Below are 57,408 nucleotides of genomic sequence, written 5' to 3'. Positions count from 1 at the left end.
CGGATAATTCTGCAGGCTCTTCGACATCTTCTGACCGTCGTTACCCAGCACGATGCCGTGGCTGATCACATTCGAGAATGCGGGCCGATCAAACAGCGCCGTCGACAGCGTATGGAGGGTGTAAAACCATCCACGAGTCTGACCGATGTACTCCACGATGAAGTCGGCGGGGCTGTGGGTGTCGAACCACTCCTGGTTCTCGAACGGGTAATGAACCTGAGCAAAGGGCATCGAGCCGGAGTCGAACCAGACATCGAGCACATCCTCGATGCGGCGCATCGTTGACTCACCGCTCGGGTCGTCGGGGTTGGGGCGCGTCAGTTCATCGATGAAGGGGCGGTGCAGGTCGGGCTCACCGTCGTGATTGAGGGGCAGGCGACCAAAGTCAGCTTCGATCTCCGCAAGCGAGCCATAGACATCCTCGCGCGGGAAGTCAGGGTTGTCACTCTTCCAGATCGGGATCGGAGAGCCCCAGTAGCGGTTGCGACTGATCGACCAGTCACGGGCGTTGCCCACCCACTTGCCGAACTGACCATCTTTTACATTCTCGGGAACCCAATTGATTTGTTGGTTGAGCTCGCCCATGCGGTCACGGAACTCCGGAACCTTCACGAACCAGCTTGAAACCGCCTTGTAGATCAGGGGCTTGCGGCAGCGCCAGCAGTGCGGGTAGGAGTGCTCGTAGCTTGCAACCTTGAGCAGGCGGCCCTCGTCACGCAACAGCTTTGTGAGCGGCTTATTGGCCTCGAACACCTGTAACCCAGCGACCGGAGGCACAGACGACAAAAACTTGCCGCCATCATCAACCGAAATCACGACCGGGATGCCGGCAGCGGCGCAGACAATTTGGTCATCTTCACCGTAGGCCGGCGATTGATGCACGATGCCCGTACCCTCACCAGTGGCGACGTAGTCCGCTACCAAGAACTGCCACGCGTTTTCGGTGCCATACGTTTCGGCATCCGCGTAGAAATCCCAGAGGCGGTCGTACCGCACGCCATCGAGTTCCGCGCCCGTGATTGTGCGCGAGACGGCGGCGAGCGCCAACTCCGCCGATTCGTAGCCAAGCTCTTTGGCATACGCCGCTACGGTGTCGCCAGCGAGCAGGTACTGGGCCGAGCCTTCCTCGGAGCCATCGCCGGCAGCCAGCGGGCCTGCGGGGAGCACCGCGTACTCGATGTCTGGGCCGACTGCGAGGGCAAGGTTGGTGGGCAGCGTCCACGGGGTGGTGGTCCACGCAAGTGCTTTGACGCCGGTGAGTCCGAGCGCCTCGGCTTTCACACCGTCGAGAGGGAAAGTCACGGTGACGGTCTGGTCTTGACGCATCTTGTAGACGTCGTCATCCATGCGCAGTTCGTGGTTGGAGAGCGGCGTCTCATCGTTCCAGCAGTACGGCAGTACGCGAAAACCTTCGTAGGCGAGGTTCTTGTTGTGTAGTTGCTTGAACGCCCAGATGACGCTCTCCATGAAGTTCACGTCAAGGGTCTTGTAGTCATTCTCAAAGTCGACCCAGCGCGCCATGCGGGTCACATACTCTTGCCACTCGCCGGTATATTTGAGCACCGATTCGCGGGCAGCTTCGTTGAACTTGTCGATGCCCATTTCTTCGATCTGGGCTTTTTCGGTGATGCCAAGCTGGCGCATCGCTTCGAGTTCTGCGGGCAGTCCGTGGGTGTCCCATCCGAAGCGGCGGTGCACTTGCTTGCCCCGCATCGTCTGAAAACGCGGAAAGAGGTCTTTGGCGTAGCCAGTGAGGAGGTGCCCATAGTGGGGCAAACCGTTGGCAAAGGGTGGGCCGTCATAAAAGACCCACTCATCTGAGCCTTCACGCTGATCAATGGATGCCTGAAAAGTGCCGTCTGTCTTCCAGTACGAAAGCACCTGTTCTTCAATCGCGGGAAACCGCGGTGACGACGCTACGGAATCGTCTGAACGGTGGCGGGGATACGACATGGGGCTCCAGTGGTACGTGGGTGCGGATATTCTGCACGAGGACGACTTTTCAGCCGCGGTACCACCCCGCTTGTGTACCGGATGGCACACCACTCAGGTCGCTGTAACGGGCTTACCCGTTCGGTTCTACTGCCGCCCGCTTCGCAGCCATGACTGCGGTTGAGACGATTTCTTCCGAATGCTCACCGGTGATGGCCGGTTCAAAGCGTGTTACGTAATGATACGTGAGTTGGCTGACCGTTGAGCGCTATTTTTTGGCGATCGTCGCGAGTGCTTCGGCCCCGAGCTGAGCGTCGTGCATCGTGACGATGAAACGCTTTCCGTTCTTGCGCTTCACTTCAACTGCTTCCCCTTGGGAGAGCACGATTCCGCTGCGACCATCGGGCGCCCAACGCCAGCCGTAGCCACCGAATTCGCTGATGGGGTTGACGGTGACAACGGAAACGGAGTCGATCTGCTCGGGAGCGATCGTCGTGCGTGGCCAACCCAGTGCCGAGCGCACGCGCAGCCCACGCTGGTCGATTGTGATGCGCCACGAGAGGGTGCTCACGGCGAGTGCGATGACAAAGAGCCCAATGACTGCCGGCAGCAGTAGCTCTGTGGGGCTACTGACCGCTTGAATAGCCAGCGCCAGAGCGAGCGCAACGAGTGCAACAACCGCGATGATGACGACGCCCGGCCCTAAACGTGTGGTGCTGGAGAAGTGCACCCGTTCGGTTGCGGCGCCTTCGACCGGCTTTGCCGGCACCGCTATAGAGCGGATGCTCTCGGCCGTGGGCAGCATGAGCCAGGCGAAGAATCCCATAAGCAGCGCAATCGGGAGAGCGGCGAGGACGATGCCGCCAATGCCGGGGGCGTTTTCAGCGTTGTTGAGTCCGCGCTGCACTGCGAGTGAGCCCGCCGCAATCACGGTGATCGATACCGACAGAAACACGGATGTCGACACCAGAATTTTGTGCGCCCCCAGCATTCCGCCGTGTGGACCGCCGCGCCAACTGGCAAAAGCAGCGAAGGAGGCGAAAGCCAGGGTGACGAGCAGAGGGAGAGCGATGACGCTGCCAGCGGTGGAGTATCCGTCGGGCCCCGAGAGGCCCCAGTGCGTGGCAACGGGATTCGGCAGTTCTGGAATCCAGAGCGCCATCACGAACGCGCCCACCATCGTGATGAGCAGTGGAACCACGACCCCGATCACAATGATGAGTCGACGGGTGCGCGTAACGGGAGGCGCCGTGTTGTCAGCAGGAAGGGTCATTGGTGTTCCTCTCGGACGAGTGCGATGAATCCTTCGTCGCGCAGTTCTTGGTACGCACGCAAAACAGTGCGCATATTGATCCCCAACGAGGTGGCCAATTCGGGAGCGCTGGGGAGTCGCTCCCCCGCTGAAATGGAGCAATGCCAATTGTTCTAGTGTAACCAGCACAATACCTCCGGGGATCTCGTGCAGGTCGAGCGTCAGATTGTTTCTTCTCACACAAATAAATGAGAACTTTTTGGTAGCAACTGCGGACATCCCGCGCCCAACTATGACTAGGGTTATTGGCGCACCGGCTTTCTCAGCTTGGGCTTTCCATTGATCGCAGACTAGGAAAGGGGCGTCGCGTGTCGACACTCACTTTGACCCTCGGCCGACCCACACTCGCCGACACCATCTTTTCTCGTAGCCTCACGACCGACCTCGTCCTGGTTAGCGCGGGTGCCGCAGTTACTGCCGCGATGGCTCAGCTCGTTGTTCCCCTCTACCCGGTGCCAATCACGGGCCAAACGCTGGCCGTACTGCTGGTCGGCAGCACCCTCGGTGCAACTCGCGGCATGCTGTCGATGCTGCTCTATGCGATTCTCGGCATCGTGGGCTTGCCGGTGTTCTCAGAGGCGTCGTCGGGGCTCGGAGTGCTCGCCGGCACCACCGGTGGCTACATTGTCGGCTTTATCTTTGCCGCAGGACTCACCGGATGGCTCGCACAGCGCGATTGGGACAAAAAGTTCCTCGGCGCCGCAATATCATTCCTTGCGGGTACCGGTCTTACTTTCGTCTTCGGGCTCACCTGGTTGGCGCTCGTCACGGGGGGAACACTCGAGCAGGTTCTCGCGTGGGGCCTTTACCCCTTCATCATCGGCGGAGTGATCAAGGCTGGCATCGCCGCAGCCATCATCCCGTCAACCTGGAAGCTCTCGGCGGCAATCGCAAGCAAACGCAACCAGTAGCTACTACTTAGTTTCAGCTATCGGGCCGGCTTCGCACGCGCGAACCGGCCCGATTTTTCGGCTGCTAGACTTTATGTACTGAGTTCAACAAACATAAAGGACACCATTGAACGCGCCCCGCATTCTTCTGCTCCCCCTCACTCTCCTTGCCAGCGCTGCGCTGCTCACCGGCTGCACCACCGCAACCGAGCCCGCCGCAGAGCCAGTCACGGGCGGCACCCTCGTCTATGCCACAGGTGACGCTGAACCCGATTGCCTTGACCCTCACGTCGGCGGCAACTATCCGCAGGCGCTCATCAGCACGCAGTACATCGAGTCGCTGGTTTCCAAGAATGCCGACGGCGAGATCATTCCGTGGCTCGCCACCGAGTGGACTCCGAGCGACGACGGCCTCACGTGGGACTTCACGCTGCGCGACGATGTCACATTCACCGATGGCACCCCGTTCGATGCGGAGGCAGTGAAGACCAACATCGAACACCTGAAAGATCCCGCCACGGCTTCCTCCACCGGCTACCTTGCCGTGGGTAAGATTCAAACCATTGAGGCTGTCGAACCGAATCTTGTTCGATTCGGCCTCTCGGCGCCCGATAGTGCGCTGCTGGAGTCGCTCTCTCAACCCTGGGTGGGCATCCAATCACCGACCGCACTCGAGCGCGACCAAGCAGTCAACTGTGAAAGTCCCGTCGGCACCGGCCCATTTGTTGTCACCGAGTGGGTCAAGCAGCAGTCGATTGCTCTCGAACGCAACGACAACTACAACTCAGCCCCCGCGGACGCCGAACACACCGCCAGCGCACGACTCGATGCAATCGAATGGCGGTTCATTCCGGATGCTGCCACTCGCTTCGCAGCCCTGCAGTCCGGCGATGTCGACGTCATCGACAACCCACAGCCGAACAATATCGCCTCGGCAGAGAGCGATCCTGCGATTGCCGAGCTCGACGCGCCACGGCCGGGAGCGTCCAACCGAATCGAACTGAACTCGGGCAAAGCACCGTTTGACGATGAGCGGGTTCGCGAAGCCTTCATCCGCGCAGTCGACGTCTCTCCGGGTATCGATACCCTCTTCTTCGGAAGTGCCGAACGCTCGTACTCCGTGCTGTCAAGTGTTGAATTGGATGGCGTCGCCCTCCCCAACACCTTCACCGTCGACCCAGATGCCGCCAAGGCCCTGCTCGACGACGCGGGGTGGGACACGACCGATGCCGACGGCTACCGCACTAAAGACGGAGTGCGCCTGACGCTCGACTTCCCGGTCAGCACCAATCAGTCGATCCCGGCCGAGCAGTCACTCTTCGAACAGATTCAGTCCTCAGCCAAAGACGTGGGTTTCGAAGTGAAGCTGAATCCGACGGATCTCTCGTCGTGGTACGGAGCTCTCTTCACAAACGAGTACAACCTCGTGAGTGCGCCGTACACAAAGGTAGGCCCCGACGTGCTTCGCACGCTGTACCACTCAGACTCGATCATCCCTGCTCCGAGCGGCTACTACGCGAACCTGGCCCAGCTCAGTGACCCGACGTTGGATCAGCTGCTCACGACCGCAAGCGAAACGTCGGATGTTGCCGAGCGCGCCGCCCTCTACAAAGAGGCACAATCGATCATCATCGAAGGGTTCTACGTGCTTCCTCTCTATGACCAGCAGAATCACTACCTGTACAGCACGAGCGTTGAGGGATTCCGCGCGCTTCCCACCGTGTCGGCTCCGACCTTCTATGACGCGTGGCTTAACGACTAGGGGTTCCCCCCGTGACAGATCCGTCAAACGCTGTCGCCGACCGGCCTGTGCCCCACCCAGCGCGCCTGCGCTCGCTGGGCTGGCTAGCACGCCGAGTCGGCGGTGGGGTCTTTGTGTTGTGGATGGTGGCGACCATCATTTTCTTTGCCCTGCGCCTGATTCCCGGTGATCCGGTCGACGCAATCCTGGGTGGTCCGGGGTCGCAGGCATCGGCAGAAGCAGTTGCGCAGATTCGCCTGGACTATGGACTCGATCAGCCGCTCATAGTGCAATACGTCGTGGCAATGTCGAAACTGGTGGTGGCAGATTTCGGGACCTCGTATGCCCTCAAAGTTGACGTGGCCTCGTATGTGCTCGCCCAGCTGTGGTCAACGTTGGTGCTCACGATTGCGTCGCTCGTGGTGGCGTGGGTTCTGGCTCTTGGCGTGACGTTCATGACCAGCGGTCGCGGTAGAGGGGCGCGCGGCGTTGGATCAGCACTGGAGCTGCTCGCGGCAGCGGTTCCACACTTCTGGCTCGCGTCACTACTGATCATCCTCTTGAGCAACATGCTCAACTGGCTGCCCCCGATCAGTGTTCCTGGCCCTCTCGGGTTGGTACTGCCGGTGCTCACGCTCGCGCTTCCCTTGGCCGGTTTTCTGGGACAACTCATGCGGGAATCGCTCGCGAATGCCTACGAGCAACCGTTTGTACTTTCCGCTCGGGCTCGCGGTGAAGGTGAGTGGGGTGTGCGGCTTCGCCACGTACTGCGCCACGCAGCCCTCCCCGGGATTTCGCTCTCGGGGTGGGCGTTCGGGTCACTGTTGAGCGGCGCTGTTGTGGTCGAGACAATATTTGCACGACCAGGCTTGGGTCGGACCCTTTTGAGCGCGGTGACTATCCGGGATATTCCCGTTGTTACAGCGGTGGCACTGCTTTCGGCGCTCACCTTCCTTGTGGTGACAGTGGCCACCGACATCATTGACCGCCTTGTTGACCCGAGGGTGGCGAACCAGTGACCGAGATTCTTGCCGGTCGCTTGGGCCGGGGCGCGGCGTCGAAGCCGGTTGCACCTCGACGCCAACGATGGGGAGGGAACACAGCAACCTTCGTGGCTGTCGTCGCGTTGCTCTTCATTCTCACCGCGGCGGTCGCACCCCAATTCTTGACCAGCGCAGATCCGGATGCTGTCGTCCCGTCCGAAGCTTTTCAGTCACCGTCGTCAGCACACCTGTTTGGCACCGATGAGTCGGGGCGAGACGTCTACACCCGGGTCATTTTCGGAGCCGCAAACTCGCTGATCATCGGTATCGCTGCCACCGCGGTAGGGCTGAGTCTCGCTCTAATACTCGGCCTGCTCGGTGGACTCAGCGGGCGTGTGGGTGACTTTGTGAGCACCCGCATTATCGAGGTGATGTTCGCGCTCCCCGGCCTCCTGCTTGCCCTCGTGTTCATCGCCATTGCTGGCCCCGGAGTGATTACCTCAACGGTGGCCGTGGGCCTTTCCACTGCCCCCGGCTATGCCCGCATCATCCGGAGTCAACTGCGGAGCGTGCGCAATTCTGGCTACGTCGAGGCAGCAACGGTGCTCGGCCACTCACGATCGCGGATTGTTGTGCAGCACATCCTTCCCGGCGCCCTTGCGCCCATTTTTGTTCTTGGTACTCTCGGTGTCGGTCAAGCCATCGTGTGGGCGTCATCGCTCGGCTTTCTGGGACTCGGGGTCGCACCGCCAGCCGCCGAATGGGGTGCGATGCTGTCGGGCGGTCGAACCTACATCGATGTCGCCTGGTGGCTTACCCTGTTTCCGGGCCTGGCCATCGTTGCCACCGCAGCATCGTTCACTGTTATCGGGCGCTCTCTCAATGAGCGAACCCGTCAGGGGGCACTCGGATGACCGGCTCGCCGCTGATCAGCGTGAAGAACCTCAGCGTGCGTTTTGATCGCGCTCCGTTGCCTGCCGTTGACCATGTCAGTTTTGATGTGCACGCCGGTGAGTGCTTAGCCATTGTTGGGGAGTCGGGATCGGGCAAGAGCATCACCGCCCGTTGTCTGCTCGGTCTCGCCCCACCGAATGCGCACGTGGCGTTCGACGCTCTCGCCCTGCAGGGACAATCCTTGCCGGGAACGAAATCGCGCCGGTGGAGGTCGATCAGGGGTGCCTCCATCGGGCTCGTCTTGCAGGACGCTCTCGTCTCGCTCGACCCGCTGCGCCCGGTCGGGCGGGAGATTGAGGATGTGCTGCGGCTCCACAGCACGCTCAACCAGTCTCAGCGACGCCAGCGCGTGTTGGAGCTGCTTGAGGCGGTCGGGGTTCCCGATCCCGCGCTCCGGGCTCAGCAACGTTCGGGTGAACTCTCCGGTGGTTTACGTCAGCGAGCGCTGATTGCCACCGCGCTGGCCGCCGGGCCCCCACTGATCATCGCCGACGAACCAACAACAGCACTGGATGTGACGGTGCAGTCGAAGGTGTTAAATCTGCTGCGGTCCCTCACCGATTCGGGTACCGCGCTAATCCTCATTACTCACGACCTAGCGGTAGTCTCGCGGGTCGCTGATCGCGTTCTCGTGATGAGCGAGGGGCGCGTTGTCGAAAGCGGCGACACAGGAGCGGTGCTTACCGAGCCGGCCGCCGCGGAAACACGACAGTTGTTGGCATCGATACCCGTGGATGTGCCACGCGGAGTCCCGCTGCGCATCGATGAACCGCAGAGCGCCGCCCGCGCGCCTCAGGTTCGCGCAAACGACACCGTGCTGGTCTCCCGCGCCAGCAACACCCCACCCGCGCTCGAACTGATCTCGGTGTCGCGCCGCTACCCGACCCGCAATGGGGAAACGATTCAGGCGCTCAATCATGTCTCCGTGACACTAGAGGCAGGCACGACCCTGGGTCTGGTGGGGCAATCAGGTTCCGGAAAAACCACGATTGCTCGAATCGCACTCGGGCTCGAGAGCGCCGATAGCGGGCAGATTCTCCTCGATGGCACGGACTGGGGATCTCTCAGCGCCCGCGAGCGCCGCCCTCGGCGACACCGCCTAGGAGCGATCTACCAAGACCCGCTGAGTTCGTTTGATCCCCGGCTAACGGTAGAAAAAATACTGGTCGATGCACTCCGCGCCCAATCTGCGGGCACCAGCAGCTCACTCGCCTCGGTGGATGAACTCATGGACGCCGTCGACCTGCCCCGCAATCTCAAAAACCGCCGCCCACTCCACCTCTCAGGCGGACAGCGACAGCGGGTAGCAATTGCTCGAGCTCTCGCTCCGGCGCCTCGAACGCTGCTCTGCGATGAACCAGTCTCGGCGCTGGATGTCTCCACTCAGGCGCGCGTGCTGGATCTACTCGACGAGCTTCAACGACACTTAGGCCTGAGTTATCTATTCATCTCACACGATCTGGGCGTTATTCGCCACATGAGCGACACGGTCGCCGTGATCAACGAGGGTCGCATCGTGGAGACTGGTGTCACCCACGAGATCTTCACCTCACCGCGCGATGCCTACACTCAGTCGCTCATCGCCGCACTGCCTCGAGTGAGAAAATGAAACGGTGACCACTGACTCCCCCGGCCGCGGACGCCCACCCGCCGCCTCCCGCGAACTCCTCCAAGAGGCTGCCTTCGAGCTTTTCGTAGAGAACGGCTACACCGGCACCACCGTTGATCATATTGCCATCCGAGCTGGCGTCAGTCGCAATACTTTTTTCAACTACTTCAACGCCAAGGGCGATGTGTTTTGGGTTGAGCTCGACGCTGCCACAGAGCGGCTCAAAACCGCGTTAGCAGACCAACCCACCGGTGACGGTGATGCGATCCTCATGATGAGGAATGCCATGCTCCACTCGATCGCGCCGCTGGAATCGCAGCATGTGCCGTTCGTCTTGACCCAGTTTGACCTCATCGGCAGCACCACTGAACTGCACGCATCAGCGATGAGCAGATTCGCGACTCAGGCGCGACTCCTGAGCGGGTTCCTTAGCCACCGCGGCACAGACTCAGCGGCGGCACGAGCCCAGGCATATACGCTCATCGGCTGCGTAGTTGCTGCGGCACAGGAGTGGGCACAGTCGGGGGTTCACCGGGGTCGGCTGGAACCTCATGTGCACCGCGCGATCGACGCTGCCCTCAGGAGCCCATAACGACCAGGGTCACCGAACTTCGTCAGATACGATTGGACAAAACACACACTCAGGCACCTCTTTTTGACTCGGTGCCGCATATAGCTAACCGGAGTAATTATGTCATCGAGCGTTCCCGAGAAGCCCGCCCTTGAAGGTCTCGAAGACAAGTGGGCTCCCGTGTGGGAGAGCGAAGGCACCTACCGGTTCGATCGCCAGAAGGCGCTGACCGGCGGTTCTGATTGCGTGTTCTCGGTTGACACTCCCCCGCCAACGGCATCCGGTAGTCTGCACATCGGTCACGTGTTCAGCTACACCCACATGGATCTTGTTACTCGCTTTCAGCGCATGCGCGGAAAAGACATCTTTTACCCCATGGGGTGGGATGACAATGGTCTGCCGACCGAGCGCCGGGTTCAGAACTATTACGGCGTACGCTGCGACCCCACCCTCCCCTATGACACGAGCTTTGAGCCTCCCCAGCACGGCGGCGAAGGCAAGTCGACCAAGGCTGCCGCGCAACTGCCCATTTCGCGCCGCAATTTCGTTGAGCTCTGCGAGACTCTCACCGCTGAAGACGAAAAGCAGTTCGAAGATCTCTGGCGCCAGCTCGGGCTCAGCGTCGACTGGAACCTGACCTACCGCACCATCGGCGATGATGCTCAGCGCGCCGCCCAGCGTGCATTCCTGCGCAATCTCGACCGGGGCGAGGCCTATCAGGACTACGCTCCGACCCTCTGGGATGTCACCTTCCGCACCGCGGTTGCCCAAGCAGAGCTCGAAGACAAAGAGCAGCCAGCCGCGTATCACCGTCTTGCGTTCCACCGCGTCGATGGCGGCGACATCCACATTGAAACGACGCGGCCCGAACTGTTGCCCGCGTGCGTTGCTCTCGTTGCTCACCCCGACGATGAGCGCTACCAAGACCTGTTCGGCACAATGGTCACGACGCCGATCTTCGGCGTCGAGGTGCCGATTCTGGCTCACCACCTTGCCCAGCAAGACAAGGGTTCCGGTATCGCCATGATTTGCACGTTTGGTGACGTCACAGACGTGGTCTGGTGGCGCGAACTCGATCTGCCCAACCGCACCATTATTGGCGCCGATGGCCGCATCATCGCGGATGCTCCCGACGTCATTGTGGGCGACGCTGCTCACGCCGCTTACGCCGAACTCGCTGGCAAGACGGTCTTCAGCGCGAAAGCAGCAATGGTCGACCTGCTGAAGGAGTCGGGCGAGATGATCGGTGACCCCAAGCCGATTCAGCACCAGGTGAAGTTCTTCGAGAAGGGCGACAAACCTCTCGAGATCATCTCCACCCGCCAGTGGTACATCAGCAACGGTGCGCGCGACGAGAATCTGCGCAGCCGTCTCGTTGCGGCTGGCAAGCAGATCAACTTCACGCCAGACCACATGAGGGTGCGCTACGACAACTGGGTTGGTGGCCTCACGGGCGACTGGCTCATCTCGCGCCAGCGCTTCTTCGGCGTTCCGATCCCCGTGTGGTACGAGCTCGATGCTGACGGAGAGAAGGGTGCTCCGATCGTTCCGAGCGAAGCTTCGCTGCCGATTGACCCGTCATCCGATACCGCGCCGGGCTACAGTGAAGACCAGCGCGGTGTTGCCGGCGGCTTCGAGGGCGAACTCGACATTATGGACACCTGGGCCACATCGTCCCTGACCCCACAAATTGCTGGTGGTTGGGAGACCGATCCCGAGCTCTTCGATCTGGTATTCCCCTACTCACTCCGCAGTCAGGGTCAAGACATTATTCGCACGTGGTTGTTCTCGACCGCACTGCGCTCCGAACTCGAACATGGCACCGTGCCGTGGCAGAATGCCGGAATCTCCGGCTTTATCGTCGACCCCGACCGCAAAAAGATGTCGAAGTCCAAGGGCAACGTTGTTACCCCCAAGGGCATGCTCGATGACCACGGTTCGGATGCGGTGCGTTACTGGGCAGCATCCAGTCGCCTCGGTACTGATGCCGCCTTTGACCCGCAGAACCCCAAGCAAATCAAGATCGGCCGTCGACTCGCAATCAAGGTGTTGAACGCGTCGAAGTTCGTGTACTCGTTCCCGGCACCGGCAGGCGTTTCAGCAGAGTCTGGCGCGACCGTAACCGAAGCCCTCGACCTCGAGATGCTCGCCGAACTCGCTTCCGTGGTGACTCAGGCAACGAACGCCCTCGAGGCGTTCGACCACGCCAAGGCTCTCGAAGTCACCGAAAAGTTCTTCTGGACGTTCTGCGACGACTACCTCGAACTGGTGAAAGAACGCGCCTACGGGGCTGGCACACCCGAGGCGCAGGCCAGCGCCAATATTGCGCTACACACCGCCATCGCCGTGTTCCTGCGGCTCTTCGCGCCCTACCTCCCCTTCGCAACTGAAGAGGTCTGGCGGTGGACCCACAACACCTCGGTACATACTGCTTCATGGCCCAGTGCCGACGAACTGGGTGTGAGTGCTGAACCCACCGGACTGTTCTCGGCAGTGAGTCAAGCACTCATCAGCATTCGCCGCGCCAAGACCGACGCAAAGGCCTCCCAGAAGACCGAAGTGAGCTCAGCAACGCTCGCGGGGCCAGCCCTGATCGGCGCCGCAATCGACGACCTGAAGGCTGTAGGCCGCATCCATGAGCTCACAATTGTCGAAGCCGAAGAGATCGAGGTTCGCGACATCGTTCTCGTAGAAGCTCCGTCTGAAGGTTCGGCGTAACGGTCAACAACCGCGTATTGTGGAGCGAATGACGAGTTCAGAGAAACCTGCATACACCGTCCGCGACATCCGAGAAGACGATTTCGAAGAGTGGAAAGAACACTTTGTGAAATACGGTGTCTTCTACGAAACCGAATTTACTGATGCCATCGTTCAGGGCGTCTGGGAGTGGCTGATCGATGACTCGGCACAACTCTCCGCCGTTGTTGCCGTAGCCCCCGAAGGTGCACCCGATCCCGGCAGGGTTGCCGCTTTCGGTCTCTACCGCAAGCTGCCCGACACCTTCACCGCCTCCTGGGGCTGGTTTATGGATGACCTCTACGTCGATCCTGAGCACCGCGGCGCCGGCGTTGCCGGAACGATCATCGATGACATTGCTGCTCGCGCCGCCGACGATGGCGGCGGAAAGCTCCGCTGGATCACCAACAAAGAAAATGACAGCGCAAAGCGCCTCTACGACCGAGTCGCTGACCGCACCTCGTGGATCCTCTACGAAAAGAACGTTTAATGCAGCTCGGCACACGCTGGTCGGTTGGTGCGGCCATTCCCGAACGCCTCGACGGCCCCATGCGTGAAGCAATCGCGGGAGTCGAAGCGGATGTTGCGCACCTAGACACAAGCGTGTGGAGCTGGACGCTCACGTGGCTTGAGTCGCGCCCCGTCGCCGAACTCGACGACGGCACGATCGTGCGGCAAGCGGCAGATGGCAGTGTCTCGGTAGAAGAAGCCGCCTCCTAACAAGGCTGCTCCAATGCTGGAGCGGTACGCCGCCGGTGAGGTCACACTCTCGCAAGAACCTCACCGTGCGGCATTGCCACCCACACACTTCCCCGCCACTCACGATCGACAAAGTCGGAGAAGTTTCAGGGGGATGCGGTCACAGTCAGATCAGTGAGCCCGGCCTCATTTCTCGAAGAGCGGCGACCGGAACACCCAAATGCTGCAGAGACTGGTGCGCGTGCACAAGATCGAAACTGTTGTCACCGAACGGCAGCGCAGAGGCGTCACCCACCATGAAACTGAGGTTGTCGGCAATGAAGACTGATGCCGTGTCGATTGCTGCGGGAGCGGCATCCAACCCGACGACCGTGCCCGGCGAAAGCCGTTCAGCGAACTCCGCCGTAACGGTTCCGGGACCGCAGCCGATATCGAGCAGTGAGAGCCCCGGCTGAAGGTGTGGCTCTAGGTAGGCCGCTGAGTTGGCGACGGTGCCCCAGGTGTGCGATTCGAGCACGCTTTCGCGGTGGGCGTGGGTAATAACGTTCGCCACTCATGTTGACAAGAATAGGGTGGAGACATGACCAATCCCTTCTTTCTGCCCAGCACGCTGCCCTTTGGCATGCCACCGTTCGCCGATATTGCTGGCGAGCACTACGCTCCGGCATTTGAGGAAGGGATGAGGCAACAGCTGGAGGAGATCGCGGCGATCACTTCTCACAGTGATTCGCCGACCTTTGAGAACACCATGATTCCGTTGGAACGCAGCGGTCAGGTTCTTGAGCGAGTGGCGATCGTATTCTTCAACAAAACCTCCGCCGACAGCAACGCGGCAACCGACGCGCTAGAAGAAGAAATTGCCCCCAGGTTTGCCGCTCACCGAGACGCTATCACCCTCAACAGCGACCTCTTCGAGCGCATCCGCAGCATCCACGCGTCTCTTGATTCGAGTGAGTTGGATGCCGAAGCCCGATACCTGGTCGAACGATATTTCACCGAGTTCACGCTTGCTGGCGCCGGCCTCAGTGACGACGAGAAGACGGCCTTGCGCGACTACAACTCGCGCCTGTCGAGCTTGACAACAAAGTTCGAAAAGAACCTCCTTGCTGACACAAACGATCTGGCTGTGGTGCTCGATAGCGTTGCTGAACTCGACGGTTTGGGTGCTTCGGAGATCTCGGCCGCGGCGGGCGCCGCCGCCGATCGTGGGCTCACCGGCAAGTATTTGATCTCCCTGATTTTGCCCACTAACCAGCCGCACCTCTCCTCGCTCAAGAATGCCGATGTTCGCGGACGTGTCTTCGCAGCGTCGCGGTCACGAGGCATCCGGGGTGGCGAGTTTGATAATCGCGCTCTCGTGCTGGAGATTGTTCGGGTTCGCTCCCAACGGGCCGCGCTACTTGGCTTCACAAGTCACGCTGCGTGGGTTACGGCCGATGAGACCGCCGGGAACCCGCAGCGTGTGGCTGACATGCTCGGAAAGCTGGCCCCGGCGGCAGCACGCAATGCTCGCACCGAACATGCTGCGCTCGAAAAACTCGCCGGAACAGAAGTCACCGCTGCCGATTGGGCGTTCTACTCCGAGAAGGTGCGCGCCGAGCGATACAGCGTCGACACCACGCAAATGCGCCCGTACTTCGAGGCTGAGCGAGTGCTGCGTGATGGCGTGTTCTTTGCGGCAAGCAGGCTCTATGGTGTCACGTTTAGCGAACGCTACGACCTTCCCACCTATCACCCCGACGTTCGTGTCTTCGAGGTGACCAATGAGGATGGCACGCCGGTCGGCCTCTATACGCTCGACCTGTACACGCGCGACTCGAAGCGCGGCGGGGCCTGGATGAACTCACTGATCTCACAGTCGGACTTGCTGGGGCATCCAGTGATCGTCACTAACAATCTCAACGTGCCGAAGCCCGGTGCCGGCGAGGTCACACTGCTCACGTACGACGAAGTGAATACGCTGTTTCATGAGTTCGGACATGCCCTGCACGGTCTGTTTGCGCGGGTCACCTACCCCAAGTTTTCCGGGACGAACACCTTCCGCGACTTTGTCGAGTTCCCCAGCCAAGTCAACGAGATGTGGATGCTGTGGCCCGAGGTTCTCGATAACTATGCCAAGCACTATCAGACCGGCGAGCCGATGTCGCGAGAGATCGTCGAGCGCATTCACGCCAGTGCTGCCTTCAACGAGGGATTCCTGACGAGTGAATACCTTGCGGCGGCTCTGATCGATCAGGCCTGGCATCGCATTGGCGTCGATGACGAGGTGACCGATGTTGCGGCGTTTGAGGCGAAGGCGCTGGCTGATGTTGCACTGGACAATCCCGCCGTACCGCCGCGCTACTCAAGCACCTACTTCCAACATATTTTCGCGAACTCGGCCTACGACGCAGGCTACTACTCATACATTTGGAGCGAAGTTTTGGATGCCGACTCTGTCGAGTGGTTTACGAACAACGGCGGCCTGACTCGGGAGAACGGTGACCGTTTCCGTTCGCTTCTCCTCGCCGTCGGTGGTTCAAAGAATCCACTCGAAGCCTTCCGCGATTTTCGCGGGCAGGACGCCGAATTGCAGCCGTTGCTCACCCGACGCGGGCTCAACTAGTTCGCTGAGCCCGCTAGCGGGAGGATGCGCTAGCGGCAGAATCCGATCAGGTCGGTTGCGGCCAGAAATGCGAGTGTGTGTTGATGCCCGTCGAGAACGGTCACGACGGGCGTTCGCGCGTGAGCAGGGAAGGCCACCTCTGCGCTGGAACTGCGCGGCGATCCGGCCACATCGTAGCGATGGTTGAGCGACCGGAATACGAGGTCGGGGCTCGGGAAGCAGACAACACCGGCCGAGACTCCGCGACGGGCCAGTCGTTCCGCGAAGGCCATCACTTCGGGCAGTGGAGCAAGCCGCTGATCAATCGGACGGGGTGAGATTCTGAAGTGGGCAGACTCACCACCCGGGCGGCCCATCTGCCCCATAGTTTCGAGCATGCACCACTCGAAATCTTCAGCGAATGCGGGCTCCCACGCAATGCAAACCGGTTGCTCTAGGCCAATCGACGGTGTCGTGATCGACTGATGTGCGCCACCCTCGGGAGCCAAATCGTAGCGATCGGGATGAGGGGTCGCCCCCACTTGCAGGTCAACACTTGCCAATCGGCGGCAGCGAACATTCCCTGCAGTCGAGCAATCTGAACGTCGGAGATGATCCGGTCGAGCGACTATCGGTTGAGGTCAACAAATCCCGACCAGTTCGCCCAGTTGCCGCGCGCCGGAGTCCGTAATGGCTTCCCACACGGCACCCTCATCGAGTTCGGCATTGCCGAGCAGGCTGATAAACCCGCCCGACTCTGGAGTTTCAGGAAATTGGTCGCGCACGTACCGATGAGACAGTGCCGCCCGCAGCGGTGCGGTGGCTCCAATTCCGGCGCTACCCGTGGAGAAATCAACGGTGTCGGGGTCTTTGAGCCTGCTGGGGTAGCTCTGAAGCCCGCCCAACTCCCGAAGCGTCGGAAGGTACTTTTCCTGACGTTCCCCCATGAGGTAGTTGATGGCGTGCAATACCGGGGGAGGCGTGTGGCTTTACCGACACCCGGTCTATGAATGTGAGCTCGGAGAACCACAACGACGTCACGATTCCCACCATCGAGGCGCTCGACGACTGATGGCCACCCACCTTTACCCCAGACTCGTTGGGGCGACCACGATTCGCGGAGTCGATCATCGCGGTAGCCGTTCACAGCACTCGCTGCGCAACTGGGTCCAGCACGTCGTCAAGACTCGCCGCCCCTGAGAGCGGCCGTGAGTTTACGGCTGGCTCCCCCGGTGAACCGGCCACCCGTGCGGGCTCGCGATCAGAGAGAATATCGGTCTCGCTCGCGGTCTTGAAGCTCGGTGTGGTGTCGTTCGGCATCTTCAGGGATCCTTACTCTGTTCCCGGTCGTCGGCTGGCCTATCTGGTACCGCTAGCGGAACAATCCGCTGTAGGCGTTGAGCGAAAGCTGCCCGCCGAGATGCGCGTAGAGTACGTTGCTGTCGGCCGGGATGTCGCGGCTAGATACGAGGTCGATGAGTCCGGCGAGTGATTTTCCTTCGTACACGGTGTCGGTGATCATGCCTTCGAGGGTTCCCCCTAGGCGGATTGCTTCCAGAGTCGAATCGACAGGAATTCCGTAGAGGTCCCCGGCCCACCCTTCGAGCACAGTGATCTCGTCGTCGCGCAGGTCACGCTCAAGGCCGATAAGTTGCGCGGTGTGACGGGCGATTCGAGCAACCTGATCGCGGGTCTTCTTGAGGGTCGCGGAGGCATCGATACCGATCACTCGGCGGGGCCGCTCCTGCCCGGCGAAGCCGGCAATCATTCCCGCGTGGGTTGACCCGGTGACGGTGCAGACAATAATCGTGTCGAAGAACACTCCGAGTTCGCGTTCTTGGGCTTCAACTTCGTAAGCCCAATTGGCGAAGCCGAGCCCACCCAGGTGATGTTCGGATGCTCCGGCCGGGATTGGGTAGGGCTTGCCGCCCGAGGCTTCCACATCGGCAATGGCATTCTTCCAGCTGTCGCGGATCCCGATATCGAAGCCGGAACTGTCGAGCCGAACATCCGCCCCCATGATGCGGGAGAGTTGGATGTTGCCGATGCGGTCGCTGAGCGGGTCGGGCCAGTCAACCCAGTTCTCTTGCACCAGCACCGCCTTCATCCCGAGCTTTGCGGCTACTGCGGCAACTTGGCGGGTGTGGTTGGACTGGTATCCGCCAATCGACACGAGAGTGTCGGCACCCCGTGCGAGCACGTCGGGAACGATGTATTCAAGCTTGCGCGTCTTGTTTCCGCCGAAAGCGAGCCCGCTGTTCACATCTTCGCGCTTAGCCCAGACGGTTGCTCCCCCGAGGTGAGCGCTGAGGCGCGGAAGCTGATGCACCGGGCTCGGGCCAAAGGTGAGGGGGTAGCGCTCGAAGTCTGAAACGGCCATGGGGCTCCTTGTCTTGGCGGCTCCGACGCGGAGTCAATATGCAATATATTGCAATTTTTTTGTGGGGATGTCAAGGCTCGGCCCGGTTGCCCGTCAACTCCGGCATACAATATTTCGCATGCCCGTGCCAGAGAAGAACTCCGTACACAAACGTTCCCTGCTTCGCGACGATGTGTACGCGTCAATTCGCGATGCCATCGTGGATGGCACGTTTGCCCCCGGCGAACGCCTGCGCGACTCCGAACTCGAGAAGTGGCTCGGCGTGAGCCGCACCCCCATCCGCGAAGCGCTGCTCAGGCTCGAACGCGGCGGGCTCGTCGTGTCGTTACCGGGCAAGGCAACGTTGGTGGCGCCCTACGATCCGGCATCCACTCACGGCGTTCAGCAGGTCACTGCTGCCCTCCACGAGCTCGCTGCCCGACTCGCACTCCCCGCCGTCACCGACGAACAACTCGCGGCCATGGAAGACGCAAATGCTTGCTTTGCCGCAGCTCTCGATACCGAAGACGTCGATGGAGCCCTGGGTGCCGATGACGACTTTCACGAGGTATTCATCGCTGCCAGTGGCAACGAAACCATCGCCCAGGTCCTTTCGCAACTGACGCCCGTCTTGCGCCGGGTTGAACGGATGCGGTTCAGCTCGCATTCGGGGCGCGAATCGGTAGCTCAACACGAGCTGATCGTGCAGCACGCACGCGAGGGCAAGTTTGACGAAGCCCTGGTTGCGGTGCGCGAAAACTGGCTGTCGCTCCCCCACGTGAGTCCCGACAGCATGGCTGCTCCCCACAACACGCACTAGTTGTTGTGTCCGATCCACAAATTTCGCTGAAACTCTTTCGCAAACACCAGTGAACAGGGCACAATGGTCTCGGCCACGTTTGACGTGCCCGCACTCTTAGATGCCGCCTAGCACGGTGCCCTGAGGGCGATCCCATCACAGTCCTACCCGAGTCAGGCTGCGATTCACGTGCAGAGCACGATCGCCCTCAGGAACATCACTTGCTGGGTACTCGACACCCTCACCTTACGGGCGCCCGACGAACACCTGATCGCACAGGTGCAGCGCATGCGATCTGGCTTAGGCCGACTTCTCCGCACGCACCGGTTCGCGAGGAACGATTGTCGGCGCAGCGTTCTCGAGAACCGTGGCCTGGGTCACGATGACCCGGCCGACGGTTTCATCTGACGGCACATCGAACATGATCGGGCCGAGAACTTCTTCGAGAATTGCCCGCAACCCTCGCGCACCGGTCTGGCGCAGCACCGCGAGGTCGGCAATCGACTCCAACGCGTCGTGTTCAAACTCAAGCTCAACGCCATCGATCTCAAACATGCGCTGATATTGGCGCACGAGAGCATTCTTCGGCGTCGTCAGAATGTCCATCAGCGCTACCTGATCGAGTTGGGTAACCGTCGTGACAACCGGAAGGCGACCGATCAACTCGGGAATCAGCCCAAACTTGTGGAGGTCTTCTGGCAAAACTTCGCCGAACAGGTTGACGTCGTCACCCTTGCTATGAAGCGGGGCACCGAAACCGATGCCCTTCTTACCCGCGCGATTGGAGATGATCTCCTCAAGCCCCGCGAAGGCACCCGCCACAATGAAGAGCACATTGGTGGTGTCGACCTGAATGAATTCTTGGTGCGGATGCTTGCGTCCGCCCTGGGGTGGCACCGAAGCGACAGTGCCTTCCAAGATCTTGAGCAGCGCTTGCTGCACACCCTCGCCGGAGACATCTCGGGTAATGGAGGGGTTCTCTGCCTTGCGAGCGATTTTGTCGATCTCATCGATGTAGATGATGCCGGTCTCGGCACGCTTCACGTCATAGTCGGCGGCCTGAATGAGTTTAAGAAGAATGTTCTCGACATCCTCGCCAACGTAACCGGCCTCGGTAAGTGCGGTGGCATCCGCGACAGCAAAGGGAACGTTGAGTCGTTTCGCCAAGGTTTGCGCCAAATAGGTCTTACCGCAACCAGTAGGCCCGATGAGGAGGATGTTGGACTTTGCGATCTCGACATCGTCGATGATGGCATCAGCCGATGTGATGGTGTTCCGGGCGCGAATGCGCTTGTAGTGGTTGTACACGGCAACAGAGAGCGCTCGCTTAGCGGCCTCTTGCCCGATGACATACTCCCCAAGGAACGAGTAAATTTCACGAGGCTTTGGGAGATCGAACTCGCTCGACGCCTCCTCGCCGGCTTCGGCCAGACGCTCTTCGATGATCTCGTTACACAGATCCACGCACTCGTCACAGATGTAGACACCGGGACCAGCAATCAGCTGTTGAACCTGCTTTTGGCTTTTGCCGCAGAAGGAACACTTGAGCAGGTCCGCGCTTTCCCCAATTCGGGCCATGCCGGTTCCTCTCCTTGAGTAAATACCTTGCTACCGAGCCTAACCCCATATTCGTGCGCTATTCGTCACCACTACCAGCGGCGTTTCATCGCGTCGAAGCCGCGCATTTCTCCCTGCACCAGCGTTGCACTTCTCGAGAGGCACAACGCTCCAAAAATTCGAACTAGGCTTGAACTGTTGGTGACAAGTGCAAGAGGGAGCCCCATGCATACACGTGCACTGCGGGTGCTCCGCGGCGGTGCTGCTGCCCTTTTCGCAACGATCGCCGCCGCCTTCTCTCACCAACTTGCCGGCGGCATAGCGCCATCCGTCTTTGGCATCGTGGTCTCGCTCATCATCTCGATTGCCGTGTGCACCTTGCTCGCCGGCCGCACGGTGTCGTTCGCGCGCCTCACCGTGGCAATTGTGGCCAGCCAAACGATGTATCACGCCCTCTTCAGTTCGATGCTCGCCCCTGCGGGCATTGCGCAGCCGCGGCCCAGCCCGCACCGCATCCATTTGCTTGCGTCGCCTTTTGCGACCCAAAAGAGAGAAGGAAATGAAAACCTTCACCAAGGCTGCCCTTGCCCTCACGGCCGAGGCAACCCTTGCACTAGCAGCACCATTGGCCGCCCTGGCCCATGTCTCGATCGAACCGGGGCAGGCTGAGCCAGGCGCCTACACACCTATCACCGTCAAGGTTCCCAATGAGTCTGAAACAGAAAAGACAAACCGTGTTGAACTGAAACTGCCGGCAGACACCCCGTTCACGAGCGTGCGCTTCGTTCCCGTTGCTGGCTGGGATGCCAAGCTGGTGCGCGGCGAACTGCCGGAACCCGTCATGGTCGGCGAAAGCGAAATCGCCGAAGAGGGCGCAGAGAAGCCCGCTCCGATTCTCTACGTCACCGACGCGCCCGCAGGCCACCACGATGCCGCAGCAACTGATGCTGATGCCCACACCGGTGACCAGACTGCAGCGAGTGACCGCACCGAAGCCACCACCAGCAGTTACCCAGTGGCCCGCGGTCTCGGCATCGCCGGCACCGCCGGCATCGCCGCTGGCCTCGTCGCTGGCCTCGGAGCGGTGGTTCTGGCATTCGCCTTCGGTCGCCCCACTAACAAGGAGGAGTGACAATGCCACGCCACACTCGCACCGGGGCCGCATGGGGTGCGGCAATACTCGCCGCACTCATGCTCCTCTCCGCAGCACCGGCATCCGCCCACAACTACCTTGTTGCGAGCACCCCCGAAGAAGGCGAAGTTCTCACAGTGCTACCGGAAGAGTTCTCAGTAACGACGAACGAGGCGCTGCTAGATCTGGCTGGAGACAGCGTTGGTTTTGCCATTCAAGTGACAGACGAAGCGGGGAAACACTTCGGTGATGGCTGCTTCACCTCCCGGGATGAAACCCTCGCTACCGGTGCCTCACTGGGCGAGCCCGGAGAGTATCTAATGCGCTGGCAACTTGTCTCCGCCGATGGGCACCCGATTTCTGGTGAAGTTGGATTCACGTGGCAACCCAACGTCAGTCTTACGGCCGTGGAGGGGCTTGATGCTCCCCCCGCCTGTGGCGGAGGAACCCTCGACGATGCTGCGCCCGGTGATGAGAACCGCGCAGACGACCGGGGCGCTCCAGACGATGCGGGCACAGAAGTTGACTCCACAGCCGATGCGTCGACGGTCGTGTTCATTGCCGCAGCAGTCGCGCTTGTGCTGATGGCAGCGGTAGCGGTCTTCCTCATCTCGATGAAACGAAAGAGAGACGAAGAGTAGCGAGTAAATTGCGCCGCTGAACATCAGCGGTTAACGAGTGGGGCGGTCATCCACTATTGGGATGACCGCCCCACTCGCATCTCTGATTAGCTCGTCAGGGCCGGCAAAGTCTTGCGGCTCGTCAGCACCTGGTCAATGAGACCGTATTCGACTGCCTCAGCCGCACTGAGGATCTTGTCGCGCTCGATGTCCTTGTTGACCTGCTCCGCCGTCTGGTTTGAGTGATGAGCCAGAGTCTCCTCAAGCCACGTGCGCATACGCAGAATTTCACGTGCCTGAATCTCGATGTCTGATGCTTGGCTCGAGCCCTCTGAACCACCAGCGGGCTGATGAATCATGATGCGAGCATTCGGCAGTGCCAATCGCTTACCCTTCGTTCCGCCCGCAGTGATCACGGCAGCAGCGGATGCTGCCTGCCCGAGAACTACGGTCTGAATGTGGGGGCGGATGTACTGCATCGTGTCGTAGATCGCCGTCATCGCGGTGAACGAACCACCCGGTGAGTTGATGTACATCACGATGTCGCGGTCAGGGTCTTGGCTCTCAAGTACGAGAAGCTGCGCCATGACGTCATCTGCCGATGCGTCGTCGATCTGAACACCCAAGAAAATGATGCGATCTTCGAACAATTTCGCATACGGATCTTGGCGCTTGTAGCCATAGGCCGTGCGCTCTTCGAATGTGGGCAAAATATAGCGGGCGTCAACATCCGGACGACCAATGCCAGCAGGAGTGTGTGCTCCAAGATTAAAATTCGTCATTGCTAATCCTTCTTGCCTGTGGCGTCGTCGTTGTGGGCGCCCTCTTCGGTTCCGCCGCCGCCGACGACGTCGGAGGCAAACTCGCGCAGGTGGTCGACAAAGCCGTACTCGAGGGCCTCACGCGCAGTGAACCAGTTGTCGCGGTCATTATCGATGAGCACCTGCTCGACACTCTTGCCGGTCTGTTCTGCGGTGAGCTCAGCCATACGCTTCTTCATATCGAGGATCACACCGGCCTGAGTTTGGATGTCAGCAGAGGTTCCACCGAAGCCACCAGACGGCTGGTGCAACAGCACTCGCGCGTTGGGGGTGATGTAGCGCTTGCCCTTGGTGCCAGACGACAGCAAGAATTGCCCCATCGAAGCGGCAAGGCCGATTCCGACCGTGACGATGTCGTTGGGGACAAACTTCATCGTGTCGTAGATCGCCATTCCCGCAGTGATCGATCCACCGGGTGAGTTGACGTAGAGGTAGATGTCGCGCTTGGGGTCCTCAGCCGCGAGCAGCAAGATCTTTGCGCAGATCTCATTCGCGTTCGAGTCCCGCACCTCTGAGCCGAGCCAGATGATGCGATCTTTGAGGAGTTGGTCAAAAACACTTGAGACCAATGCCGGTTGGGCCATTGTTGCGCTCCGTTTCAGTAATCGCTTAAGAACGAATCTATCCGAGTACGTGCCCCGATTTTGGCTTGTTCGCCCTAGGCAAAGTACCGCGTCGCATATTGGTGCTTGTAGGCTCGCAAAATGCATCACAACTGGCGCGATCGAGTCGCAGATATCTGGACCAATGCCTCGTCGATGGCCGATGGCGATCTCGTCAACGCGATCGATGAGCTTGCCGGCGAGCGCAATAGCAACGACGCTGAGGCGTTATTCGAAGCGGCGGGTGCTCGTGACTACGCCGGGCGCGAGGCAGAAGCTGAACCGCTCTACCGGAGGGCATTAGAAAACGGGCTGGATTCCTCCCGCCGCCCGCAAGCTGTCATCCAGTTGGCCAGCACACTGCGCAATCTCGGCCGCATCGATGAATCTATAGCGATGCTTGAGCAGCAATTGCACGAGCATCCCGATGACGAGTGGACGGGGCCATCCGCCGCATTCCTGGCACTGGCACTTGTCAGTCGCGGAGACACAACTCAGGCAGCTGCGGTGGCACTTATGGCACTGGCCGATTACCTGCCGATCTTTCAGCGATCGGTGCGCGGCTATGTCGCTGAACTCGTGGCCGACTAGTTGGTCCTAGCGGGATTAGCATTACGGAATGCAGCAAATGATTCTGGATGTTGATACCGGCATCGATGATGCCCTTGCCTTGATGCTCGCCGTGCGGCATCCCGACGTGAACCTTCGAGCGGTCACGTGCGTAGCGGGCAATGCCACCCTCGAACAGGTGGTGAGAAATACGCTGACGGTGCTGGATGTCGCCGGCGCCGGGGACATTCCGGTTGCCGCAGGGGCACACCGACCTCTGCTCGCGGAGGCAAACCACGCTGCCCATGTGCACGGTACAGACGGCCTCGGTGACCTAGGCCTTCCAGAATCGATGCGCGCCGTGGCACCCGTGCACGCCGTGGAGTTGCTGAGGCGCGAGATCCTCGCTAGCCCTACCCCCGTGACTCTTGTTCCACTAGCGCCGATGACCAATATCGCCCTATTGGTGCGAATGTATCCGGAGGTTCTGACCAATGTTGAGCGGATCGTGTTCATGGGTGGTTCGGCATCCGTCGGCAACGCCACCGCGGTGGCCGAATTCAACACCTGGCACGATCCTGAGGCCGCCGAAATCGTGCTGACCTCCGGGGTGCCCATCACCATGTACGGCCTGGACGTCTTCTATGCGGTCACGATCCCACCGGAAGATATCGCGCAGCTCACGGCCTCTGACGAACCGGGAGCCCGGTTGGTCGGGCGATTGCTGCACCATATCGTCAGCGTCAAGGGCGGTGAAGTTCGAGTTTCTGGCGAAGGTCATGGAGATATTGGGGATGCCGGAGCCGTCTGCGCTGCAATCGACCCCGAAGGACTCCGCACCGTCAACCTGCCCGTAAGAGTCAGCCTCAGCGATCCGCTCACCCGCGGACAGACCGTTGTCGATCATCGCACTGCAGGCCATGAGCAGGCCGGCACGGCGGACTCACGATTCCGCCCGATCGATGTCGCACTCGGAATCGACAGTGCGCGTTACTCGAAACTGTTCCTTGACACGATCACTGCCTGAGTGAGCCGGGGGTTGTGGCCGCAGAGACCGACGCTAACCACGCCCGCCGTTAACGAACTCGTGGCCGACTAGATCACTAGCCGGCCACGAGAATAAAACGCTGTGTTAGGACTTGTCCTTGTCGGCTACCGTGTCGTCACCGGCAGCCGCATCGTCGGCGGCGGCGTCTGTGCCCTCGACTGCGGCGTCATCCTCGGAATCAGCCGGGTTCGCGACGGCGGCGAAGGCCGAAACATCGACAGCCTTGCCCTTAGAGTCAACGACCTTTGCCTTGCTGAGCACGACCGCGAGGGCCTTGCTGCGAGCAACTTCGGCAACCATTGCGGGGATCTGCCCGTTTTTGTCGAGAACCTGGATGAATTCTCCGGGCTCCATGCCGTACTGCTGAGCGCCCTGCACGAGGTATGAGGTGAGCTCTTCTTGACTGACCTTGACCTCTTCTTTCTCGACGATGGAGTCGAGGAGGATCTGGGAGCGGAACGTCTTTTCGCTGGCTTCGAGAACTTCGGCGCGGTGCGCGTCATCTTCGAGACGGTCTTCGTTCTCGAGGTGACGGTGCACTTCGTCTTCAACAAGCTTCGCAGGAACGGGGATGTCCAACGTCTTGAGCAGTTCGTCAACGATCTGGTCGCGCGCCTGAGCGCCCTGGCCAAAGGCCTTGGAGCGCTTGACCTGCTCCTTGAGGTCGGCCTTCAGCTCCTTGATGGTGTCGAACTCGCTGGCCATCTGCGCGAAGTCGTCATCTGCCTCGGGAAGCTCGCGCTCCTTGACTGTGAGCAGCGACAGGCTGATGACGGCCGTCTCACCTTCGTGGTCTCCACCGAGCAAGACCGACTCAAAAGTGGTGGATTCTCCAGCACTGAGCGAGTCAAGCGCCTCATCGATGCCTTCGATCAGTTCACCGGAACCAAGTTCGTACGAGATGCTCGATGCCGAATCGACCTCGGTGTCGCCAATCTTGGCTACGAGGTCGAGCTGGGCGAAATCACCCTTCTTGGCGGGGCGTTCGACGGTCACGAGGGTGCCGAATCGGGCACGCAGGGTGTCGAGTTCGTCTTTGACGTCATCCGCGGATGCTTCGACAGCATCGACCGTGAGGGTCAGCTTGTCGTAAGCGGGAAGGTCGAATTCGGGGCGAACGTCAACCTCGATAGCGAGAACGAGGTCTCCGCTGAAGTCCTTGATCTCGGGCCACGTGACAATGTCTGCCTCGGGGCGCCCCAAGACGCGAATCTCTTCTTCGGTGACTGCCTTGCGGTAAAAACTGTCAAGACTGTCGCTCACGGCGTGGTTGAGGATCTCTTCACGGCCCACACGCTGGTCAACCAGCTGCGGCGGAACCTTGCCCTTGCGGAAGCCGGGGATGTTGACCTGCGAGGCGATGTGGCTGTAAGCGTGGTCGATGCTCGGCTTGAGTTCTTCTGGGGTGACCGAAATGTTGAGCTTGACACGGGTCGGGCTTAACTTTTCAACGGTTGTCTTCACGTTGTGGACTCCTGTAATTCGATGGTGTATTTCGTCGGGGCGACAGGATTCGAACCTGCGACCTCTCGGTCCCAAACCGAGCGCTCTACCAAGCTGAGCTACGCCCCGGGCGCCGTACATTATTCTGGCCGCGACGTTATGGTTCCACGCCGGTGCACAATTGGCCTCGGCAAGTCTAGCCTGAGCCAGAACGGAATGGTGACGTGATCGTCAGAAATTCAGTGCCGTGTTGGTGGCTGAGACTTCGACTTCGTACTTTGCAAGGTTTCAGGTACAGTAATTCTCGGTGCACAGCTCGATCGAGCGCCGAGTGGGGATGTAGCTTAATGGTAAAGCCTCAGTCTTCCAAACTGATGACCGGAGTTCGATTCTCCGTATCCCCTCCACTCAACTAATAGCCTTCGCCACCACAGCACGTGCTGCCGTTCCCCCGGGGATGGGCAGGATCGGGTAGTTGTGGATCATTCCTTCGCCCACGTCAAAGGCCGTCCAGCCGTTAACCACTCGAGAGGTGATGTTCACCTGCCGAGCTAGGGATGCCTGGGGCTCAAAGTTGGCGGGATTTTTTTGAAGCTGCTCAATTCGTTCGAGCGTCTTGTGGGGGTCGCTAAACATTCGCTTTGGTCCGCGGAGGGACGGCAGGAAGGGTACGAGCTGACTGAGCAGGCTCGCCATCGGGTGCTAACTGTTAATGCGCTTCATGATGTGAATGGGAATGAACACACCGAGGGTGGTGACGAGGATTCCACCGATGAAGACGACCGACTCGAGGCCTTCAACATAAAATGCTTCACCCATCATGTAAATTCCGCCGACAAACAGCGCCAAAGAGATTACAAAACCTAAGATGTTCACGCCTACATCTTACTCACGCTCATCGCGCTTGCTCACGCTCATCCCGACACCAGTCCACACTTTCGCAGGATGTCGCTTCCTAAGCTTTATTCACCGATACTCTGGGCGCACCTCCCGAAAGGAGCCACGGGTCAATGGCGAGTTCACCGCGTTCCTTTATCGACCACGTAGGTCATGTGCTTTTCCCTCGCGGGCCGAAGGATCTCACTGACGTCTCACGGTGTCCGGCGTGCTTTACCCAACTCCCCAGCCATTTGGTGTGCTCCAGCTGCCAGCTCGATCTCAACCATCCTGATGCGTCCCTGCTCCGTGAGGCTTCCCTTTCGGCCGTGAGCGCCATGGATGCTCGGCTCGAGCTCATCGGAAAGGTTCGCTTCGAAACCGAGGTCGAACGAGCAAAGGCAGCTGCTGTCCGAGTTAACGCCGAGCAGGCTGTAGTTGCGGAAAATCGCAATCGCGCCTCCGAAGCCGCTGCGGCATCCACCGCCGCGGCCGTCGCCGCTTCGGTGCCGGCGACGGCTGCCCCATCAGCCAATGACCCGGCGGTCGCTGCCCCGAACATCGCCGTGCCGGTGGCTCGCTCGCACTATGGAGTGCAGGTGATCCTGCTGATTGTGGGAGTCTCGCTGCTCTCCGTCGGAGCAATCTTCTTCCTTATCTATGCCTTTATCAGCTTCGGGCTCATCTGGCGCTCGGTCATCATCGCCACCATCACAATTGCGAGCATCGTTGGTGCCACCTTCGTGAAACGGCGGGGGCTATCTGCGACGGCGGAAGCTCTTTCTGCTCTCGCGGTTGTGTTCGTCGTGCTCGATATCTATGCACTCCGGGCGAACGAGCTGCTGGTTATCGGCGACGCTGCAGGCCGCACATACTGGGGTTCCGCTCTGATGATTGCCGCTGCCAGCTTTGTGTTCTGGCACCGGGCGAGCGGGCTCAGGCTTGTCAGCATCTTTGGCTACACCGTATTCCCTCCCGCCGTGGCACTCTTTGTCTCGGGGATTGTGCCCAGCGAAGAATCTGGCGCTGGCACCCTGGTCGCAATGACGGCGCTGGCGGCGGCCTCCCTCATCCATGTGACAGCAGCCCACGACAATAACCGCGCCATCATCGAGCGCTCCGTGACGTTGGTATACGCGATGCTGGCACTCGTCGTCGGATTCGCCAGTGCTGTTTGGGACCGGTTGTTGGTTCGGGATACAGAACTTGGTGGATGGCTGCTTGCCATTGGCATAGTTGCGGCCATTCACAGCGCTGTTGCGCATCGGGCACACTTGCCCGCGATTGTGCGGAACTCATTCGCCACCGCATCCGGAGTGCTGTTTGCTTCGGGAGTGTGGACTGTTATCGCTGACGCAATGGTTTCTGGTGACAGAACGACGACCCCGCCGACGCTCGTCATCGTTGTCATTGCGACGCTGACCGCGATCGCGCTCCTCAGCGAAGCAAGCGGCCGTCGCAGCGACAGCGCGACACGTTCTGCCACTTTTTGGGCTTCCCTCGGCGTGTGGGGCGTCACCCTCGTTGCGACCGTTTCACCCTTGGCCACCTCGGTCGGTACCGCGTTCCAGTTCGTCGATCAGCAAGGCCTGCGCCGACGCCTCCCCGGCAGCGTTACCTTTGACATTCTCAGCAACGGTTGGCCCCAGCTCTCCCTCCTTGTGATCCCCGTCGCCCTGGCGCTGACCTGGTGGGCAACAGCGCAACTTCGTGCACGTGCCCATATCGTGATTGCGAGTGCAGGGACCGCGCTCTCGCTCGGTGCCCCACTCACCGGATCGCTCCTGGGCGCCATCGCGACCTGGCTCGCCGTTGCGGCCACCGCGCTGCTGGTCGTAGCAATCGACCGTCAACGCCGTGGCGCGCGCCGCACCCACCTCACGGTTGCTGCCGCCAGTATCCTGGCGCTTTCTCTCGCCTACGCGTCTGGCTGGTCCAGCTACGAAACGTGGCTATTCGCGAGCATCACCACGGGCATCCTCATCTTCCTGGCCAGATATCTCATCGATATCAGGGCTCTCCGGGTGACCCTGTTCGGCACCTCAGCGTTTATCTTTGTTCTCGCCTCCGCAGGCATCGGAGAACAACTGCAATTCGCGTTGACCCCCAACGCCCCGAACCCGCTTGAGATATGGATGACCGTCTCGATTGCCGCCGTGGCGTTGTTCGCCTGTTCACTCCTTCCAACGACTCGGGATGTTCTCCAGCCCGAGCGTCGTGTGCTGTGGTGGATGGGGTTCACCATCAGCACCGTGGCCGCAGCGAACCTTTGGACCGCCGCCGTCAGCGGTGCGCCTGTGCTTGGTGCACCACTCGCGCTCCCCCTTCATGTCGTTAGCCTGATCGTCGCGATCGCATTTGTGGCCGCCCTCGGCCTCACAATGCTGGACCGCAGCACAACAACGCACGCGGCACAAAGAATCTCCGCCGCTATTCTGTTGGCGCCGGCGACGGTGTGGGCGCTTGATAGCGCTAGTAGAACAATAGGACTTAGCACCATTGCGATCGAACTTGCCCCCGCCACAGCATCCGTACTGGTTGGTATCGTCAGCATGACACTTCGGGTGCGTAACCAACGCACGCTGGTGCGTCGATTCAGCGAACTCAGCGCACTCGCCGTCGCCGCAATCACCACCCTCAGCGCGATCCTTGAACCACAAGCAAGCCACTGGCTGATCGTGCTGCTGGTGGCCATCACCCTCCTGCTGGCATCCATCTCCGCCGACGGCATCTTCGGATCACACTCACTACGCCGCCACGCAATCTGGGCCGCAGTCGCCTTCGCCACCTGGTCCCTCTGGATCCGCCTCGACCAATCCCGCGTAGACGCACTCGAAGCCTACGTACTGCCACTAGCAGCAGTAGTACTCGCCATCACCGTATTCATCGCCCGTGCCGAGCTGCGCGAATCGTGCCTGCGCTCGGCCCCGTACATTGCGCTGGCGGGCTTATTCATCGCGATCATGCCGCTCACACTCAACGCTGCCAGTGGGTCAGAGCTTCGCACGCTGGTGATCGCCGGGATTTGTGGAGCGCTACTGCTCACAGCAGCGTTCCTGGCCCCCCACCCGAGACTCGTCGAGTTCTGGGGAATCACCATCATTGCCTCTGCCACCGGCGTTGTCACCGCCACCACCGCGCGCACCCTTGTTACCGTCGACAACAATTCACTCTCCTCGCCCGAAGTTGACGTCTGGGTGCTGGGAGCAGTCGCCATCCTCGCGCTGGCAAGTTTCGGGCTCGCCTCGGCAGGTTTCTCGCGCACCGCCGCACACACCCGCTGGGCAATCGCCAGCGAAGCATTACTGGGTGTCGCCATTGTTCTGCTCTTCGCGCTCGAAACGGTCATCCTGCGAAGTGTCGGCGTTCAAGAAACGCTCGCCAACGATATCCGAGTTCTTAGCCTCGTCACCCTCGCCGCAGCGCTACTGATGTTGAGTAGACGCGCGATGCCGTCACCGCTCACGCCGCGATTGAGCTACCTCGCGTTCGCACTGTCGATTGTGGCGGCGTTTACTGCCCTCAGCGCCAACCTCATTCACATCACCGAATGGTGGTTCGCCGTCTCGATTGTGGCCGTCGGAGTGCTGGTGCGCGCGCTCTGGTCGAATCTGCGAGATGTTGATCCGACAGAACGGCGCGCGCTGTGGTGGGTGGGATTGGCTCTCGCCACCGCGGCCGGCGCAAATCTGTGGATCGCCAACAGCACCAGTGGCCCTCTCGTCGAGGCTGCGCTAATTCTCCCGTTGCACCTGATGAGCCTGATCGTCGCAGTAGTCTTCGGCACGATCCTCAGCCTCACAATGCTGGGTCGTGGCAGGCGTATTCCTGTCGTGGAACGGATCTCAGCAGCCGCACTGTTGGCGCCAGCAACAGCATGGCTACTCGACAGTGCCATTAGAACGGTTGGGCTCGGCACGGTCGCGATCGAACTTGCCCCTGCCACAGCATCCGCGCTGGTTGCGGTGCTCAGCATGGTGCTCCGAGTGCGTCAGAAGCACACGCTGGTGCGTCGATTCAGCGAACTCAGCGCACTCGCCGTCGCCGCAATCACCACCCTCAGCGCGATCCTTGAACCACAAGCAAGCCACTGGCTGATCGTGCTGCTGGTGGCCATCACCCTCCTGCTGGCATCCATCTCCGCCGACGGCATCTTCGGATCACACTCACTACGCCGCCACGCAATCTGGGCCGCAGTCGCCTTCGCCACCTGGTCCCTCTGGATCCGCCTCGACCAATCCCGCGTAGACGCACTCGAAGCCTACGTACTGCCACTAGCAGCAGTAGTACTCGCCATCGCAATTCTTATTGCGCGGGCTGAATTGCGCGAAAGCCGTCTCGTTTCGGCACACTACATCGCCCTCGTCGGTCTTCTGCTGGGGATAGTCCCGCTATCGCTCAATGCCGCGAGCGGAACAGAACTCCGCCCGCTAGTGATTGCCGGATTCTGTGGCGCACTACTCCTTGCTGCCGCATTCATCCCAGCACGACCACGGCTCACCGAATTCTGGGGGATCTCGATCGTCGCCTCCGCCTCGGGTCTCGTGGTGGTCGCAACAGCGCGCACCCTGTACACAGTTGAGAACTTGGGCAACACCCCGCTGCCAGTGGATGCGTGGGTGCTCGGCGCCGCGGCACTAGTGGCACTGGCAGGCTTCGGTCTCGCTCGATCAGGCGTCGACCGCGCCACCGCCACCAACCGCCGGGCAATCGCCAGCGAAGCGTTGCTCGCCTCGGCAATGGTTCTGACCTATTCGCTAGAAGCTGTGATCATGCTCACCGTGGGGAGTAGCGACACCGCGACCAACGAGATCCGGATTGTCGCCCTCGTTGCCCTCGGCGCCGCAATTCTGGTGTTGAGCACCCGAATTGCTACTCCACCGCTGACCCCTCGCATCAGCTACCTCACCTGTGGGCTCGCAACCGCGCTCGGGGTCATCGCCCTAGCCGCGGGGCTAATTCAGCCCATCGAATGGGTTACGGTGCTGCTCGGTGCAGCCCTCATCACCCATGGGGCTGTGCGATTGAGGCGCAACCCTGAGGCGCGAAGCTTTAGATGGCTTGCGCCCGGGTTTCTGGTCGCTCTCGTTCCCAGTCTTATCGTGACTTTTACCGACAACGAAAGCGCCGATACGCAGTGGAGGATTATTGCCCTCGGAATCGCCTCCGTCGTGACAATCGTCGCCGGGGCGTGGTTCACACTGAAATCACCATTGCTCATCGGAACGATCGTCGTACTGATTCATGCCGCACACACCTTCGCACCGGCCATCGTGGCGCTGTACCAGCTCACAGACTGGTGGATGTGGGCCGTTGTTGGCGGAGCAATCGTTTTGTTCCTTGGCATCACACTTGAGCGCAGAATTCGCGATTTTAAGACCCTCAACACCAGAATCAGCGCCCTGCGGTAGCGCCCGCCCACCGACGAGGGCGCGACCGGGGGTGCTAGTTAGCGTTGCCTCAGCTTGCTTGTGGAATTTTTGTGTCGCCGTAGCGTTGTACTAGAAGAACAACGAAGGAGCACAAATGACCGAGATTAAAGCAGTTCCACAGACCTCAGCAGACCCTGACGTCACCTCGGGTGTTGCCCAGTTTTTAGGCCCCGTCGTCACCGACCTCATCGCTCTCTCCATTGATGGCAAGCAGGCTCACTGGCATGTACGCGGCGCGAACTTCCAGGCTGTTCACGAACTCCTCGACAGTATTGTCGACCACGCTCGTGAGTTCGCTGACACCGCCGCCGAGCGCGTCGTGGCTCTGGGCCTCCCCATCGATGCACGCACCCAGACCGTCGCCGCGAAAGCGAGCACGCCCTCGATGACGGCTGGTTTTCAGCAGTCGGATGACACTATTGCCGAAGTAATTGCGGCCATCGATGCAACGCTGGTAACCGTGCGCACCGCCGTTGATGAGCTGGGTGAGCTCGACAAGGTGAGCGAAGATGTCGCGATCGAAATCGCTCGCGGGCTGGAGAAGGACCGCTGGTTCCTCTTCGCCCACCTCGCGACCAAATAACGTTTCTGGTGGCCGCTTTTCTTACAATTCGTTGTGAGTGAAGCGGCCATCAAGAATCGTCGCGTCAACCCGCATCGCTCGCAGCTCTTCTCCGCTGCAGTCGAGCGGGTTTTTTCGTGTCACCACAATGTCAGCGACCTCACCGACCGCGATGGACGACTGCACTGATGCCTGCAACGCTTCAGCCACGGTGATGCACTGCTCCGGATGCCAGGGCTCTCGCCCATCGCGACTGCGACTCACCGCAGCGGAAATCGTCGCCCACGGGTCAAGCGGAGCCACGGGTGCATCCGACCCCATCAGGAGTTTGACACCCGCATCGAGCAGTGCCCGCAACGCAATGGTGCGGTCGTTACGCCCCGCCCAGTAGGCGTCTGCCACATCACGATCATCCATGGCATGTTCGGGCTGCACGCTGGCGACAATGCCGAGAGCGGCGAAACGGGGAAAATCTTCTTCAGTAATCAGCTGGGCGTGTTCAATCCGGCCACCGCATCCGATTTCCTCGAAAGCGTCAAGTGCCAGCCGGTTGGCGTCGTCGCCAATTGCGTGGACTGCTGGTGAGAACCCGGCGTCGCTTGCGGTGCGGATCCAGTCGATTAGTTCATCAGTGGGAATGTTCAGCACTCCCCTGTTCTCGCCATCGCCGGGGTACGGCTCGACGCAGTATGCGGTGCGCGTGTTGAGCGAGCCGTCAGTGATGATCTTGAATGGGCCAACCTCAAGCAGTGGCGCCAATTGCTGGCCGGTCGCGAGACCTTCTGAGATTGCGCGTTCCAGGAAGCGTGGGTACACACCAACGCGCACCCGGAAGAGGTCGAAACCTGCCAGCATGCGGCGGTGCCAGTTGTCGAACTGCCATGTCATCTCAAGATCAACGATGCCGACTACGCCGCGGGATGCTGCCTCTTGGGCGCCATCCCGAATCCAAACATCAAGAATTTCTGGTTCCACGCGGCTGAGTGCACTACCGACCTCGAATGCTTCTTCCTCTCGAAGAAATCCGGTCGGGTGTTCGTAGAAACCGAACCGCTCTAGCGCGAGGCTGTTGAGCCAGCAGGAGTGCAGGTCGCCGCTGACCAGTACGACGGCGATGTCGGAGACTGCCGAATCGAGCAGTGCCCGTGTGGGCTGGTCGGGCCACAGTGCATCCCGAAACCCTTGACCAACAATGAGCCCATCGGAGTGCGGAAGCACTGAGGTAGCGATCGTGACTGCGACCTCGGTAGCGGAGGTGGTGTGGCTCAGGTCGAGCCGTTGCGACTGCTGGGCCCACATGCTGGAGTGCACGTGCTGATCCCAGAGCCCCGGCATGATCCAGCGACCATCAAGGTCAACGACGTCATCACTTGCACGTGCGGGTGCATCGTTGCGAATCTGTGCGGGCACCGTGTTGTGCTCTTCAATTGCGGCAATTCTTCCTCCGTCGATAAACACATCAACACGACGAGATGCATCATCACCGACGATGCGGGCGTTACTCAGTTTCACTCGGTGAAGCCCTTGTCATTTCTGCGGCCAGTTCTGGGCTAGCGTACGTGCCATTCGAACTCAACTCACCCACAATGCGCTCTCGAACTTCAGGCTTCTTGTTTTGACTCATTTTCATGCGGGCATCGAACCGGTCAATCACGATGCGGAGCCCCACCGTTCCCTTGGCCGTGCGGCGAGCACCGGCCTCATCGTCGCTGAGACTGATCGGATGCTCAACGTGATGTTCGAAGTGGTCGACGAGTTCACTGAGCACACGAAAATTTTCTTCGTCGCTCAAGATTTCGGGGGTGCCGTAGAGGTGTGCTGTTGCGTGGTTCCAGGTGGGAATGTTGTCACCTTCGGGGTACCAGCTCGACGAAATATAGCCGTGGGGGCCTTGGATGATGACAAGAACTTCATGCTGGCCCAGTTCGTGAAGGGTGTCATCGGGGCGCCCGAAGTGCGTCACCAGACTAATCCGGTCGTCGTTTTCTTCCAGCATCACCGGATAGTGCGATGCGACCATTCCGGTTGAGGTGGGAGACACGATCGTGGCCCACGGGTGCTCGCCGATGAGACGTCGAACTTCTTGCTGGTCGCAAATTATGTAGGTCGGTGTGTGTCGCATGTCAGCCTCCCTGATGATAAGACGCTAGCGGCGCTTGGCAACTCGGGCACCAGTACAGTTTGCGCGCCGAAGCCAACTCCATCACGATGTTGGTGCCACAGACGCGACAGGGCAAGCCTTCGCGGTGGTACACCCAGTGGCGATCGGCACGATTCGCAAGCGCCGCAGCGTATTCGTCGGCGGTGAGGCCTTCCCTGGTCATCATCTGGCCGGTTGAGACACCAATCTTGAGCAGTTGTGCCCAGTCGCGCCACAGTTCTCGCAGCAGTTCTTCTGGGATGAGCTTTCCGGGAGTGTGCGGGTCGAGCCGCGCGCGAAACAGGATTTCGGCACGGTAAACATTGCCTATGCCGCTCACGACTGACTGATCCATCAGCAGTAGCCCGATGGCCGTTTGTTTTTTGCTCACGGTCGCAACGAAGCGTTCTTCGGCTTCCCCCACGTCATCGACGAGGGGGTCGGGGCCCAGTTTGTTGAGCGCGACCTGAACCTCATCCGGTGTGAGCACTTCACACGCGGTGGGGCCGCGCAGGTCGGCACAGGTATCACCCGTGAGTAGACGCACTCGCACGGCCCCGATCGGCTCCGGCGGAAAGTCAGCAACTTCTTCGCTCGCTTTTTCTTGCTCAGACATCCGCAACCGGGTGCGCCGTGGTGCACCGATGCTCGCGAGTGAATCTTCGTGCTCGCCGACGACGGTGCCGTGCTGGTTGGTTTGTCCCATCCGGCCGGAGGCGGATGCCGTGGTGGCATCCGCGGTGAAGTCCCCCGAGAAATCCCAGGCTCCGTAAAGCCCGAGGTGCACGCGAAGCCACCGGTCGTGCTCGAATTCGAGGAACATTTGTTTGCCCACGGCTTTGGCGCTGAGCATCCGGAGCCCGTCGATGCGTTCAGCGCCCGCGGCGAAACGGCCCTGGGGTGATGAGACCGCTGCGCGTTTGCCGACGAAGTGCAACGCAAATTGTCGCGCAATGCGATGTACGGAGTGCCCCTCTGGCATTACGGCTCGAGGGGGTGCGCAGCGATTGCGCCGGTTGTTTCGTATTCGCCCAGCTGGGCAATGCGCCGCACGTGTCGTTCGTCTCCCGAGAACGGCTCGGCGATAAAGAGGTCAATGAAGCGGGTGGCTTCGTCAACGGTGTGCTGGCGTGCGCCAATGGAGATGACGTTGGCATCGTTGTGCTGGCGGGCGAGGGCTGCCGTCGAGTCATTCCAGACGAGGGCGGCGCGGATGCCCGTGACCTTGTTGGCGGCGATCTGCTCGCCGTTGCCCGAACCGCCGAAGACGACGCCGAGTGCTTCGATACCGGCGGTCTCATCGGCGGCAACAGCCCGTGCTGCGGCGATGCAAAAGCCGGGGTAATCATCCAGGGAATCATATTCAGCGGGGCCGTGGTCAATGACTTCGTGGCCGACATCAGTGAGGTGCTGTTGGAGGGTTGCACTGAACTCTAGGCCGGCGTGATCGGTCGCGATATGGATGCGCATTCGACCAGTCTACGGTCGTGTGTGAGCACTGGTGCAGACATTTGTGGGGCGCGGCATAAGGTAGGTATGTGCGGTCACAAACCGCCCCCAAACGAAGGAGTTGTCCGTGCCTGGAGAGAACCTCACCCGTGTTGAAGCCCACGAGCGTAAAGCAATTGTTAACGTTGACCGTTACGAGATCGCCCTCGACCTCACGGCAGGCGCCGAGACGTTTAAGAGCAGCACGACTGTTCGTTTCAGTGCCACTGCTGGCGCATCCACGTTCATTGATGCGATCACTCGCACCGTGCACTCGGTGACCCTCAATGGCACCGCGCTTGATGTTGCCGCCGTGAACGATGGTGTGCGCATCCAGCTCGACAATCTTGCTGAGAACAACGTTCTTGAGGTTGTGGCGGATGCCGAATACACCAACACCGGTGAGGGCCTGCACCGCTTCGTCGACCCCGTTGATGACGAGGTGTACCTTTACTCGCAGTTTGAGGTTCCCGACTCGCGTCGCGTGTTTGCGGTCTTTGAGCAGCCTGACCTGAAGGCAACGTTCGCATTCACGGTGACGGCACCGGCGCGCTGGGCGGTCATCAGCAACTCCCCCACTCCCGTGCCGGCGGTGGATGGCGAGAACGCTACGTGGGCTTTTCCTGCGACACAGATCATGTCGAGCTACATCACTGCGATCGTCGCGGGTCCTTATGCCGAGGTTCGCGATGAGCTCACCTCGAGCGATGGCCGCGTCATCCCGCTCGGTATCTTCACTCGTGCGTCGCTGAGCGAATTTCTCGACGCGGATTACATCTTTGAGAAGACGAAGCAGGGTTTCGAGTTCTTCGAGAAGCACTTTCAGTACCCGTACCCGTTTGAGAAGTACGACCAGATGTTCGTACCCGAGTTCAATGCGGGTGCTATGGAGAACGCGGGCGCTGTCACGTTCACCGAAACGTATGTGTTCCGTTCGAAGGTGACCGACGCCATTAAGGAGCGTCGCGTTGTGACGATCCTGCACGAACTTTCCCACATGTGGTTCGGCGATCTCGTCACCATGAAGTGGTGGAATGACCTGTGGCTCAATGAGTCGTTCGCGGAGTGGGCGTCGACCATCGCGACCGCAGAAGCTACCGAGTGGACTGGCGCGTGGACCACGTTCCAGGCGATGGAGAAGAGTTGGGCGTACAAGCAAGACCAGCTGCCTTCCACCCACCCCGTGTATGCCTCCATAGAAGACTTGGATGATGTACTCGTCAACTTCGACGGCATCACCTATGCAAAGGGCGGCTCGATTCTCAAGCAGCTCGTGGCGTGGGTCGGGCTCGAAGCGTTCATGGCCGGTGTCGCCGCGTACTTTAAGAAGCACGCCTACGGCAACACCGAGCTGAAGGATTTGTTGGTCGAGCTGGAGAAGACCAGTGGCCGCGAGTTGATGGGGTGGAGCAAGCTTTGGCTTGAGACCGCTGGTGTGAACACGCTGCGCCCCGAAATCGTGACGGCCGAGGATGGCACTGTTGAGAGCTTCGCGATCGTTCAGACTGCGGCTGCCGACTACCCCACGATTCGCCCGCACCGTTTGGCGATCGGCTACTACTCGCTTGAGGGCGAAAAGCTTGTTCGTCACCACCGCATCGAGATCGATGTTGAGGGTGAGCGCACCGAGGTTGCTGAGTTGGTTGGCACGAAGCGCCCCGATCTTGTGCTGATCAACGACGACGATCTTGCCTACGCGAAGATTCGTCTCGATGATGCTTCGCTTGAGGTTGCGATGAAGCACCTTTCGAACATCACTGATCCTTTGGCTCGCGCCATTGTGTGGGGTGCTGCTTGGGATGCTGCCCGCGATGCGGAGACTGCTGCGAGCGATTATGTTGCGTTGGTTCTTGGCAGCATTGCCTCGGAGAGCGAGTCGACCACGATTCGCACAACTCTGGCGCAGCTCGTTCTTGTTGCCAAGCAGTACGTTGCGCCTGAACGTCGCTCGGCGACTATTGAGAAGATCGGCAACACGCTGTGGGCGCTTGCTGAGAGCGCCGAGGCCGGTTCTGATGCCCAGTTCCAGTTCGTGAAGTATTTCGCCAGTGTCGCTTCGACCGACGAACACGTCACGGTACTTCGGGCGTTGCTGGGTGGATCGACAGCTCTTGATGGGCTGGAGATTGACACCGACCTCAGTTGGGAACTGCTCGAAGGTTTGGTGCTCAATGGTGTTGCCGATGAGGCTGAGATCGATGCTGCCCTGGCGAAGGACAAGACGGCAAACGGTCAACAGGCTGCCGCGCGGGTGCGGGCTGCCCTGCCCACCGAGGCGGGTAAGCGTGCTGCTTTCGCTTCTCTCGTTGAGAGCGATAAGTCGCCGAACGCGATTGTGCGCAATGTCACCATGGGGTACACGCATGTGAATGATCCGGCTGTTCTCGAAACGTTTGTGGAGCCGTATTTTGCGGCGATCAACGATGTGTGGAAGAACCGTAGCTATGCGATCGCTGAGACCGTCATCCGTGGTCTCTACCCGGCACCTTTGGCGTCGAAAGAACTCGTGGATGCCACCACCGCATGGCTGGATGCAAACCCCGAGGTTCCGGCCCTGCGCCGCATTGTCGTGGAGAACCTTGCGGGTGTGGAGCGTGCGCTGATCGTTCAGGGGCGCGACAACTCGTAGCACCCAGCCGCCACACCCCGTGCATCCCGGAGCCTAGCGACGACTATTCAGCAGTCGCTCGCTAGGCTCCCTGCATGGAAGATTTCACGTTGGGTGGCCTGTGGGCTGCCGTCAGCGATTTTTATGAGGCCTCGCGCCTGCTGCAGGGCCTCACGATCGTTGTGGGTGCGTGGGTGCTGCGCTTCGTCCTGCTCTTCGTGATCAAGCGTGTTGTCGATCGGATCGTCAACGGCGTTAAGCACAAAGAGAACATTCACGACACCCAGGTGCTGCTCACTTCTCCGCTGGCTGCGGTTCGAGTTGTCCAGCGCACGCGCACCCTCGGCGGGGTGCTGTCGAGCATTGTGACGGTCGTCATCGTGATCGTGGTGCTGCTTCTTCTCTTTAATCTCTTCGCTCCACAAGCCACGGGCGCTTTCGCACTCATTACCGCAGCGACGGGTGCCGGTCTCGGTTTCGGCGCACAGAATGTGGTCAAAGATGTGCTTAATGGTCTGTTTATGGTGGCCGAAGACCAGCTCGGGGTTGGAGATATTGTCGATTTGGGTCCGGCCGTTGGTGTGGTCGAGTCGGTTGACATCCGTATTACTCAAGTGCGTGATGTTAACGGAACCCTGTGGTTTGTGCGCAATGGTGAGATCACGCGTGTTGGCAACATGTCGCAGGGGTGGGCTCGGGTGATCATTGACCTTGCTGTGCCGTATGACGCGGATGTGGATGCCGTGCAAGAGCGGATCTTGCAGACCGCAACTGAGCTTGCCGCGACCCCCAAGTGGAAATCCCGTATCTTGGAGAAGCCGGAGATTTGGGGCATTGAATCTATTTCGGCTGAAGCTGTGGTCGTGCGCTTGGTTGTGAAGACGGCATCCGCCACTAAGGATGATGTTGCGCGTGAATTGCGCAGTCGGCTCAAGAGGTCTTTGGACGAGATGGGTGTCAAACTTCCGGCATTGAATTCGATCGTGTTGACTGGGTTTGATGGCGCGGCGAGTGTGCGCGGTGCACGACCACCCAAGACGCGCCCCGTAGCTGTGACACTTCCCGAGGAGAAACCCAAGAAATGACTGAGCTTGAGCCTGAGCCACGCAATAGCCTCCCCCTTAGTACTCGGCCGGCGGCGCCGATGAGTGCGCCGCGCGACACCATGTGGGAGCAGATCGGTGGCCGGGAGACTTTCGAGAAGCTGGTGCGCGAATTTTATGTTGGTGTGGCAACCGATGAGGTGCTGTTGCCGATGTATCCGGAGCAGCCCGACCTGGAGGGTGCCATCCAGCGTCTGACGGGTTTTCTTGAGCAGTATTGGGGCGGGCCCACGACGTATAGCGAGGAGCGCGGGCATCCCCGTCTTCGTCTGCGTCACCAACCGTTCAAGGTGAACCCGGATGCTCGTGACCGGTGGCTGCACCACATGCGGGCAGCTCTCACCACCCTAGAACTGCCCCCGCTACATGATGCCGAAATGTGGGACTACCTCGACCGTGCTGCGCACGCGATGGTTAATACGTTTGAGGATTAGCCGAAGTCCCTCAGGCGAACCCTGTTTACTTTCCGTGGGGTTGCTTGGTGCTTCGGGGTTGCTCGCAGCAACCCGGTCTGATTGGGATCTGGCGCAGCCGGGCCGCGGCGCGGGCGTTGGTGTTCGGTATCTCCGGCACCCACACGGTTGCTGCGTTCTGTCAGCGCGACGAGCGCAAGGTGCCGATCGGCAGTCCAACAAATCAACTTGCCTTTGTGATCCTTGTTGCGGCCTAGGACGCCAGCCTCCGCCAGCTGCGCGAGCGCCCGGTGCGCCGCAGCAGGAGAAACCCGGTGCCGCGCAGCGACAGTTTCTATCGTTAACACTGGTTCCGTAGCCAAAGCGTCGAGAATGCGGAGGATCACGGCATCGCGACGGGGTGTCGCCGGTGAGACGCCTTCGGCATTTCGGTACCGAACCAGTGTGTCTCGAATTTCAGCATCGAGCGCGGCGATGTCGCCAGAGAGACGCACTGCGTTTGCTGCGGCGAGCTCTGCGGCGTTGGCGAATCCGATGATCCAGTCATCTAGGCGGGGTGGATCCTTTCGAAACGCGGTGAGCCCAGCTATGTAAGCATTTATGTCGCCGGCGAAGACCGTGCTTATGGGGATGAGCGTGTTTCTGAGAGCATCCGTGCGGCGAAGAACGGTGTGGATGAGGGCACGCCCGGTTCGGCCATTGCCGTCAATAAAGGGGTGGATGGTCTCGAATTGCGCATGGGCGATCGCTGCGCGCGCCACAGGATTCCCGTGTGTTGTGGTCACAAAACGGCTGAGATCATCGACGAGCCGTCGCACTTCCGATTCCGGCGGGGGCACAAAATCGGCGCGGAGCGGGCTCCAGCCGGATCCACCAACCCAGTTTTGTTCAGTGCGCAATCCCACGTCTAACTCGGGTTCAATCACGTGCTGCAGATGTTCAAGGTCAGCCGTAGTGACGGGGCGTTCTCGGTCGGCGAGCGAGGCGATTGCTTCCTCCGTGGCACGAACGTTGGCGACAACGTCCAAGGCGACACGCGTGCCTTGCTGAAGCAACTCTGCGATCGCAAGCTTTTTGGGGGTGACCCGGTTGCCTTCGATCCACGAGGAGGAGATGCTCTCGGAGCGGATCAGGAGGTGATTGAGGTATCCACCGCGAGCGCCGATTCTCTCGTCTGCTCGGGCAAGAACCGCAAGTGCATCTTCTGCGGCTTGCTGTGCCTCTTGGCCTATCTGGGGAAGCTGGTCCCCCAGTTCGTCGGGCACGTAGGCACGGTAGCGACCGGGGGCTCGGTCTTTGCGACTGAGGTGTGCGGCATCGTGAGGGTTCCAGAGCAGGTCGACGTCGTAAGCCATGTGGACTGCTCCTAACGTGGGTGGCTGATGCCCTTAATATACTTTAGCTGCTTTAAAGGTGATATTGGATGTTCGCTATCACGTTTCTGGTTCGTGCGTTCGGGCACGGCGTTCGTCATCGCTTCAGCTTCACCTACACTGCAGGGGTTACCGTGAAGGTATGGAAATCACGCTGCAATTCTTCGAGGGCTGCCCCAACTGGAAGGTTGCCGATCAGCACATCCGCGAGCTCGTCGAAGAGTTCCCGGGGATAACGGTGTCCCGACACCTGGTCGACACGGTCGAAGAAGATGAGCGTGTGGGCTTTCGCGGGTCGCCCAGCATCCTCTTCGATGGTGTCGATCCCTTTGCTCAAGCGGATGCGCCGGTCGGGTTTGCATGCCGCCGCTATGTCACCCCTGATGGCTTTGCCGGCGCACCGACTGTTGACCAGCTGCGAGAGAAGCTGCGCGGCTTGTAAGCCTCGACGTTGACGTGCAATTCACCGACACGAGCGGATGGTTCTCCAACTACCGAATTGGTGAAACGACCGGAGCGACAAAGATTCTGGTCGACAAGAGCACCGACCGCATCATCGGCGCCCACCTCCTCGGCCACGACTATGCCGAACTCGCGAACACGATTGCTCACGCCATGAAGAACGGCCTCACCACACGCAAAATCAAGTCGACAACCGCCGCATACCCGTCGAGCGGGTCAGACTTGGGGTCGATGGTCTGAGTCGGGGAGGTGGCCGGAACGACGCGATCTCAAGCGCTGCACACGTGACCTAAATCACAGTCGGCACGAAGATGGTGCTCCGGGGTCAAGACAATTAGAGCTGGCGCTAAATATTCCATATTTCCAATCGCGCCGCAAAAGCAATGATCCGAGATATGACGCCGTTAGTTTGAGAAACCTGACAGCAGGCATGCCACGCTCAGCGCCACAGTGATGAGCGTGAAAACAAGCCCAACGCGGCTCACGTCCAGAAACCCTCCTTCGATGAAGAGGTCGACGAGCGTGTGCAATCTAGGCGACATTGATAGAGGCCCCGTCCATCGACGCTCGACTAGAGCACGCACGTGCCCGCCGCGGCCTTCTGTGACGATACTGCCTAGATCCCAACACCAGCGAGTACCCATTACGAGAAATGCGAATGCAGCCGCGGCGAGGACGGTGGGGAAGAGCACAGCGGTACCCAACACTGAAAATGCAAGCCCCAACCCGCTCTCTAAGTCTTCTCCTCCGTTACTAGCGTTGGACGCCACCACTCCAGCAACCGAGCCAAGGACGATTGACAGCGCAAACACGAAAGCGGAGAAAACAACGCGCGCAAACCAGCTCGCAGAAGCTGCTAACGCGCTTCTCTCTCGTAACGGAATTCGAGGCTTCGAGAGCGCGAGCACCGCGAGAGCGGGGAACGATACGAGGCCACAAACTGCAGCCCAAATACCGAACCCAACAGCAAATGGCGTCCCGAGAACGTCGATCGAAAACCCAACCACCAGCGCAAAGATGATTATAACTACGAGTAGGCCGGTGATTCCATCAGATACGACGTTAAAAACTCGCGTTCGCTTCGAAGTGCCAGTTATAGGTTCGGTGGCGATGTCGCTAGTCATAGCCACAGCATGTCGCTTGCCGGTGACATCCTGAGATGCGCGCGCCGGTCGAGCATCACTATTACGACGAAACCCCGAACTCCCTAAAACGAAATCGATAAGTTCGAGTCACGTTCGCATCATCGCGAAGCCAGCGGTGACCCCGGATGCTTCGGCCGATTCGATGTGGGAGCTCACCAGCGGTCGCGCCATGCCGCCTCTTCACCGAGGTATACAGAACTAAAAGCGAAGTCGCCGATAGACCGCATCTTTGATGGCAGATGAAATGGTGGACGGTTCTGGCAATCAACGAGGTCCTTCGAGCATAAAATGTTCGGCTCCAATGTCGGCGAGGACTTGTGCTCGAACGTTTTCAACCACACGAAGCACTCGATCTAGCTGAATCAGTACCGCAAATCGGATCGAATCCATATCGGAGATGTTATTCAACCGAGCGATTCTTTCCTCGTCCTCGTGGAGAGCGATGCCGTAGATGTAGTCCATCGCGATCTGATCGCTACCGAGAAGCTTGCCGGGGCCCGCACCGTTGTCCATTTCCAGTCGACCCGAGTACATGCCGGCTCCGCCTTCTGGGCTAACAAGTGCTCCGTTGCGAATGACTAAACCGACGTGTTTTTTCAAGGGATCGAGGGCACGAGCCCTATCTGGAGACAACGTCTGCAGCGCTTTCACGACGCCAGGCAGATAGCAATCTTCCTTTGCCAAAAAGAAGACGCGACACTCAACAATTACGCTGTCTAGGGCACGTTTCCCAAGTTGTGTGCGTGTGATGCTGTCAAGTTTGGGGCTTTTCCCATCCTCGCTCTTCCAAACAAGTTTCATTGCTGGAAGCTGTCCGTTGTCCGAATCGCGTAGGGACAATATCGGGTCGCCCAGTCCTGGCGCTGAGCGGTCCAGAAACTTGCGAATCTTTCGCTTCGCGTTCGCGATTTGCTCGATACTCGGCTCCATAGTGGGAGGCTATCGCACGGCGAACGCAGGCGAACGAATAGGGCCCGTCGTGGTGTTCGGCATGTCATGATTGCCCCATGGAAATCGCAGAGCTGGTTTTGAGATACCTTCAGGCGCTTGCTTGGCCTGGCGTAGCGATAACCGGAGTATTCGTGTTTCGGCGGCAGCTTACTAGCGTGTTCGCTCGCATAACGGAGGCAAGCTTGTTTGGCGCGAGCGTTAAATTACAGGAGAGCGCGAAACGGGCTGCCACAGAGTCCGAGGAGATTCCCGAGTTATCGGATCCGCTCGCCAAGATAGAGAAAGTCGAAAAGGTGAAGGACATCGATGCCGCCGCAGGCAGCATGCTCCGCTCCTGGTCCGCCATCGAGTCTGTAACCGAGAAAATTGGGCATTCCCTTGGTTTGTCTGGGCAAGAGGCCCGTTCGGTACCTCGCGTGATCCGCAAACTATCCGCCAGCGACCTCATAAGCAGAGAAGCAGCTAACGTCGCCAAGGACCTTCAATCGATTCGCAATCAGGTTGCCCATGGGGCGCCTGGCATCGAGCTGACTCAGTCTGTAGCTGATGACTTCGTCGAGGCAGCCGAGCAATTGCGAGTAGCCCTCGTGGTTACGTTGGGACGAGTACACATTGAGCGCTCATTAATGGAGAAAACTCCGCATTAGCCCTGCAGCGTGAAGTTGGATTCCTAGGGGCTCGCTACGTTATTGCCCCTTATTCCTCAGGCTCCGCTCGCTTCTCAATCAGATAGTCCATCTCATACGTAAGGCGAAGGAGCTGCTCGGTGAACTCTGCCACGTCCATTGCCTGAGCCTTACTTACCGACGCAATGACGTGGTTGGCCTCGTTACCTACATCTTTAATTCGATCGACCCAAACACGCATCTTTTTTGTAATTACGCCTTCGCTCTCAAGATGGTTCACTGCTTGGAGAAAGTTGGGCGATCTGCCGTTCTCGCCCTTCTCGTGGAGCCCTTGCGAAACTGCGATATGTAGCAAGAGTTTGCGACAGAGCATAACTGCAGCCGTCGTTGTCCCGCCCCCTAGGCACTCTCTAATCTCATTCCAAAGCTCGAGTTCACCCCCGGAAACTCCTTTGGGAACTCGCAGCGGAAGGGTGCTCGGGCTCGTCTTCGAGCCGTTCTGAACCAACCCGTGTTCGCAGTTTGCGCACCTCAACCAGCGCGTAATCGGACTGGATATCGTTTTGTAGCCAAGCAAAATGAGTTGCGTTCCAGCGCAGTTTGGGCACTCTCCGAGAACGAACGCGCGGTTATCGCTTTTCGAAAAGTTGCCTGGGGCACCACTAATTATTGTGAGATCGGAGATAGCATCAGCCATGCCGAAACCCTACACCGGTCGAGTCGTCAAAAATGATTAACCCTCGCGCAACCTCGCCCGCGCCACCACGCACTCCGTGTGCCGCAGGATGGGGCCGTCGACCATACGACCCTCGAAGGTGAAGACGCCAGGCTGTGTTTCCGCGGCGGCGAGAAGTGCCCGTGCCGACGCGGTCTGCTCGACCGTAGGCGCATAGCTCTCGCGAACAACCGCAACCTGAGAGGGATGAATGCAGGCCGTTGCCGTAAACCCGACCGCTGCCGCATCCCGAGCCCCTGCACCCAGCCCGTCGAGGTCAGCGATGTCGCGACGCACGGCGTCGATCATAGCCTTCGAATAGGCACCAACCGCTAGCAACACCGACGAGCGCGCGTGCAGCGCCACACCGCGGTACGGGCCATCGTCTTCGCGGGACGACGAACCACCGAGCGACGCCACCAGATCTTCGGCGCCCCACATATATGAGCCCACAGACTACAAGTAGCATTGGCATATGTCTGCACTCGATGATCTCGTGGAGTTTTGGAATCGCGAAACCGAACGCTGGATTGGTGGAGATCTCGAGGTGCCAGAGCGCCTCCGCGCCTGGTTCAAGTCGTATCAAGGTAAGGGCCAGGGCGCTGTACGCCTGGACGTATTTCCGGAACCGTATACGGGAAAATTGATTGGTAATGACGCACCGATGATTATGCTCGGGTTAAACCCGGGTGGTGCCGTGCCACGCTTCCAAGCGCACGGCGGCTACTTCGTTGAGCAACTGAAGTCGATGAGCTATCACGACTGGGCATCCACAGCGCCGTACGTTGGCGAGCTTTGGGAATCGATTCACGGCCGGAATACCTATTACCGCAACCGATTTAAGTTCGCTCAACGTTTGTTTGAGCGATCCGAGTGGCAGATGTCCAACGGCGTATTCTTCGAGATGTATCCGTACCACTCTTCCCGCGTAACCGGGTCAATGACCCCACCCGCAGACGCGCTCCGCGAGTTCGTCCTTGATCCGTTGGGAGAGCTCAACTCCAGTTTCATTTTTGCCTTCGGCAAACCGTGGTTCGACGTACCGCGTCGGTTGGACCTCAAGCCCGGGCGTGACCTCAACGTGAAATGGGCGACCCCGAGCCGCACCGCCAGAGCATTCCCGCTGAAGTCTGGCCAAGAACTCATAGTTATGGCACAAAACGGCTATGCAGGCCCTCCGGGCGCAGCCGATACAGATGCACTAGCTAAGGAGCTCAAGCTTCGTTGAAACTCCGCGACAGTCCGCATCGGCAATGCTTCGCACTCCCGAAAACGTGTGCGAGTCTCAGCTAAGCCTCCCGCAACCCCGCCCGCGCAACAACGCACTCGGCGTGTCGCAGGATGGGCCCATCGACCATCCGACCCTCAAAGCTGAAGACGCCGAGCTGCGTTTCCGCTGCGGCGAGAAGTGCCCGCGCTGACGCGATCTGCTCGACCGTCGGCGCGTAGCTCTCACGCACAACCGCGACCTGTGAGGGATGGATGCAGGCCGTCGCGGTGAACCCGAGCGCTGCAGCATCCCGAGCCTCAGCACCGAGGCCATCGGTGTCGGAAATATCGAGATGCACCGCGTCGATCACGGCCTTCGAATAGGCACCGGCCGCGAGCAGAACCGACGAACGCGCATGGAGCGCCACGCCGCGATACGGCCCATCGTCTTCGCGTGACGAAGTACCACCGAGCGAAGCAACGAGATCTTCCGCACCCCACATAAGAGCAACCACGCAATCGAGCGACGCGAGACTTGTCGCAGCGAGCACACCACGAGCGGTCTCGCACAGTGCGATCACATCGAGCTCGGTCAACGCATCAAAGTCAGCAACCGACTCCGCCTTCGCCAGCATCACGGTGCGGTAGTCGGTCTGCTCGAGAGCTTCGAGGTCACTGTCGTGGTCCTGCGTGCCGGCGGGGTTGATCCGCACGATCGTGCGTGCCGGATCCATCGGGTTCGCGATGAGTGCCTTGCGCGCCTCAGCCTTGTCGACACTGGCAACAGCATCCTCAAGGTCAATAATGATGGCATCCGCGCGCTCCAGAGCTTTCGCATAGCGATCCGGGCGATCAGCCGGAACAAACAGAATCGACGGACCTAGGGTGAAACTCACGGTGCGTTCTCCTCAGTCCAGACCATTACCGAGCGAGTTGCCACAGCAACAACAACTCCCTCTTGGTTCTTGGCAGTGTGCCGCAGCGAGATGATGCCCTGGCCGGGGCGCGACTTCGAGAGCCGCTTCTCCAGCACTTCACTCTCCGAATACATTGTGTCGCCGTGATAAAGCGGATGCGGAAAGTTGACCTCAGTGAAACCCAAGTTCGCCACAATCGTGCCCTGCGTCAGCTGAGCCACGGATGCCCCCACCATCGTCGAGAGCGTGAACATCGAATTCATCAAGCGCTGCCCAAAAGGTTGCTCCGCCGACCACGCAGCATCCAAATGCAACGACTGCGTGTTCATTGTGAGCGTCGTAAAGAAGACATTGTCGGCCTCAGTAACGGTGCGACCGGGCGCGTGCAGGTAAACCGCACCCTCCTCGAACTCGTCGAACCAGAGGCCGCGCTGCTGAATACGTTTGCCGGTCATAGTGTGGCGAATCCCAACTCGCGGGCAATAACCATCAGCTGAACCTCGGTGGTGCCCTCGCCGAGCTCAAGCACCTTGGAGTCGCGGTAGTGGCGAGCGACAGGCGTTTGGTTGAGGAAGCCGTAGCCGCCAAAGATCTGAGTGGCATCCCGAGCGTTATCCATCGCCGCCTCGCTGCTGATCATTTTCGCCAAACTCGCCTCCGCCTTGAAAGGAATACCCGCAACCATTTTGCGGGCTGCATCGTAGGTAGCCAAGCGTGCCGAATGTACCCGTGCCTGCATCCGCGCAATCTTGAACGCGATGTGCTGGTTCGAGCCGATCGAACGACCGAAGACATGGCGTTCGTTGGCGTAACGGATCGACTCCTCGAGGCAGCCCTGCGCGGCCCCCGTGCAGAGTGCCGCAAAAGCAACACGACCCTCGTCCAGCGTCTCGATGAAGTTCGCGAAACCGCGGCCGCGCTCACCCAGAAGGTTCGCTTCGGGAACACGCACATTGTCGAACGACAGCGGATGCGTGTCGGAGGTGTGCCAGCCGACCTTGTCATAGGGCGGGTGCACGGTGAAACCGGGCGTGCCATTGGGAACCAGAATGGCGCTCAGTTCAGGCTTGCCGTTATCGCGGCGACCCGTCACCGCGGTAACGGTCACCAGCTTGGTGATCTTGCTCCCCGAGTTGGTGATGAATTGCTTCGTTCCGTTGATGACCCATTCGCCATCGACAAGCTCCGCCGTGGTCTTGGTGCCTGCAGCATCAGAGCCGGCTTCCGCCTCGGTTAGGCCGAACCCTGCGAGGGCTTCACCGCGCGCGAGCATCGGCAACCACTCCTGCTTTTGCGCATCAGTGCCCTGCTTGAAGATCGGCATAGCGCCGAGGCCGAGACCGGCTTCAAGCGTGACCGCGATTGACTGGTCGACCCGAGCCAACTCCTCAACTGCTAGACACAGCGAAACATAATCTTTTCCTTGCCCACCGAACTCCTTCGGGAACGGCAAACCGAAAAGCCCCATCTCCCCCATCTGGGCGATGATCTCGTACGGCAGTTCACGCTTCGTGTCGTATTCGTACGCCGCCGGGGCGACAACGGTGTCGGCAAAGTGGCGGACGTCCGCTTGCAGCTTCTTCTCATCATCGGTGAGACCGAGGTGGGTGACTACATGGCTCATGGGGTTTCTCCTTCAGTGCTCGCTTGTGGCGATTCGATTCGGGCAACGATCTGATCGCGTGTGACCAGATCGCCAGGCTTCAAACTAATGTCGACAACCCCATCGAGGGTCGCAACGACGGGGTGTTCCATCTTCATGGCTTCAATCGTGAGCACCGTCTGACCGGCAGTCACCGTGTCACCGTGGGCAACAGCAACCGCAACCACGGTGCCGGGCATGGGCGAACGAAGCTCGGGATCGACAACGCCAGCGACCCGGGCGAGGGTTGCGCGGTGGGTGGCCAACGACTCCGCGCGGCTCTGCTCAATCAGCGAGAACGAGGTGCCCTGCTGGGCAACCCAGATGGTGGAAGTGTCGGATGCTGCGCGCGCGCTATCTCGAGCGATTGTGAGCGGGATGCTGAGGGTGCCCCACTCGATACCGGTACTCGTCAGGCGAGCCGGGGTGGTTTGGTCCGCGACCGTGACTTGCGCTGCGCTGGGCGGCCCGGCAACTAGAACCTCGTGCACAGTCCCAGCACACTCAAAACGGTAGCGGGCGGGGCGATGCTTGCCGACTCTCCAACCGCTCGGTTGCTGCCAGGGTGAGCCCGACATCCAATGATCAGAATGGATGCTCAGGGCCGCCGCAGCAAGCACGGCAGGGCTCGGGGCCGCGAACTCGATCTCGGCCAGCGCCCGCTCGATAAGACCCGTATCCAGCGCACCTGCCCGAACATCATCGCGAGCCAGGAGCGCCCTCAAGAACTCGATGTTTGTGGTGACGCCCAGAATCACGGTGTCGGCCAGCGCTCGGTCGAGGGCCGTGAACGCTTCGTCACGTGTTGCGCCGTAGGAAATCACCTTCGCTAGCATCGGGTCGTAGTTCGCGGAGACCGTGCCACCCTCAACGAGCGAGCTATCGACGCGCACGCTGCCTGCACGCACTCCGTCTGAATGCACTCCGTCTGAATGCAGGCCGTCTGAATGCACGCTGCTTGAATGAGCGCCGTCGGCTTCGTACAGTGCGATGATTCGACCGGCCGAGGGTAGGAAGTCGTTGGCGGGATCTTCTGAGTAGATGCGGGCCTCGACCGAGTGACCGGTGAGCTGCGGCTTCTCCACCGTGAGCTTCTCGCCCGCCGCAATGCGCACTTGCCACTCCACCAGGTCGATTCCCGTGACCATCTCCGTGACGGGATGCTCCACTTGCAGTCGGGTGTTCATCTCCATGAAGAAGAACTCGTCTGGCGAATTATCGGAGGCAAGGAACTCAACTGTTCCGGCTCCGACGTAGTTGACGCTGCGCGCAACCTCACACGCCGCCTCACCAATACGCTGCCGGGTTGCTTCGTCAAGTAGCGGTGACGGCGCTTCTTCGATGATCTTCTGGTGGCGGCGCTGCAACGAGCACTCGCGCTCCCCCAGATGGATCGTCGTGCCGTGGCTGTCGGCCAGAACCTGCACCTCGATGTGGCGCGGCTTCTCCACGAGACGTTCGAGAAACAGGGTGTCGTCGCCGAACGCAGCACTGGCCACGCGGCGAGCAGAGGCGAGAGCGTCGGCTACTGCCGCGGGCTCGCGCACAATCGTCATGCCCTTGCCGCCACCACCCGCAGATGGCTTAATCAGCAGCGGGAACCCCACCTCATCGGCCGCAGCCACAAGATCATCGTTGGTCATGCCCGGCTCAGCGACACCGGGAATTACCGCGACACCACGCTCGGTCACATGCTTCTTCGAGGCGATCTTGTCGCCCATGATGGTGAGCGCGTCCACGCCCGGGCCGATGAAAGTCACCCCTGCTGCTGCACAAGCTTCGGCCAAGTGCGCGTTTTCCGACAGAAATCCATAGCCCGGATGAATCGCCTCAGCGTTCATGCTCGGAATGGCATGTGCGGCAGCAACGATCTCTTCGACCGAGAGGTAGCTCCCGATCAGGACGGCAGCATCTGCCACCCGCACGTGCTTCGCGTCATGGTCGTGCTCGGTGTAAACGGCAATGGAACGGATGCCCATCGAGTGCAGGGTGCGGGTGATGCGACAGGAAATTTCACCACGATTGGCGACCAGAACAGCAGAGAACATAGCCATCACATCCGGAAGAGGCCGAAGCCCGGCTCAGGCAGCGGGGTGGCCGCAGCGATATCGAGAGCCATGCCGAGCACGTCTCTAGTGTCTTTGGGGTCGATAATTCCGTCATCCCACAGTCGGGCGGTCGAATAGTAGGGGCTGCCCTGGCGTTCGTACTGCTCGCGGATGGGCTTCTCGAATGCGACCTTGTCGTCGTCGGTGAACTCGTCTTCGCCCAGTTGGTCGCGGCGCACCGTCGAGAGCACCGCGGCAGCTTGCGGGCCGCCCATGACCGAGATGCGGGCGTTGGGCCACATCCACAAGAAACGCGGCGAGTAGGAGCGTCCACACATCGAGTAGTTACCAGCACCGAATGATCCACCGATGACGACCGTGAACTTAGGAACACGCGTCGTAGCGACGGCGGTGACCATCTTGGCGCCATTCTTGGCAATGCCGCCGGCCTCATATTCCTTGCCGACCATGAATCCCGAAATGTTCTGCAGAAACAGCAGCGGGATGCCGCGCTGGTCGCACAGCTCGATGAAGTGCGCGCCCTTGAGCGCCGATTCGCTGAACAGAACACCAGCATTGGCAATGATGCCGACCGGATGCCCGTGCAGTGTCGCGAAGCCCGTGATGAGGGTCGTGCCGTACTCCTTTTTGAACTCGTGGAACTCGCTGCCATCCACCAGACGAGCAATTACTTCACGCACCTCGTAGGGGCTTTGCACGTCGGTCGGCACGACACCGTAGAGTTCATCAGGGTTGACGGATGGCGGGCGTGATTCGACAACATCCCAGGCCGGTGCGGCGGGCTTCGGAATTGTCGCAATGATGTCGCGCACAATCTGCAAAGCATGGCGGTCGTCGTCGGCGAGATGATCTGTGACCCCTGAGGTTCGGGCGTGAACGTCTCCCCCTCCCAATTCTTCAGCCGTCACAATCTCACCGATCGCCGCCTTCACGAGCGGCGGACCACCCAAGAAGATTGTGCCCTGATTGCGCACAATAATCGTCTCATCACTCATCGCCGGCACGTACGCGCCACCCGCAGTGCACGAACCCATGACCGACGCGATCTGCGGGATGCCTGCTGCCGACAGCCGAGCCTGGTTGTAGAAGATGCGGCCAAAGTGATCACGATCCGGAAAGACTTCGTCTTGCATCGGCAGGAAAGCGCCACCCGAGTCGACGAGGTACACGCAGGGAAGCTTGTTTTCGAGCGCGATCTCTTGAGCCCGAAGGTGTTTCTTGACGGTGAGCGGAAAGTAGGTGCCACCCTTGACGGTCGCATCGTTGGAGATGACGAGAACCGGGCGGGAGTGGATGAGGCCGATACCAGCGATAACGCCAGCACCCGGGGCATCGTCGTTGTAGATTCCGTTGGCCGCGAGCGGTGCGATCTCAATGAAAGGACTACCCTCGTCGAGCAACTCATCGACTCGATCGCGCGGCAGCAACTTGCCGCGCGAGACGTGCCGGTCGCGAGATTTCTCCGAACCGCCGAGAGCCGTCGTTGCGATTCGCTCGCGCAATTGCTCCACGAGAGCACGCATTGACTCGTCGTTTGCCACGAACGTCGGATGGGACGGCCTGGCGGCTGTGGAAATTCTCTCCATCAAAAACCTTCGCTCTGCGTGGCTTGTGGCCACTTGGGTTAGTCACTACTAACTAAATTAGGTTAGCGATCATTAACCGAACTGTCTAGACTCTGAGCATGACCGAGATGCCGACCCTGCGAAGCCAAGCGAAAGCGGATCGTCGAGAAGCGCTCCTCGATGCCGCCGCCAGCCTCTTCGCAGGCCGCGGATTCACTCGGGTCTCCCTCGAAGATCTTGGAGCCGCAGCAGGCGTCAGCGGTCCCGCCGTCTACCGCCACTTCGACGGCAAGCAGGCCGTCCTTGCCGCGATGCTCGTGGATGCCAGCGCCAACCTCTGCACCGGAGCGCAGACCGTGATCGAGTCCGCACCCTCAGCTCGGGTGGCGCTGGAAAGTCTCGTGCAATTTCATGTGGACTTTGCCCTCACCAATGCCAACGTCATCCGCGTGCAAGACCGCGATTTGAACAGCCTCACCGATGAGGATCGGCACACCGTTCGCGCGCTCCAGCGCAGCTACGTGGAACTGTGGGTCGCTACCCTCGCCCGTCTCACTCCAGACGCCAGCACCACCGAGCTGCGCACCCGCGCCCATGCCACCTTCGGCCTTATCAACTCAACGCCGCACAGCGGGCGCGCCGGAGCGACACGTGCGGTACTCGAGCGGATGGCGCTAGCAGCACTGACCGCTTAGTCGCCCTCCGCTGATGGCACTGGTGGTTGCGCCCACAATTCAGCGATGGGAACTGCACGCTTCAGGATGGTTGATGCCGCGCGGTGACCGGAGCAGAGCGCCGCAGTGACCGTCCCGGGATCATCCGTCCAGGTAGCTTCGCCCGCGATGTGCAGCACGCCACCAATGGGCGTCGCGAGGTCGTCATGATCGGCTGTCGTCGAGCCGCGCAGCATGTAGGCGTAGGAGCCCTGAGCGAAGGGGTCGTCTTGCCATCCCGTGATGGTGACACGGTTCGGCTGCTCCACCCGGTCGCCGTACAGACGGCGCAGCTGAACAAGAACAGAGTCGACAATCTGGGTTTCGCTCCACTGACGGATCTCTCTGGCCGCCGAGCCTGCGGCAAAAGTCAGCAGTGTCGGCGTGCCATGAAGCATTGTGAGGTCATACCACGAGTGCCACCAGCGACCCTCGGGCCCTTGCTGTCGGATCGCATAGACATCGTCATCCCAGAACTTAGTAGAAAACCGCAGAACAACCTTCTCGAAGGCGTTCATCTCGAGCCGCTCTAGCGCACCCACATTCGGTTCCGGCAGTGGAGGTTCAATGACGAAGTCTTTCGACTTGAGAACTCCGACCGGCACCGTCACAACGGCGTGGTCTGCCTTCAGAACGCCGCGATCGGTGGTGATCGTGACTCCCTCTGGCGACCATCGCACGTGCCCGACCACGTGTTCGAAGCGGATGTCGAGTCCGCCCGCGAGGTGCGTGGCGAGACGATCGTAGCCCTCGGGAAACACCACCTCATTACCGTCGACAACGTCTTCGTCGAGACCGTGGGCGGCAAGGTCGTCAATCCACGCCCCGTATTGCTCCTCGGTGCGGTGCTGCAGAAACTCCCGCACGCGCTCAGCGCGATCGTGATCCCACCCCTGACGGTCAAGCGCGATCTCGGTCACGTCGCGGTAGGAGTCATCCGCTGCCGACTTGGCGACTACCTCGGCAAGGGTCTCGTCGAGCGCGTGAATATCATTCGCGAACGCCTGTGCCGCGTCATCCGAAAGTCGCTGACCGCTGGAATCGTAGTAGGCGATGGGGCGACCATCTGGTTGGTAGCTGCCAACCGTGAACTCCACCGTGGGCATTCCGAACGCCTCCGCCGCCTGCGCGACCGGGTTATCGGTGACCCCGTGAATCCACGATGCCCCCAGATCGGTGACAAAGCCGTCAGCGCGATCGGTGAACACCCTGCCGCCAACGCGATCTCGCGCCTCAAGCACCACAACACGACGGCCAGCCTTGACAAGCAGCCGAGCCGCGGTCAAGCCCGCCACTCCCGCGCCAATGACAACCGCATCGAAATGATCCATCGTTGACCTTCTTCTCCTGTTAGAAGCGCTACTGGTGCCTAGTCAGCCGCGGCATCCGAAGCACTCGCCTTGATAGGTTCAGGCTTGCTCGCGATGCCCATGAGCGAAATGATGACAATCATGATGGCCCCACCGACGAGGGCAATATCGGCGATGTTGCCGATGAAATATCCGTTGTAATTGATGAAATCGACGACGTGCCCGCGCGCGAATCCGGGGTCACGAAAGAGGCGGTCGCCGAGGTGCGTGATTGCGCCGCCGAGCAGCAGACCGAGTGCGACAGCCCACGCACGCGACTCAACACGCCACGAGTACCAGGTGATCGCAACCACGGCGAACGCGGCAAATATCGTGAGCACCCAGGTGAATTCTTCACCAATCGAGAACGCGGCACCGGGGTTGTAGATCAGCTGCCACGAGATGAAGTCACCGATCACCGGAATTCCCGGGGCCCCGAGCTCCAAATTTGTCTCTGCCCACCACTTGCTCAGCTGATCGGCAGCAATCACAAACGCCGCAAGAGCAAACAGTCCCCCCAACAACCGGCGCGATACTCGCGGGCTCGAGGCGGTCGAGGTTGTCGAGGCGCTGGAAGCGGTGGCCGGAGCAGGGTCGAGATTCTCGGTCATAAGACCATTCTTACCTGTCTCGGCCACCTCTTAGGTCACACCATGCTCAGAACAGTGCCCGGGTAGCTGAGAATCGCCCCAACGTCGGTGAGGAAACGTGCCCCCTGCTCCCCATCAACGAGTCGATGATCGAACGACAAACTGAGAGTCATGACGTCACGCAGAGCCACCTCGCCGTGGAACTCCCACGGCCTCTTGCGCACCGCCCCGACGGCAAGAATCGCCGCTTCGCCGGGGTTCAGGATGGGGGTTCCTGCGTCGATTCCAAACACACCGACGTTCGTAATGGAGATAGTCCCCCCACTCAGCGACGCCGGGGTGGCCTTGCTTTCGCGAGCATCACGCGCGGTCGCGCTAATCGCAGCCGCTAGTTCGGCGAGGCTCAGCGCGCCGGCATCCTTGAGATTTGGCACCATGAGCCCGCGCGGAGTGGCGACCGCAATACCCAGATTTACGTAGCCAAACTCAATGATCTCGCTCGCCTCAGCATCCCACCGT

Annotated in this window: 55 protein-coding genes, 2 tRNA genes and 1 pseudogene (2 of these 58 running past the window's edge); 26 read left to right on the top strand and 32 right to left on the bottom strand. The window is 60.2% G+C overall.

Annotated features, from left to right (window positions below; translation table 11 throughout):
- From ileS to FB472_RS13030, 3 genes are all read right to left on the bottom strand, one after another.
- A protein-coding gene (gene ileS, locus FB472_RS13040; protein ID WP_141991248.1) for an isoleucine--tRNA ligase crosses the window boundary here: on the bottom strand, positions 1-1,953 show its 5' portion. It extends 1,338 nt beyond the left edge of the window; only the first 1,953 of its 3,291 coding nucleotides appear in the window; the start codon lies at positions 1,951-1,953; its stop codon lies off the left edge, out of view.
- Between the two features lie 247 nt (positions 1,954-2,200).
- On the bottom strand, positions 2,201-3,205 hold the full coding sequence (locus tag FB472_RS13035) for a DUF1648 domain-containing protein (protein ID WP_141991247.1): 1,005 nt from the start codon (positions 3,203-3,205) through the stop codon (positions 2,201-2,203).
- On the bottom strand, positions 3,202-3,339 hold the full coding sequence (locus tag FB472_RS13030) for a GntR family transcriptional regulator (RefSeq protein WP_141991589.1): 138 nt from the start codon (positions 3,337-3,339) through the stop codon (positions 3,202-3,204). Before FB472_RS13030 ends, FB472_RS13035 begins: the two co-directional genes overlap by 4 nt.
- A 213-nt stretch (positions 3,340-3,552) precedes the next feature.
- On the opposite strand from FB472_RS13030, the gene FB472_RS13025 reads away from it, so the two are divergent.
- From FB472_RS13025 to FB472_RS12985, 9 genes are all read left to right on the top strand, one after another.
- Positions 3,553-4,155, top strand: coding sequence for a biotin transporter BioY (locus tag FB472_RS13025; RefSeq protein ID WP_141991246.1), 603 nt, complete (start codon positions 3,553-3,555; stop codon positions 4,153-4,155).
- 106 nt (positions 4,156-4,261) lie between these two features.
- On the top strand, positions 4,262-5,896 hold the full coding sequence (locus tag FB472_RS13020) for an ABC transporter substrate-binding protein (protein WP_141991245.1): 1,635 nt from the start codon (positions 4,262-4,264) through the stop codon (positions 5,894-5,896).
- Between the two features lie 11 nt (positions 5,897-5,907).
- Positions 5,908-6,894, top strand: a complete 987-nt coding sequence (locus FB472_RS13015) for an ABC transporter permease (RefSeq protein ID WP_246078227.1) — start codon at positions 5,908-5,910, stop codon at positions 6,892-6,894.
- Complete coding sequence (locus FB472_RS13010; RefSeq protein ID WP_141991244.1) at positions 6,891-7,772, top strand: ABC transporter permease; 882 nt, start codon at positions 6,891-6,893, stop codon at positions 7,770-7,772. Before FB472_RS13015 ends, FB472_RS13010 begins: the two co-directional genes overlap by 4 nt.
- The gene (locus FB472_RS13005; RefSeq protein ID WP_141991243.1) at positions 7,769-9,421 is read left to right on the top strand and encodes a dipeptide ABC transporter ATP-binding protein; all 1,653 of its coding nucleotides are present in this window, start codon (positions 7,769-7,771) and stop codon (positions 9,419-9,421) included. Before FB472_RS13010 ends, FB472_RS13005 begins: the two co-directional genes overlap by 4 nt.
- Before the next feature lie 4 nt (positions 9,422-9,425).
- Entirely contained in the window at positions 9,426-10,013 is a 588-nt protein-coding gene (locus FB472_RS13000) for a TetR/AcrR family transcriptional regulator (RefSeq protein WP_141991242.1), read from the top strand.
- A gap of 99 nt (positions 10,014-10,112) precedes the next feature.
- Positions 10,113-12,710: a valine--tRNA ligase gene (valS, locus tag FB472_RS12995; RefSeq protein WP_141991241.1), complete on the top strand. Its 2,598-nt coding sequence runs from the start codon at positions 10,113-10,115 to the stop codon at positions 12,708-12,710.
- 28 nt (positions 12,711-12,738) lie between these two features.
- Positions 12,739-13,218 carry a GNAT family N-acetyltransferase gene (locus FB472_RS12990; RefSeq protein ID WP_141991240.1) on the top strand — a complete coding sequence of 160 codons (480 nt, stop codon included), beginning with the start codon at positions 12,739-12,741 and terminating at the stop codon, positions 13,216-13,218.
- Positions 13,218-13,448 carry a hypothetical protein gene (locus FB472_RS12985; RefSeq protein WP_141991239.1) on the top strand — a complete coding sequence of 77 codons (231 nt, stop codon included), beginning with the start codon at positions 13,218-13,220 and terminating at the stop codon, positions 13,446-13,448. Before FB472_RS12990 ends, FB472_RS12985 begins: the two co-directional genes overlap by 1 nt.
- Positions 13,449-13,593: 145 nt before the next feature.
- On the opposite strand, the gene FB472_RS12980 is transcribed toward FB472_RS12985, so the two are convergent.
- Positions 13,594-13,980 (bottom strand): class I SAM-dependent methyltransferase, encoded by a 387-nt coding sequence (locus FB472_RS12980; protein ID WP_246078225.1) that lies wholly within the window; start codon positions 13,978-13,980, stop codon positions 13,594-13,596.
- Positions 13,981-14,007: 27 nt separating this feature from the next.
- Here FB472_RS12980 and FB472_RS12975 point away from each other — a divergent pair, with 27 nt between their 5' ends.
- Positions 14,008-16,032 carry a M3 family metallopeptidase gene (locus FB472_RS12975; protein WP_141991238.1) on the top strand — a complete coding sequence of 675 codons (2,025 nt, stop codon included), beginning with the start codon at positions 14,008-14,010 and terminating at the stop codon, positions 16,030-16,032.
- Between the two features lie 29 nt (positions 16,033-16,061).
- Here the strand turns inward: FB472_RS12975 and FB472_RS14250 are convergent, their stop codons facing one another.
- From FB472_RS14250 to FB472_RS12965, 4 genes are all read right to left on the bottom strand, one after another.
- Positions 16,062-16,574, bottom strand: coding sequence for a hypothetical protein (locus tag FB472_RS14250; RefSeq protein WP_215730449.1), 513 nt, complete (start codon positions 16,572-16,574; stop codon positions 16,062-16,064).
- A 78-nt stretch (positions 16,575-16,652) separates the two neighbouring features.
- Positions 16,653-16,979 (bottom strand): thiamine pyrophosphate-dependent enzyme, encoded by a 327-nt coding sequence (locus FB472_RS14245; protein ID WP_215730448.1) that lies wholly within the window; start codon positions 16,977-16,979, stop codon positions 16,653-16,655.
- A 175-nt stretch (positions 16,980-17,154) separates the two neighbouring features.
- Complete coding sequence (locus FB472_RS14240) at positions 17,155-17,331, bottom strand: hypothetical protein (protein WP_215730447.1); 177 nt, start codon at positions 17,329-17,331, stop codon at positions 17,155-17,157.
- A 52-nt stretch (positions 17,332-17,383) separates the two neighbouring features.
- Positions 17,384-18,391, bottom strand: coding sequence for a 1-aminocyclopropane-1-carboxylate deaminase (locus FB472_RS12965; RefSeq protein WP_141991237.1), 1,008 nt, complete (start codon positions 18,389-18,391; stop codon positions 17,384-17,386).
- Between the two features lie 118 nt (positions 18,392-18,509).
- Between FB472_RS12965 and FB472_RS12960 the strand changes: the two genes are divergently transcribed.
- A complete protein-coding gene (locus FB472_RS12960; RefSeq protein WP_141991236.1) occupies positions 18,510-19,190 on the top strand; it encodes a GntR family transcriptional regulator in 681 nt (226 codons plus the stop codon).
- A gap of 279 nt (positions 19,191-19,469) precedes the next feature.
- Here FB472_RS12960 and clpX read toward each other — a convergent pair whose 3' ends face one another.
- Positions 19,470-20,747, bottom strand: a complete 1,278-nt coding sequence (gene clpX, locus FB472_RS12955; RefSeq protein WP_141991235.1) for an ATP-dependent Clp protease ATP-binding subunit ClpX — start codon at positions 20,745-20,747, stop codon at positions 19,470-19,472.
- Between the two features lie 538 nt (positions 20,748-21,285).
- Here clpX and FB472_RS12950 point away from each other — a divergent pair.
- Together FB472_RS12950 and FB472_RS12945 are read left to right on the top strand one after the other, a co-directional pair.
- Positions 21,286-21,858, top strand: coding sequence for a DUF1775 domain-containing protein (locus FB472_RS12950; RefSeq protein ID WP_141991234.1), 573 nt, complete (start codon positions 21,286-21,288; stop codon positions 21,856-21,858).
- 2 nt (positions 21,859-21,860) lie between these two features.
- Positions 21,861-22,499 (top strand): copper resistance CopC family protein, encoded by a 639-nt coding sequence (locus FB472_RS12945; protein ID WP_141991233.1) that lies wholly within the window; start codon positions 21,861-21,863, stop codon positions 22,497-22,499.
- An 86-nt stretch (positions 22,500-22,585) separates the two neighbouring features.
- On the opposite strand, the gene FB472_RS12940 is transcribed toward FB472_RS12945, so the two are convergent.
- Complete coding sequence (locus FB472_RS12940) at positions 22,586-23,260, bottom strand: ATP-dependent Clp protease proteolytic subunit (RefSeq protein ID WP_021808914.1); 675 nt, start codon at positions 23,258-23,260, stop codon at positions 22,586-22,588.
- Between the two features lie 2 nt (positions 23,261-23,262).
- Positions 23,263-23,883 (bottom strand): ATP-dependent Clp protease proteolytic subunit, encoded by a 621-nt coding sequence (locus FB472_RS12935; RefSeq protein WP_021808913.1) that lies wholly within the window; start codon positions 23,881-23,883, stop codon positions 23,263-23,265.
- Positions 23,884-24,003: 120 nt separating this feature from the next.
- On the opposite strand from FB472_RS12935, the gene FB472_RS12930 reads away from it, so the two are divergent.
- Together FB472_RS12930 and FB472_RS12925 are read left to right on the top strand one after the other, a co-directional pair.
- On the top strand, positions 24,004-24,492 hold the full coding sequence (locus FB472_RS12930) for a tetratricopeptide repeat protein (protein WP_141991232.1): 489 nt from the start codon (positions 24,004-24,006) through the stop codon (positions 24,490-24,492).
- A gap of 28 nt (positions 24,493-24,520) precedes the next feature.
- Positions 24,521-25,477, top strand: a complete 957-nt coding sequence (locus FB472_RS12925) for a nucleoside hydrolase (RefSeq protein WP_141991231.1) — start codon at positions 24,521-24,523, stop codon at positions 25,475-25,477.
- A gap of 105 nt (positions 25,478-25,582) precedes the next feature.
- Here the strand turns inward: FB472_RS12925 and tig are convergent, their stop codons facing one another.
- Positions 25,583-26,962: a trigger factor gene (gene tig / locus FB472_RS12920; RefSeq protein ID WP_170192096.1), complete on the bottom strand. Its 1,380-nt coding sequence runs from the start codon at positions 26,960-26,962 to the stop codon at positions 25,583-25,585.
- Positions 26,963-26,996: 34 nt separating this feature from the next.
- Positions 26,997-27,070, bottom strand: a tRNA-Pro gene (locus FB472_RS12915).
- Positions 27,071-27,274: 204 nt separating this feature from the next.
- On the opposite strand from FB472_RS12915, the gene FB472_RS12910 reads away from it, so the two are divergent.
- Positions 27,275-27,348: transfer RNA gene (locus FB472_RS12910), tRNA-Gly, on the top strand.
- A gap of 1 nt (position 27,349) precedes the next feature.
- Here the strand turns inward: FB472_RS12910 and FB472_RS12905 are convergent.
- Both FB472_RS12905 and FB472_RS14085 read right to left on the bottom strand, forming a co-directional pair.
- Entirely contained in the window at positions 27,350-27,637 is a 288-nt protein-coding gene (locus FB472_RS12905) for a hypothetical protein (RefSeq protein WP_141991230.1), read from the bottom strand.
- A gap of 6 nt (positions 27,638-27,643) precedes the next feature.
- Complete coding sequence (locus FB472_RS14085; protein ID WP_170192095.1) at positions 27,644-27,817, bottom strand: hypothetical protein; 174 nt, start codon at positions 27,815-27,817, stop codon at positions 27,644-27,646.
- 134 nt (positions 27,818-27,951) lie between these two features.
- Here FB472_RS14085 and FB472_RS12900 point away from each other — a divergent pair, with 134 nt between their 5' ends.
- Both FB472_RS12900 and FB472_RS12895 read left to right on the top strand, forming a co-directional pair.
- Positions 27,952-33,228: an SCO7613 C-terminal domain-containing membrane protein gene (locus FB472_RS12900; protein WP_141991229.1), complete on the top strand. Its 5,277-nt coding sequence runs from the start codon at positions 27,952-27,954 to the stop codon at positions 33,226-33,228.
- A 115-nt stretch (positions 33,229-33,343) separates the two neighbouring features.
- On the top strand, positions 33,344-33,832 hold the full coding sequence (locus FB472_RS12895) for a Dps family protein (protein ID WP_021808906.1): 489 nt from the start codon (positions 33,344-33,346) through the stop codon (positions 33,830-33,832).
- A 21-nt stretch (positions 33,833-33,853) separates the two neighbouring features.
- On the opposite strand, the gene FB472_RS12890 is transcribed toward FB472_RS12895, so the two are convergent.
- The 4 genes from FB472_RS12890 to FB472_RS12875 are packed head-to-tail and all read right to left on the bottom strand — an operon-like array spanning position 33,854 to position 37,421.
- Entirely contained in the window at positions 33,854-35,323 is a 1,470-nt protein-coding gene (locus FB472_RS12890; protein ID WP_141991228.1) for an amidohydrolase, read from the bottom strand.
- Positions 35,310-35,933, bottom strand: coding sequence for an FMN-binding negative transcriptional regulator (locus FB472_RS12885; RefSeq protein WP_141991227.1), 624 nt, complete (start codon positions 35,931-35,933; stop codon positions 35,310-35,312). Before FB472_RS12885 ends, FB472_RS12890 begins: the two co-directional genes overlap by 14 nt.
- A gap of 1 nt (position 35,934) precedes the next feature.
- Positions 35,935-36,933: an Fpg/Nei family DNA glycosylase gene (locus FB472_RS12880; protein WP_141991226.1), complete on the bottom strand. Its 999-nt coding sequence runs from the start codon at positions 36,931-36,933 to the stop codon at positions 35,935-35,937.
- A complete protein-coding gene (locus tag FB472_RS12875; RefSeq protein WP_141991225.1) occupies positions 36,933-37,421 on the bottom strand; it encodes a ribose-5-phosphate isomerase in 489 nt (162 codons plus the stop codon). Before FB472_RS12875 ends, FB472_RS12880 begins: the two co-directional genes overlap by 1 nt.
- Positions 37,422-37,527: 106 nt before the next feature.
- Here FB472_RS12875 and pepN point away from each other — a divergent pair, with 106 nt between their 5' ends.
- The 3 genes from pepN to FB472_RS12860 all read left to right on the top strand — a co-directional run bounded on the left by pepN (position 37,528) and on the right by FB472_RS12860 (position 41,584).
- A complete protein-coding gene (gene pepN / locus FB472_RS12870; protein ID WP_141991224.1) occupies positions 37,528-40,068 on the top strand; it encodes an aminopeptidase N in 2,541 nt (846 codons plus the stop codon).
- A 74-nt stretch (positions 40,069-40,142) separates the two neighbouring features.
- A complete protein-coding gene (locus FB472_RS12865; RefSeq protein ID WP_141991223.1) occupies positions 40,143-41,132 on the top strand; it encodes a mechanosensitive ion channel family protein in 990 nt (329 codons plus the stop codon).
- Between the two features lie 59 nt (positions 41,133-41,191).
- Entirely contained in the window at positions 41,192-41,584 is a 393-nt protein-coding gene (locus tag FB472_RS12860; protein ID WP_141991586.1) for a globin, read from the top strand.
- Here the strand turns inward: FB472_RS12860 and FB472_RS12855 are convergent.
- The gene (locus FB472_RS12855) at positions 41,581-42,918 is read right to left on the bottom strand and encodes a Fic family protein (protein ID WP_141991222.1); all 1,338 of its coding nucleotides are present in this window, start codon (positions 42,916-42,918) and stop codon (positions 41,581-41,583) included. The genes FB472_RS12860 and FB472_RS12855 overlap by 4 nt on opposite strands.
- Before the next feature lie 160 nt (positions 42,919-43,078).
- On the opposite strand from FB472_RS12855, the gene FB472_RS12850 reads away from it, so the two are divergent.
- Together FB472_RS12850 and FB472_RS12845 are read left to right on the top strand one after the other, a co-directional pair.
- Entirely contained in the window at positions 43,079-43,378 is a 300-nt protein-coding gene (locus FB472_RS12850) for a thioredoxin family protein (protein ID WP_141991221.1), read from the top strand.
- Between the two features lie 14 nt (positions 43,379-43,392).
- Positions 43,393-43,638, top strand: coding sequence for a hypothetical protein (locus FB472_RS12845; protein ID WP_215730446.1), 246 nt, complete (start codon positions 43,393-43,395; stop codon positions 43,636-43,638).
- Between the two features lie 164 nt (positions 43,639-43,802).
- Here FB472_RS12845 and FB472_RS12840 read toward each other — a convergent pair whose 3' ends face one another.
- Both FB472_RS12840 and FB472_RS12830 read right to left on the bottom strand, forming a co-directional pair.
- Complete coding sequence (locus tag FB472_RS12840; protein WP_141991220.1) at positions 43,803-44,522, bottom strand: hypothetical protein; 720 nt, start codon at positions 44,520-44,522, stop codon at positions 43,803-43,805.
- A 285-nt stretch (positions 44,523-44,807) separates the two neighbouring features.
- Positions 44,808-45,473, bottom strand: a complete 666-nt coding sequence (locus tag FB472_RS12830; RefSeq protein ID WP_141991219.1) for a hypothetical protein — start codon at positions 45,471-45,473, stop codon at positions 44,808-44,810.
- A 77-nt stretch (positions 45,474-45,550) separates the two neighbouring features.
- Between FB472_RS12830 and FB472_RS12825 the strand changes: the two genes are divergently transcribed.
- Entirely contained in the window at positions 45,551-46,141 is a 591-nt protein-coding gene (locus tag FB472_RS12825; RefSeq protein ID WP_141991218.1) for a hypothetical protein, read from the top strand.
- Between the two features lie 49 nt (positions 46,142-46,190).
- Here the strand turns inward: FB472_RS12825 and FB472_RS12820 are convergent, their stop codons facing one another.
- Both FB472_RS12820 and FB472_RS12815 read right to left on the bottom strand, forming a co-directional pair.
- Positions 46,191-46,817: a DUF4145 domain-containing protein gene (locus FB472_RS12820; protein ID WP_141991217.1), complete on the bottom strand. Its 627-nt coding sequence runs from the start codon at positions 46,815-46,817 to the stop codon at positions 46,191-46,193.
- A gap of 36 nt (positions 46,818-46,853) precedes the next feature.
- A pseudogene (locus tag FB472_RS12815) lies at positions 46,854-47,288 on the bottom strand (aldolase/citrate lyase family protein); the annotation flags it as partial.
- 22 nt (positions 47,289-47,310) lie between these two features.
- On the opposite strand from FB472_RS12815, the gene brig1 reads away from it, so the two are divergent.
- The gene (gene brig1, locus FB472_RS12810) at positions 47,311-48,063 is read left to right on the top strand and encodes an anti-phage DNA glycosylase Brig1 (protein WP_141991216.1); all 753 of its coding nucleotides are present in this window, start codon (positions 47,311-47,313) and stop codon (positions 48,061-48,063) included.
- A gap of 61 nt (positions 48,064-48,124) precedes the next feature.
- Here the strand turns inward: brig1 and FB472_RS12805 are convergent, their stop codons facing one another.
- From FB472_RS12805 to FB472_RS12785, 5 genes are read right to left on the bottom strand one after another with little or no spacing between them, the layout of a single operon-like run.
- Positions 48,125-48,940, bottom strand: coding sequence for an HpcH/HpaI aldolase/citrate lyase family protein (locus FB472_RS12805; RefSeq protein WP_141991215.1), 816 nt, complete (start codon positions 48,938-48,940; stop codon positions 48,125-48,127).
- Positions 48,937-49,416, bottom strand: coding sequence for a MaoC family dehydratase (locus FB472_RS12800; RefSeq protein WP_141991214.1), 480 nt, complete (start codon positions 49,414-49,416; stop codon positions 48,937-48,939). The genes FB472_RS12805 and FB472_RS12800 overlap by 4 nt, the downstream gene beginning before the upstream one ends.
- Positions 49,413-50,585 (bottom strand): acyl-CoA dehydrogenase family protein, encoded by a 1,173-nt coding sequence (locus FB472_RS12795; protein ID WP_141991213.1) that lies wholly within the window; start codon positions 50,583-50,585, stop codon positions 49,413-49,415. The genes FB472_RS12800 and FB472_RS12795 overlap by 4 nt, the downstream gene beginning before the upstream one ends.
- The gene (locus FB472_RS12790; RefSeq protein WP_141991212.1) at positions 50,582-52,657 is read right to left on the bottom strand and encodes an acetyl/propionyl/methylcrotonyl-CoA carboxylase subunit alpha; all 2,076 of its coding nucleotides are present in this window, start codon (positions 52,655-52,657) and stop codon (positions 50,582-50,584) included. Before FB472_RS12790 ends, FB472_RS12795 begins: the two co-directional genes overlap by 4 nt.
- On the bottom strand, positions 52,657-54,258 hold the full coding sequence (locus FB472_RS12785; RefSeq protein WP_141991211.1) for a carboxyl transferase domain-containing protein: 1,602 nt from the start codon (positions 54,256-54,258) through the stop codon (positions 52,657-52,659). Before FB472_RS12785 ends, FB472_RS12790 begins: the two co-directional genes overlap by 1 nt.
- Positions 54,259-54,356: 98 nt before the next feature.
- Between FB472_RS12785 and FB472_RS12780 the strand changes: the two genes are divergently transcribed.
- A complete protein-coding gene (locus FB472_RS12780) occupies positions 54,357-54,932 on the top strand; it encodes a TetR/AcrR family transcriptional regulator (protein ID WP_141991210.1) in 576 nt (191 codons plus the stop codon).
- On the opposite strand, the gene FB472_RS12775 is transcribed toward FB472_RS12780, so the two are convergent.
- The 3 genes in view from FB472_RS12775 to FB472_RS12765 are tightly spaced (at most 38 nt apart) and all read right to left on the bottom strand, a layout consistent with a single transcriptional unit that may run on beyond the window.
- On the bottom strand, positions 54,929-56,281 hold the full coding sequence (locus tag FB472_RS12775; protein ID WP_141991209.1) for a flavin monoamine oxidase family protein: 1,353 nt from the start codon (positions 56,279-56,281) through the stop codon (positions 54,929-54,931). The genes FB472_RS12780 and FB472_RS12775 overlap by 4 nt on opposite strands.
- A 38-nt stretch (positions 56,282-56,319) precedes the next feature.
- Positions 56,320-56,910, bottom strand: coding sequence for a signal peptidase II (locus FB472_RS12770; RefSeq protein WP_141991208.1), 591 nt, complete (start codon positions 56,908-56,910; stop codon positions 56,320-56,322).
- 35 nt (positions 56,911-56,945) lie between these two features.
- Positions 56,946-57,408 carry the 3' end of a dihydrolipoamide acetyltransferase family protein gene (locus tag FB472_RS12765; protein ID WP_141991207.1) on the bottom strand. 923 nt of this gene lie beyond the right edge of the window, so 463 of the gene's 1,386 nt are visible here — the last part of the coding sequence; its start codon lies beyond the right edge, outside the window — the gene reads right to left on this strand; it ends in the stop codon at positions 56,946-56,948.

This window comes from Rhodoglobus vestalii (assembly GCF_006788895.1).
In the GTDB taxonomy this organism is placed as follows: Bacteria; Actinomycetota; Actinomycetes; order Actinomycetales; family Microbacteriaceae; genus Rhodoglobus; species Rhodoglobus vestalii.
This window is presented reverse-complemented; position numbering and strand designations above follow the sequence as displayed.

Coding starts and splice junctions, on each gene's coding strand:
- FB472_RS13035 (WP_141991247.1), bottom strand. CDS start 3,205: ATGACCCTTCCTGCTGACAACACGGCGCCTCCCGTTACGCGCACCCGT.
- FB472_RS13005 (WP_141991243.1), top strand. CDS start 7,769: ATGACCGGCTCGCCGCTGATCAGCGTGAAGAACCTCAGCGTGCGTTTT.
- valS (WP_141991241.1), top strand. CDS start 10,113: ATGTCATCGAGCGTTCCCGAGAAGCCCGCCCTTGAAGGTCTCGAAGAC.
- FB472_RS12990 (WP_141991240.1), top strand. CDS start 12,739: ATGACGAGTTCAGAGAAACCTGCATACACCGTCCGCGACATCCGAGAA.
- FB472_RS12985 (WP_141991239.1), top strand. CDS start 13,218: ATGCAGCTCGGCACACGCTGGTCGGTTGGTGCGGCCATTCCCGAACGC.
- FB472_RS12975 (WP_141991238.1), top strand. CDS start 14,008: ATGACCAATCCCTTCTTTCTGCCCAGCACGCTGCCCTTTGGCATGCCA.
- FB472_RS14240 (WP_215730447.1), bottom strand. CDS start 17,331: ATGCCGAACGACACCACACCGAGCTTCAAGACCGCGAGCGAGACCGAT.
- FB472_RS12965 (WP_141991237.1), bottom strand. CDS start 18,391: ATGGCCGTTTCAGACTTCGAGCGCTACCCCCTCACCTTTGGCCCGAGC.
- FB472_RS12960 (WP_141991236.1), top strand. CDS start 18,510: ATGCCCGTGCCAGAGAAGAACTCCGTACACAAACGTTCCCTGCTTCGC.
- clpX (WP_141991235.1), bottom strand. CDS start 20,747: ATGGCCCGAATTGGGGAAAGCGCGGACCTGCTCAAGTGTTCCTTCTGC.
- FB472_RS12950 (WP_141991234.1), top strand. CDS start 21,286: ATGAAAACCTTCACCAAGGCTGCCCTTGCCCTCACGGCCGAGGCAACC.
- FB472_RS12945 (WP_141991233.1), top strand. CDS start 21,861: ATGCCACGCCACACTCGCACCGGGGCCGCATGGGGTGCGGCAATACTC.
- FB472_RS12940 (WP_021808914.1), bottom strand. CDS start 23,260: ATGACGAATTTTAATCTTGGAGCACACACTCCTGCTGGCATTGGTCGT.
- FB472_RS12935 (WP_021808913.1), bottom strand. CDS start 23,883: ATGGCCCAACCGGCATTGGTCTCAAGTGTTTTTGACCAACTCCTCAAA.
- FB472_RS12930 (WP_141991232.1), top strand. CDS start 24,004: ATGCATCACAACTGGCGCGATCGAGTCGCAGATATCTGGACCAATGCC.
- FB472_RS12925 (WP_141991231.1), top strand. CDS start 24,521: ATGCAGCAAATGATTCTGGATGTTGATACCGGCATCGATGATGCCCTT.
- FB472_RS12905 (WP_141991230.1), bottom strand. CDS start 27,637: ATGGCGAGCCTGCTCAGTCAGCTCGTACCCTTCCTGCCGTCCCTCCGC.
- FB472_RS12900 (WP_141991229.1), top strand. CDS start 27,952: ATGGCGAGTTCACCGCGTTCCTTTATCGACCACGTAGGTCATGTGCTT.
- FB472_RS12895 (WP_021808906.1), top strand. CDS start 33,344: ATGACCGAGATTAAAGCAGTTCCACAGACCTCAGCAGACCCTGACGTC.
- FB472_RS12885 (WP_141991227.1), bottom strand. CDS start 35,933: ATGCGACACACACCGACCTACATAATTTGCGACCAGCAAGAAGTTCGA.
- FB472_RS12880 (WP_141991226.1), bottom strand. CDS start 36,933: ATGCCAGAGGGGCACTCCGTACATCGCATTGCGCGACAATTTGCGTTG.
- FB472_RS12875 (WP_141991225.1), bottom strand. CDS start 37,421: ATGCGCATCCATATCGCGACCGATCACGCCGGCCTAGAGTTCAGTGCA.
- FB472_RS12865 (WP_141991223.1), top strand. CDS start 40,143: ATGGAAGATTTCACGTTGGGTGGCCTGTGGGCTGCCGTCAGCGATTTT.
- FB472_RS12860 (WP_141991586.1), top strand. CDS start 41,192: ATGAGTGCGCCGCGCGACACCATGTGGGAGCAGATCGGTGGCCGGGAG.
- FB472_RS12855 (WP_141991222.1), bottom strand. CDS start 42,918: ATGGCTTACGACGTCGACCTGCTCTGGAACCCTCACGATGCCGCACAC.
- FB472_RS12850 (WP_141991221.1), top strand. CDS start 43,079: ATGGAAATCACGCTGCAATTCTTCGAGGGCTGCCCCAACTGGAAGGTT.
- FB472_RS12840 (WP_141991220.1), bottom strand. CDS start 44,522: ATGACTAGCGACATCGCCACCGAACCTATAACTGGCACTTCGAAGCGA.
- FB472_RS12830 (WP_141991219.1), bottom strand. CDS start 45,473: ATGGAGCCGAGTATCGAGCAAATCGCGAACGCGAAGCGAAAGATTCGC.
- FB472_RS12825 (WP_141991218.1), top strand. CDS start 45,551: ATGGAAATCGCAGAGCTGGTTTTGAGATACCTTCAGGCGCTTGCTTGG.
- FB472_RS12820 (WP_141991217.1), bottom strand. CDS start 46,817: ATGGCTGATGCTATCTCCGATCTCACAATAATTAGTGGTGCCCCAGGC.
- brig1 (WP_141991216.1), top strand. CDS start 47,311: ATGTCTGCACTCGATGATCTCGTGGAGTTTTGGAATCGCGAAACCGAA.
- FB472_RS12800 (WP_141991214.1), bottom strand. CDS start 49,416: ATGACCGGCAAACGTATTCAGCAGCGCGGCCTCTGGTTCGACGAGTTC.
- FB472_RS12795 (WP_141991213.1), bottom strand. CDS start 50,585: ATGAGCCATGTAGTCACCCACCTCGGTCTCACCGATGATGAGAAGAAG.
- FB472_RS12790 (WP_141991212.1), bottom strand. CDS start 52,657: ATGGCTATGTTCTCTGCTGTTCTGGTCGCCAATCGTGGTGAAATTTCC.
- FB472_RS12785 (WP_141991211.1), bottom strand. CDS start 54,258: ATGGAGAGAATTTCCACAGCCGCCAGGCCGTCCCATCCGACGTTCGTG.
- FB472_RS12780 (WP_141991210.1), top strand. CDS start 54,357: ATGACCGAGATGCCGACCCTGCGAAGCCAAGCGAAAGCGGATCGTCGA.
- FB472_RS12775 (WP_141991209.1), bottom strand. CDS start 56,281: ATGGATCATTTCGATGCGGTTGTCATTGGCGCGGGAGTGGCGGGCTTG.
- FB472_RS12770 (WP_141991208.1), bottom strand. CDS start 56,910: ATGACCGAGAATCTCGACCCTGCTCCGGCCACCGCTTCCAGCGCCTCG.